Origin of the sequence: Streptomyces sp. NPDC085931 (assembly GCF_044540565.1) — a bacterium.
Taxonomy (GTDB): Bacteria; Actinomycetota; Actinomycetes; order Streptomycetales; family Streptomycetaceae; genus Streptomyces.
On the sequence record NZ_JBITSK010000009.1, the window covers coordinates 77,905 to 133,191 of the forward strand.

The following is a 55,287-nucleotide window of genomic DNA, read 5'->3' on the forward strand; positions in this document are numbered from 1 at the left end:
TTCCACACGGCGGTGACGGCCGAGCAGATCCGGGAGTCCTTCGCCGCGCACCCGGAGATCGACTTCGTGTCCCTGGTGCACGCGGAGGCCGCCACCGGCAACACCAACCCGGTGGCGGAGATCGGTGAGGTGGTGCGGGCGCACGGGGCGCTGTTCTACCTGGACGCGGTGGCGTCGATCGGGGCCGAGCCGGTGCTGCCGGACGCGTGGGGCGTGGACCTGTGCGTGATCGGCGCGCAGAAGGCGATGGGCGGTCCGGCCGGGGTGTCGGCGGTGTCGGTGAGCGAGCGGGCCTGGGCCCGGATGGCGGCCAACCCGCGGGCGCCGCGGCGGTCGTACCTGTCGCTGCTGGACTGGAAGGAGCGATGGATCGACGGCGGCCGCAAGGCGCTGCTGCACGCTCCGGCGCAGCTGGAGATGCTGGCGCTGGAGGCGTGCGTGGAGCGGATCGAGGCGGTGGGCCTGGACGCGGTGATGGCGCGGCACGCGTCGGCCGCGGCGGCCACCCGCGCCGGGGCGCTCGCGCTCGGTGGCGGTCTGCGGCCGTACGTGCACGAGGCCCGGGACGCGGCCCCGGTGGCCACGACCCTGCGCGTCCCGGCCGGCGTGGTGGCCTCGGAGCTGGTGGGGCGGGCGCTGGCGGCGGACCCGGCGCTGCCGATCGCCGCCGGCGGGGGTGCGCTGGCCAGGGAGATGATCCGGGTCAACCACTACGGTGCCGACGCGACGCCCGGGGCGGTCCGGGCCGGTCTGACGGCGCTCGGGGCGGCGCTGGCCGAGCAGGGCGCGACGGTGGACCTGGCGGGGGCGCTGCGGGCCGTCGAGGACGCGTGGCGGTCCCCGGCCCGCCGGTGAACGGCGACTGAATTCCAGGTGCTTTTCGAGTTTCCCTGTATGTAAGCCGGAACACAATCGAGATTTCTTCCGCGAATAGCTACCGGTACTCTTCTGCCCGCTTTCCCAAAGCCTAAACGCGCAGATTTCGAGGACCTTTCGCGAGGCAATTCTGACGGAACCGCTGGGGGTGACACGGCTGTGACACGTTACACATCGCGCCCTCTTTGTCCGGTAATACCCGGGCGTTCTCGGGCGTATCACCCCCAGCCGCTTCCTGGTCTCGCGCTCGCGCGATAACACAAGGCGGGTTCGTTCGTAACCCCGACCGGCGATGCATTTCTGAAAATCGCTGGGTAAGTTCGATTTGCATGACCGCCGTTCAAGCAGCTGTGCAAATCGACCGACCCACCGTGGCCGACGGGGCCGCACTGTGGCGGATGGCCAAGGACTCGAAGGTTCTCGACCTGAACTCGTCCTACAGCTATCTGCTGTGGTGCCGCGACTTCGCCGCCACGTCGGCCGTCGCGCGTGACGAGCGCGGCGAGCCGATGGGCTTCGTCACCGGGTACGTGCGACCGGACAGCCCGCACACCCTGCTGGTGTGGCAGGTGGCCGTGGACGAGGCGCACCGGGGGCGCGGTCTGGCCGCGGCACTGCTCGACGGCCTGGTCGCGCGGACCGTCGCCGAGCGCGCGGTGACGACGGTGGAGACGACCATCACTCCGGGCAACACCGCCTCGGAGCGCCTGTTCACGTCCTTCGCCGAGCGGCACGGCGCGCCGCTGGAGCGCGAGGTGCTGTTCGATGCGGGCCTCTTCCCCGACGGGCCGCACGACCCGGAGGTCCTGTACCGCATCGGACCGCTGTCCCGCTGAGACGTCCCCTCCCCAGACTTCCGCAGACTTCGCAGACTTCCCCCACGCACCGAGGAGCGATTCGTCGTGACCATCACCCAGCCCGACCTGAGCGTCTTCGAGACCCTGGAGTCCGAGGTGCGCAGCTACTGCCGCGGCTGGCCCACCGTCTTCGACCGTGCGGTGGGCAGCCGCATGTACGACGAGGACGGCCACGAGTACCTCGACTTCTTCGCCGGAGCCGGGTCGCTGAACTACGGGCACAACAACCCGGTCCTCAAACGCGCGCTGATCGACTACCTGGAGCGGGACGGCGTCACGCACGGGCTCGACATGTCGACCACGGCCAAGCGCCGCTTCCTGGAGACCTTCCAGAACCTGCTGCTGCGCCCGCGCGACCTGCCCTACAAGGTCATGTTCCCGGGCCCGACCGGCACCAACGCCGTGGAGTCCGCGCTGAAGCTGGCGCGGAAGGTGAAGGGGCGCGAGGCGATCGTGTCGTTCACCAACGCCTTCCACGGCATGTCGCTGGGCTCGCTGGCCGTCACCGGCAACGCCTTCAAGCGCGCCGGCGCGGGCATCCCGCTGGTGCACGGCACGCCCATGCCGTTCGACAACTACTTCGACGGCCAGGTCCCGGACTTCCTGTGGTTCGAGCGGCTCCTGGAGGACCAGGGCTCGGGCCTGAACAAGCCGGCCGCCGTGATCGTGGAGACCGTGCAGGGCGAGGGCGGCATCAACGTGGCCCGGCCCGAGTGGCTGCGCGCGCTGGCCGACCTGTGCGAGCGGCAGGACATGCTGCTCATCGTCGACGACATCCAGATGGGCTGCGGCCGCACCGGCGCGTTCTTCTCCTTCGAGGAGGCGGGCATCACGCCGGACATCGTCACCGTCTCCAAGTCCATCAGCGGCTACGGCCTGCCCATGTCGCTGTGCCTGTTCAAGCCGGAGCTGGACGTCTGGGAGCCCGGCGAGCACAACGGCACCTTCCGCGGCAACAACCCCGCCTTCGTCACGGCGACGGCGGCCCTGGAGACGTACTGGGCCGACGGCTCCGCGATGGAGAAGCAGACCCGCACGCGCGGCGAGCAGGTCGAGCAGGCGCTGATCTCCATCACCGAGGAGAACCTGGCCGACGTGAAGGAGTACCGGGGCCGCGGCCTGGTGTGGGGCATGGAGTTCCACGACAAGGCCCGGGCCGGCAAGGTCGCCAAGCGCGCCTTCGAACTCGGCCTGCTCATCGAGACGTCCGGCCCGGAGAGCGAGGTCGTGAAGCTGCTTCCCGCCCTCACCATCACGCCCGAGGAACTGGACGAGGGCCTCAGCACACTGGCCCGTGCCGTCCGTGAGACCGCCTGACACCGCACCGAGCGCACCACCCATCGAGGAGGCATCGCAGCACCGTGATTGTCCGTTCGTTCAAGGAGATCGAAGGCACCGACCGGCACGTGAAGGCGGCGTCCGGCACGTGGGAGAGCAAACGCATCGTCCTCGCCAAGGAGAAGGTCGGCTTCTCCCTGCACGAGACGATCCTGTACGCGGGTACGGAGACGTCGATGTGGTACGCGAACCACATCGAGGCCGTCGTCTGCGTGGAGGGCGAGGCCGAGCTGACCGACCACGAGACCGGGCGGAAGCACACCATCACCCCCGGCACGATGTACCTCCTGGACGGTCACGAGAGGCACACGCTGAAGGTCAAGGAGGACTTCCGCTGCCTGTGCGTGTTCAACCCGCCCGTGACCGGACGGGAGGACCACGACGAGAACGGCGTCTACCCGCTGCTCACCGAGGAGGTGTGACGTTTCCATGACCGCCACCACCGTTACGACCACCACCACCGGTGTCCCCGACCTCTACCCCACGCGCGGTACCGCCGAGGTCCTCACCCCGCGCCAGGACCCGGTCGTCTGGGGCGCGCCCGACGCGCCCGGGCCGATCGTGCCCGCCGACCTGCTGTCCTTCGAACGCGACGGCTTCCTCGCCATCGACCAGCTCATCACGGACGACGAGGTCGCCGTCTACCGCGACGAGCTGAACCGGCTGGTGAACGACCCGGACATCCGTGCCGACGAGCGGTCGATCGTCGAGCCCAGGTCCCAGGAGATCCGCTCGGTCTTCGAGGTGCACCGGATCAGCGAGGTGTTCGCCCGGCTGGTCAGCGACGAGCGGGTCGTCGGCCGGGCGCGGCAGATCCTCGGCTCGGACGTCTACGTCCACCAGTCGCGGATCAACGTCAAGCCGGGGTTCGGCGCCAGCGGCTTCTACTGGCACTCGGACTTCGAGACGTGGCACGCCGAGGACGGGCTGCCGCGGATGCGCACGGTGTCGGTCTCGATCGCGCTGACCGAGAACCACGACACCAACGGCGGCCTGATGATCATGCCGGGGTCGCACAAGACGTTCCTGGGCTGTGCCGGGGAGACGCCGAAGGACAACTACAAGAAGTCGCTGCAGATGCAGGACGCGGGCACGCCCTCGAACGAGGCGCTGACCCGGTTCGCCACCGAGCACGGCATCAAGCTGTTCACGGGCAGGGCCGGTTCGGCCACGTGGTTCGACTGCAACTGCATGCACGGCTCCGGCGACAACATCACGCCGTTCCCGCGCAGCAACGTGTTCATCGTGTTCAACAGCGTGGAGAACACGGCGGTGGAACCGTTCGCGGCACCGGTGCGGCGGCCCGAGTTCATCGGCGCGCGGGACTTCACGCCGGTGCGGTGACCGCGGGTCCGGTGCGGTGACCGCGGACCCGGTGCGGTGACCGCGGGACGGTGCACCGGCCGGGCGACCGAGCTGCCGGGTGGGGCCTCCTCGTGTGGGACGGGAGGCCCCACCCGGTTTTCATGCCCTCATGCCCTGAGGGCGTCCAGGAGCCGGTCCACGTCCGCCGCCGTGTTGTAGAGGTGGAACGCGGCCCGCAGGTTCCCCGCCCGGTCGGACACCTGGATGCCCGCGCGGCTCAGCTCCTCCTGCCGGTGGCCGAGCCCGGGCACGGACACGATCGCCGATCCCGGCGCGGGCACCGGTTCGTGGCCCAGCTCGGCGAGCCCGGCCCGGAAGCGGTCCGCGAGCGCGACGTCGTGGGCGTGCACCGCGTCGACGCCGATCTCCTCCAGCAGTTCCAGGGAGGCGCGCAGCCCTGCGTGGCTGAACAGGGACGGGCTGATGTCGAACCGCCGCGCGGAGTGGGCGTGTTCCTCCACCGGGCCGTAGCAGCTCTCCCAGGGGACCTCGCCGGCGACCCAGCCGGCCAGCAGCGGCTCGAGCCCGCCGAAGTCCCGCGGGGCGACGAAGAACGCGGCGCCGTGCGGCCCCAGGAGCCACTTGAAACCGACCGCGGCGACGAAGTCGTCGGCGTCGCCGTCCATGGGCAGCCAGCCGGCGGACTGGGAGGCGTCGACGTAGGTGCGCGCCCCGTGCGTCCGGGCCGCGTCGCGCACCGCCGGCAGGTCCGCGAGCCGGCCGTCGGCGGACTGGGCGCTGCTGACCGCGACCAGCGCGGTGCCGGGCCGGACGGACTCGGCGAGCCGCTCCAGGGGCACGGCCCGCACCTTGAGGTCGCCGCGCTCGTGGAAGGGGTTCACCAGGGACGCGAAGTCGGCCTCGGCGGTGAGGACTTCGGCCCCGGCGGGCAGCGAGGCGGCGATCAGCGCGCCGTACTCGGCGACCGAGGCCCCGGTCGCGACCCGCTCGACGGGCACGCCGGCGAGCCGGGCGAAGCAGGCGCGGGCGGCCTCCACGTCCTCGTACAGGGGCCCCAGGGGCGCGCCCTCGGCCCGCATCCGCACCGCCCGCTGCACGGCTGTGACGGTGCGGGCGGGCAGGAGCCCGTTGCTCGCGGTGTTGAGGTAGGTGTGCTTCGGGGCGAACTCGGCGCGGACGAGGTTCTCGAAGGTCTCCATGGGACCACTGTGCGGCCCCTCGATCTCCCCGTCCATTGCCGGTTTCTGCGTGATATCGCCAAGAAGCGCTTATGGATAAGCCCTGAGCTGGGCGTTTCAGCGCTGGGGCACCGCGCAGCCGTCGGGGCCGCAGGCCTCGGCACCGGCCGTGCCGCCGTCGTCGACGATCCGCAGGGGCGCGCGCTCGCCGTAGGCCTGGGTCAGCGCCCGGGTGAACACCTCCACCGGCTGGGCGCCGGAGACGCCGTACTTGCGGTCGAGCACGAAGAACGGCACCCCGGTGGCGCCGAGCTGCGCGGCCTCCCGCTCGTCGGCACGGACCTCGTCGGCGTAGGCGCGCGGGTCGGCGAGCACCGCCCGTACGGTGTCCTCCGCCAGCCCGGCGGCGACGGCGAGCTCCACCAGCCGCTCGTCGTCGTCGAAGACGGAGCGCTCCTCGGCGAAGTTGGCCCGGTACAGCAGGTCGAGCAACCGCTCCTGGCGGCCGTGCTCCTTGGCGAGGTGGAGCAGGCGGTGCATGTCGAAGGTGCTGCCGTGGTCGCGGCCGCGGGTGCGGTAGTCGAGCCCCTCGGCGGCGGCCTGGGCGCCGAGGTTGTCCTCGCCGGCCTCGGCCTGCGCGGGGCTCATCCCGTACTTCCTGGTGAGCATGTCGATCACGGGCTGGACGTCGTCCTTGGCGCGCCCCGGGTCCAGCTCGAAGGAGCGGTGCACCACCTCGACCTCGGCGCGGTGCGGGAAGTCCCGCAGCGCCTTGTCGAAGCGGGCCTTGCCCACGTAGCACCAGGGGCAGGCGATGTCGCTCCAGATCTCGACGCGCATGACTTCGGCTCTCTCCAGCTCTCGGGGTGCGGAGGCTCCCTCCGCCGCTTGTGTGAACGTTCAAGCAGGCGGTTTCATTCCGCGGACAGGGCGAGCCGCATCCGCAGGTGGTGGTCCCCCGGCCGCGCCGGTTCGGGGTCCCAGCCCTGGCGCCGGTAGAAGTCCTGGGCCCGCCGGTTGTCCGCGTGCACCTCGAGCACGGCCGTCCGCCTGCCGTCGGCCCGCCACTCCTCGACGCACGCGGCGTGCAGGGCACCACCGACGCCGCGGCGCCACCGGCCGGGGTCGACGTGGAACTGGTACAGCTTCACCACGTCCCGCGGGGCGTCCTCGGGGGTGCGGAAGGACGCCAGGCCGACGATCCGCCCCGCCTCCACCACGCACAGCACCCGGCCGTCGGGCCGGGTGAGGGCGTTTCGCCAGGCGGCGAGCCAGTCGGTGCCGTCCTGCGGCACCCCGTCCGGGTAGTACGTGGCGCGGGCCCGGGCGTGCAGCGCGACGACCTGCTCCACCTCGGCGGGCAGCACGCTGCGGATCACCCGGCCGGGGGTCGTCCTGTCTCCGATCATGGAACGGAGGACGTGGCCGCCACGGGGAACGGTTCCCGGTCCGCCCTCAGCTGCCGTCGCGCAGGTCGTCCGGCCACCGGTGACGGAACGCGATGTGGTCGAAGGTCACCACGCAGCCCGCCCCCATCGGGGACTGCGTCATGAAGCCGACCAGGGCCGCGCCCGTCTCCTTCTCGTCGCCGAGCGTGAAGAGGCGGACGAAGGTCCAGCGCTCGCCGTCGCGGGAGGCGTGGAAGGCGAAGGCACGGCCGGTGCGGCTCACCCGGAGCCAGACGGAACTGCCGTCCACCGTGAAGGCGTTGGCGTCGTCCGAGTGGCCGCGGGTGACGACCGTGCAGACGGTGGGCACGTCCGGGGAGTACTCCAGGCAGAGCTTGGCCCAGGCCCGCTCGCCCACGTGGACGTAGAGCACCCCCGCGTCGAAGGCCGCCGCGAACCCGACCGTGACCCTGGCGATCAGCTGGAAGTCCCCTTCGGGCGCCCCCAGCAGCCGGGGCGCGTCGGACGCGGGGTCCAGCGCTTCCCCGGTGGGCGGCACGAACCGGTCCTGCCGCGCCCCGGCCCAGCCGGTGAGCACACCGTCCTCATGGCTCCAGTGGGCCTCGGGCCCGTAGGAGCGCAGCGGGAACGGCAGTTCGGGAAGTTCGAGATCCATTCGGCCCACTCTTCCAGACGCGCCCCGCGGGGGCACGGGGAACCGCGCGAACGGCCACGGCGCACCGTCAGCCCGCGATCCCCCGCTCACCTGCGGCGCTCAGCGCTCCAGACGCCCGTTGAACCGCCGCGGCAGCCCCAGCGGGTTCTCGTCCCGCAGCTCCTGCGGCAGCAGCGCCTCCGGGGCGTTCTGGTACACGACCGGCCGCAGCCACCGCTCGATCGCCGTCCCGCCCACCGACGTGGACGTCGATGTCGTCGCCGGGTACGGCCCGCCGTGGTGCTGCGCCGGGGCGACGGCCACCCCCGTCGGCCAGCCGTTGACCAGCACGCGCCCGGCCAGCGGCGTCAGTTCCTGCAGCAGCTCGGCGCCGCGGCCCTGGCCGGCGGCCTCCTCCTCGGACAGCTGCACCGTGGCGGTCAGGTTGCCCGGCAGCCGCGACAGCACGGCCTTGACCTCGTCCTCGTCCTCGTAGCGGGCCACCACGGTGACCGGCCCGAAGCACTCCTCCAGGAGCAGGTCGTGCTCGCCCTCCCGGGCCAGCCGGCTCGCGGGGACGGTGAGGAAGCCGGCGCTGACGGTGTGCTCGCCGCCCGCGCCGGGCGTGACCGGCGACTCGACGTCGGGCAGCCCGGCGCGCTCGGCGACACCGGCGACGAAGTTGTCCCGCATGCGGTGGTCGAGCAGGACCCCGGCGTCGGTGTCGCTGACGGCGTCGGTCAGCGACTTGAGCAGGGCGTCACCGGCGGCGCCGGACGGCGCGAGGACCAGGCCCGGCTTCACACAGAACTGGCCGACGCCCAGGGTCATCGAACCGGCCAGGCCCGAGCCGATGGCCTCGGCGCGCTCGGCGGCGGCGGCCTCGGTGACGACGACCGGGTTCAGCGAGCCCAGCTCGCCGTGGAAGGGGATCGGCACGGGGCGGGCGGCCGCCGCGTCGAACAGGGCCCGGCCGCCGCGCACGGACCCGGTGAAGCCGGCCGCCGCGACCAGCGGGTGCTTGATCAGCTCGACGCCGGCCTCGAAGCCGTGGACCAGGCCCACGACTCCCGCGGGGATGTCGTGCCGGGCGGCGGCGCGGCGCAGCACCTTGGCGACGTACTCGGACAGGCCCGGGTGGTCCGGGTGGGCCTTGACCACGACGGGGCAGCCGGCCGCCAGGGCGCTCGCGGTGTCGCCGCCGGCGACGGAGAAGGCGAAGGGGAAGTTCGAGGCCGAGTACACGGCGACGACGCCGAGGGGCACCTTGTAGCGGCGCAGGTCCGGGATCGGCGGGGTGGCGGTGTCGTCGGGGTGGTTGATGACGACGTCGAGGAAGGCGCCCTCGTCGACGATGTCGGCGAAGGCCCGCAGCTGGTAGCAGGTGCGGGCGAGTTCGCCGGTCAGCCGGACCGGGCCGAGCGCGGTCTCGGCGTCGGCGGTCTCGACGAGGCCGTCCTTGGCCGCCTCCAGTTCCTCGGCGGCGCTGCGCAGGAAGGCCGCGCGGACGGTACGGTCCGCGAGCGAGCCGCGCGCCTCGTGGGCGGCTCGGACGGCGGCGTCCACCTCCTGGGCTGTGGCCTCCACCGCAACCTGCTCGCGCTGCTTCCCGGTTCGGGGGTCGACACTCCAGACTGGTGCTGCTGCCACCGCGGGTCCCTCCACACATGTAATGCCGCAGTACTGGGTCATCCACCAGGGGCGTTCGATATACTGAACGCTGTCTCTGATGATGAATACGCTTCGGAGACTATTTCCCGTCGAACGAAGGGGTCAAGGGCGATGTCGGCTGGCGAGACGGGCGGCGGGGCGCAGGTCAAGTCCGCGGTACGCACGGTGGAACTGCTCGAATACTTCGCGGGGCGTCCCGGCATGCACTCGCTCGCGGCGGTCCAGGAGGCCGTCGGGTACCCCAAGTCCAGCCTCTACATGCTGCTGCGCACCCTCGTCGAACTGGGCTGGGTGGAGACGGACGCCACGGGCACCCGCTACGGCATCGGCGTGCGGGCCCTGCTGGTGGGCACGTCGTACATCGACGGCGACGAGGTCGTCGCCGCGGCCCGGCCGACCCTGGACCGGCTGTCGGACGACACCACCGAGACCATCCACCTCGCCCGCCTGGACGGCACCAACGTCGTCTACCTCGCCACCCGCCAGTCGCAGCACTACCTGCGCCCCTTCACCCGGGTCGGCCGCCGGCTGCCCGCGCACTCCACCTCCCTCGGCAAGGCGCTGCTGAGCACGTACTCCGACGAGCAGGTCCGCAAGATGCTCCCGGAGACACTGCCCGCGCTGACCGAGCACACGATCACCGACCGGGAGAAGCTCATCGAGGAGCTGCACCAGGTGCGCGAGCAGGGCTTCGCCGTGGACCGCGAGGAGAACACGCTGGGGCTGCGCTGCTTCGGCGTGGCGATCCCCTACCGCACCCCGGCGCGGGACGCGATCAGCTGCTCGGTCCCGGTGGCCCGGCTGACGCCGGCGCACGAGCAGCTGGTGAAGGACGCCCTGTTCGACGCCCGGGACCGGCTGACCCTGGCCACCCGTAGGCTCTGAGGCATGGATGTCGAGCTGCGCGCGGTGCACGACAGCGATCTGCCGGTCTTCTTCCGGCAGCTGAACGACCCCGAGGCGCTCCACATGGCGGCCTTCACCCCGGCGGACCCCTCCGACCGGGACGCCTTCGACGCCCACTGGGCGCGGATCCGTTCCTCCGCGGACGTGGTGCGCACGGTGCTGGCCGACGGTGACGTGGTCGGCAGCGCGGCGGTGTACGGGGTGCCGGGCGAGCGCGAGGTGACGTACTGGATCGACCGCGCGTACTGGGGCAAGGGCGTGGCCACGGCGGCCCTGCGGGCGCTGCTGACGGAGGTGCCCGAGCGTCCGCTGTACGCCCGGGCGGCCTCGGACAACGCGGGGTCGCTGCGGGTGCTGGAGAAGTGCGGGTTCCGCGCGGTGGCCTCGGCCGGCGGCTTCGCGCAGGCGCGGGGCGCCGAGATCGAGGAGACGGTGCTGATCCTGGAGGGCTGAGAACGCCGGCCCCGGAGGGCTGCGGCCCACGGGAGCGGCCGGGCCGAGGGCCTCCTCCCCCGTGCGGCGGAGACGGATCGTCGGCGCGCAGGAGGTGGCCCGGGGCTCCGCCCCGGGAGGCTGGGCGCATGACGCAGCCGATCGCTCCCCGCGCCGTTGTCGCTCCGAGCCGCCCCCGGCGGGTGCTCCGTGCCGTCGCCGTCCTCTCCTGTCTGCCGTACCTCGGCCTCAAGGCCGCCTGGATCGCCGGGAGCCGGCTGGGCATCCCCGCGGGCAGCGCGCTGCTGGACGACCGCCTCGGCATGGCCGTGATCAACGCCCTCTCCGTGCTGCTGGACAGCGCGGTGATCGTGCTGGCCCTGGTGCTGACCCGGCCCTGGGGGCTCAGGGTGCCCGCCTGGCTGCTCGCGTTCCCGGTCTGGGTCGCCACCGGGCTGCTCGCGCCGATCATGGCGGGCTTCCCGGCCCAACTGGCCGTGCGGGCGGTCGGCGGCGCCGGAGCGGGTCCGGCGCAGCGGGAACCCTTCCTGGAGGAGTGGGTGTTCACCGTCGTGTACGCGGGGTTCATCCTCCAGGGCCTCGCCCTGGGCGGGCTGTTCGCGCTCCACGCACGGGACCGCTGGGGCCGGCTGTGGCGCGGGCGGGTGGGGCGACTGCCTGTCGGCGGTCCCGGCCCGGCCCCTCGCGCGCTCGCCGTGGCCGCCGCCGTCGCCGCGCTGCCGCCCCTCGCCCTGCACCTGCTGTGGGCCTGCGGCGGCACCACCGGACTCGGCGCCGGGCGGGCCGCCGAGCGCACCGCTGACTTCCGTGTCCTGGAGGCCGTCTTCGTGTGCTTCCTGCTGGCGGCGGTCGCCGGCGCGCTGTCGCTGGCCTTCCGGCGCGGCCGGACGCTGCCCGTGGCCGTGCCGCTGGGCCTCGCCTGGGTCGGTTCCGCGGCCGTGGCCTGCTGGGGCGGTTGGCTCTCGCTCGCCTCTCTCGCAGGTGCGCAGGACATCGCGGACCGGCCCACGCCGCTGATGAGCCTCGCCTACGCTGGGCAGATGCTCTCCGGCTTCCTCGTCGCGGCCCTGGGCGCCTCCTTCCTCGCGGAGCGCGCGGCCGGTTCCGCGCGGCGGGCCGCGTGAAGGGTGCCGCCCGGTTCCTGTTCGGCCGGCGGGCGCGGCTGCGCTGGGTGCATCTGATCCTCGGCGGCGCGCTCGCGATGCCGTACGTCCTGCTCGGCGAGGCGGTCATCGGCCCGGTCACCGGCTCGCGGAACGTCTTCGGGTCCTTCCCGCTCCAGCTCGCCTCGTTCGGCGTGGGACTGCCGATCGCCGCGGTCACGTCCCTGTTCCCGCTGACCCGGCCGCTGGAGGCCGCCGCCGTGCGCTGGCTGTGCGGGGTCGACGCGGAGCGGCTCGCCTTCCGGCCGGCCCGTACGCGCGGTGAGAAGGCACGCACGGCGGCCTGGTTCACGCTGCACCTCGGCGTCGGCGGGATCGTCGCGGGAATGTCGCTGGCCCTGCCGCCGTTCGCGGCCGTGCTGATCGCGCTGCCGGTCTTCGCGGGACTGCGCGGTACCCGGCTCGGGCTGCCCGAAGTCCTCGACCACACCTGGGCTTTGGCCCTCGCCCCGCTGGTGGGCCTGGTCTCGCTCGTGGCCCTGGCGGGCTGTGCGGCCGGCTGCGGGGCCCTGCTGGCCCACTGGGCGCCGAGGCTGCTCGGGCCCACGCCGCAGGACCGGCTGGCCGCCGCCGAGGCACGCGCCGCCGACCTCGCCGTGCGCAACCGGCTGGCGCGGGAGTTGCACGACTCCGTCGGGCACGCGCTGAGCGCGGTCACGCTGCAGGCGGGCGCGGCCCGCCGGGTCCTCGACTCCGACCCGGAGTTCGTGCGCGAGGCCCTCGCCGCGATCGAGGACACGACCCGGCGCACGGTGGGCGAACTCGACGCCGTGCTGGGCGTGTTGCGTGAGGGCGACGGTCCGGGCACGGCCCCGGCGCCCACCCTCGCCGCCGACCTGGAGGGCCTGCTGGCCCGGACCCGGGCGGGCGGGCAGCGCGTGTCCGCCACGGTCGCCGCCGATCCGGGGGCGCTGCCCCCGCTGGTGTCCCGTGAGGCCTACCGCATCGTGCAGGAGGGGCTGAGCAACGCGCTCCGGCACGCCGGTGCGGGGGTCGCCGTGGACGTGCGCATCGAGGTGGCGGACGGCGAGCTGGCGATCAGCGTGGAGAACCCGGTGACCGGGCCGGTGTCGTCCCGTCCCGGCGGCGGCCACGGCCTGCGGGGCATCGCGGACCGGGCCAGACTGCTGGGCGGCACGATGACGGCGGGAACCACCGGTGCCGCGGCACCCGCCGGAACCGCTGGAACCACGGGATCCGCCGGGGAGAGCTTCCGTCTGCACGTACGCCTGCCGCTGAAGGGACCCGCATGACCCGCCCGAGCCCGATCCGCGTCGTCCTGGCCGACGACGAGCGCATGGTCCGCACCGCGCTGCGCGCCATCCTCTCCGCCGAGCCCGACCTGGAGGTGGCGGGCGAGGCGGCCACCGGCGCCGAGGCCGTCTCGGTCGTCCGGGACCTGCGCCCGGACGTCGTCCTCATGGACGTCCGGATGCCCGGGATCGACGGCATCCGCGCCACCGAGCAGATCCTGGCCACCCTGACCGAGCCGCCCAGAGTCGTCGTCGTCACCACGTTCGAGAACGACTCCTACGTCTACGACGCGCTGCGCGCCGGGGCCGCCGGGTTCCTGCTGAAGCGAGCCGACGCCGACGCGCTCGTGCAGGCGGTCCGGCTGGTCGCGCGCAGCGACAGCCTGCTGTTCCCGGCGGCCGTGCGCACCCTGGCCACCGCGCACGCCCGCGCGCACCCGGCCCCGCCCGCGTGGGTGGCGAAGCTCACGGCGCGCGAGGGGGAGGTGCTGCGGCACATGGCGCGGGGCCTGACCAACGCGGAGATCGCGCGCCGGCTGGAGGTGGGCCCGGCCACGGTGAAGTCGCACGTCGCGGCGGTGCTGGCCAAGACGGGCACCCGGGACCGTACGCAGGCGGTCATCGCGGCGTACGAGGCGGGCTTTCTGAACGGCGGATGAGAAAACGGGGCGGTCCGCCGATAATCTGGACGGACGGGAACGATCCGCCGCGCGTGGTTCGTCTTCCTGTACGGCATGAACAAGACGATCAGGCGCGCCTCGCTCTTCACGCTGCTGCTGGTGCTGGCCCTGCTGGTCAGGGCGACCTGGGTGCAGTTCTACGAGGGCCGGGCGCTCGCAGACGACAAGGACAACCGGCGCAACGCCATCGAGACGTACTCGGCGCCGCTCGGGAACATCATCGTGGGCGGCCGGTCGGTCACCGGCTCGGCGCCGACCAGGACGGGCGACCTCCGCTACAAGCGCACGTACACGGACGGCCCGCTGTACGCGGCGGTGACGGGCTACGCCTCGCAGGCCTACGCGCCGACCCAGCTGGAGGGCATCTACACCGACCTGCTCAACGGCACGGACAGCCGGCTGAAGTCGGTGCTGGACACGCTCACCAACCAGCGGGCCGACCCGGGCAACGTGGTGACGACGATCGACCCGGACGTGCAGAAGGCGGCGTACGAGGCGCTCGGCGACAAGAAGGGCGGGGCCGTCGCCATCGACCCGGGGACCGGCAGGATTCTGGCGGTCGTGTCGACGCCGTCCTACGACCCCTCGTCGCTGACCGACGCCAACACGGCGGGTGCGGCCTGGAAGAAGCTCACCGCGGATCCGGACAAGCCGCTGACCAACCGCGCGCTGCGGCAGCCGCTGCCGCCCGGCTCGACGTTCAAGCTGGTGGTGGCCGCCGCGGCGCTGGAGGACGGGCTGTACGCGTCGGTCGACGAGCGCACCGACAGCCCCGACCCGTACACGCTGCCGGGCACCACCCGGCAGCTGACCAACGAGAACCCGGACGCGCCCTGCACGAACGCCTCGATCCGCACGGCGCTGGAGTACTCGTGCAACAACGTCTTCGCGAAGACGGCCGTGAAGCTCGGCGAGGACAAGGTCAGGGCGATGGCCGAGAAGTTCGGCTTCAACGACGACGAGCAGGACGTGCCGGTCCGGGCCTACACGAGCGTGTACCCCTCCGACATGTACCCGTCGGAGACGGCGCTGACCGGCATCGGCCAGTTCGACGTCACCGCCACGCCCCTGCAGATGGCCATGGTGTCGGCGGCCATCGCCAACGGCGGCAAGCTGGTCTCGCCGCATATGGTCGCGCAGATCACCGACAGCGGAGGTGACGTGCTGCAGGACTACGACGACACGGCCGGTTCCAAGGAGATCGTGTCCTCCTCGACCGCCGAGCAGCTGCAGTCGGCGATGCGGACGGTCGTGGAAAAGGGCACGGGCACCAACGCGCAGATCCCGGGCGCGACGGTGGGCGGCAAGACGGGCACGGCGCAGCACGGCGAGAACAACAGCCAGGTGCCGTACGCCTGGTTCACCTCGTACGGCAAGTCCGACGCCTCGGGCGAGGAGGTCGCCGTGGCGGTGGTCGTGGAGCAGTCGGACGCGGCCCGCTCGGAGGTCAGCGGCAACGGGCTCGCGGCGCCGGTCGCGAAGGCGATGATGCAAGCGGCGCTGAAGGACTGAACCCCGGCGGCGCGAGAGGCGTCTGTACAGGCGACGGGCCGCCCCCTTCCCCCCGGGGGCGGCCCGTCGCCGTCACGTCGCCGTCACGTCGCCTACTTCGCTCCCAGGAGCTGCTCGATCGGGTCGATCGCGAAGTACACGAGGAACAGCGCCGAGGCCGCCCACAGCAGCCAGTGCACCTCCCTTGCCTTGCCGAGGACGGTCTTGATGACGACGTAGGCGAGGAAGCCGGCGCCGATGCCGTTGGTGATGGAGTAGGTGAACGGCATCACGGCGATGGTGAGGAACGCGGGAACGGCGATGTCGTAGCGGTCCCAGTCGATGTGCTTGACCTGGGTCATCATCAGGAAGCCGACGGCGACCAGGGCGGGCGCGGCGGCCTGCAGCGGGACGATGGTCAGCAGCGGGGTGAGGAACAGGGCGAGGCCGAACAGGGCGCCGGTGACCAGGTTGGAGAAGCCGGTGCGCGCGCCCTCGCCGACGCCGGCCGCGGACTCGATGTAGGAGGTCGCGGAGGAGGCGGAGGCGGCTCCGCCCGCGACGGCGGCGGCGCCGTCGATGAGCAGCACCCGGCCGAGGTTCGGGACCTTGCCCTCCTCGTCGAGCAGACCGGCCTCGGCGCTGATGCCGACGACCGTGCCCATGGTGTCGAAGAAGTCGGACAGGATCAGCGTGAAGACCAGCAGGACGACGGTGACGACACCGACGCCCGGTGCGCTGAAGGCGCCGAACAGGTCGAAGTCGCCGAGGAGCCCGAAGTCCGGCGCGGCGACGATCCGGTCGGGCCAGGAGGGGGTGGTCAGGCCCCAGGACCTGATGTCGGCCGTGGAGTTGATCACTATCGCCACGGCCGTCATCGTGACGATGCTGATCAGGATGGCTCCCTTGACCTTGCGGGCGAGCAGGGCGACCGTCAGCAGCACGCCGAGGCAGAAGACGAGGAGGGGCCAGCCGGTGAGGGTGCCGGTGCCGCCCAGTTGCACGGGCACGGTGGTGTGGGCGGCGTCCGGGATGCGGCTGACGAACCCGGCGTCGACGAAGCCGATGAAGGCGATGAACAGGCCGATGCCGACGCTGATCGCCTGCTTCAGCGGCTGGGGGATGGCGTGCATGACGGCCTCGCGCAGCCCGGTCACCACCAGGACGCAGATCAGCAGGCCTTCGAGGATGATCAGGCCCATCGCGTCGTCCCAGCTCATCAGCGGGGCGATCTGGAAGGCGACCACGGCGTTCAGGCCGAGTCCGGCGGCCAGCGCGAGGGGGAGGTTGCCGGCGACGCCCATGATGACGGTCATGACGGCGGCCACCAGGGCGGTGGCGGTGGTGAGTTGGACGGCGTCCAGCTGGTGGCCGTACCTGTCCTTCGCGCTGCCGAGGATGATCGGGTTCAGGACGAGGATGTAGGCCATCGTGAAGAAGGTGGCGAAGCCGCCGCGTATCTCCCGGCCGAGGGTGGAGCCCCGCTCGGAGATCCGGAAGAACCGGTCGACGCCGTGGGCCGGGGGCGGGCCGGCGGCGGGCCGTGCGGTGACCTGCTGCGGTTCGGACATCGTGCGTGCTCCTCGGTGCCGGGGTGATCGGTGTGCGGATGCTGGCCGGATTGTGCCCGTGCCGAACCCGGTTCGGGTTTTCTCCGTGTTACGGAATCGGAGTCCGGCCCGCCATACGCTGTTCGAAGCTCCGTACGAACCGTTCCGAGATCGCTGCTACGCTTCCGGATCTCGTCCGGACCGCCTCCGGACGCTCACATGTCATCTACATGACACTCACAGGGCGCCCCGTCCAGGAGTGCCCGCGCCGCTGCGAGGAGAGGTCGCCCGTGGGCACAGTCGTCGACGACGCCGCCTCCGTGGAGTTCCACGCCTTCTTCGAGCGCCACTACGCCGAACTGTCCCGGCTGGCCTTCCTGCTGACGGGCGAGGCGGACACCGCCGACGACCTGGCGGCGGACGCGCTGCTGGCGCTGTGGCACCGCTGGGACCGGGTGCGCGCGGCCGACCACCCGGCGGCGTACGCGCGCGGGGTGGTGGCCAACCTGGCCCGGACCCGCATCCGCAGCGCGGTGCGCGAGCGGCGGCGCATCGCCCTGTTCTGGTCGCAGCGGGAGGAACGCACCGAGAACCCCGACGTCGCGGGCGTCGTCGACGTCCGGGAGGCCCTGCGCAGGCTGCCGTTCCGCAAACGGGCGTGTGTGGTGCTGCGCCACGCCTTCGACCTCTCGGAGAAGGACACCGCGCTCGCCCTCGGCGTCTCGGTGGGTACGGTGAAGAGCCAGACCTCGAAGGGGATGGCCGAACTGCAGCGGCTGCTGGGTACACGGGGGGTGCCGCAGCGGATGCACGCGGCGCTGGGCGCTCCCCGCTGTTCACCCGCCGTGGAGGGCTTGCGCACCGGCGAGGGCGGAGGAAGGGACCGATGACGATGCGGCGGGACGTGCACGAGGAGCTGCGCGCCCGGCTGCACGAGGCGGCCGGGGGGCACGAACCGGACCGGGAGCGGATCCTGGCCCGGGTCGAGCGCGGAATGACCGGTGCGGCCGCTTCCGGCCATCGGGCGACCCGTCCGCCGGTGGCCGGCTGGCTGCGGGTGGCGGGCGCGACGGCCGCGGTGGCGGGCGTGCTGGCGGTGGGCGGGTACGCGGTCGCGTCCGCGGTGAAGGAGGAGGCGGCCCCGCGGCAGCGGGAGGTGGCGACGTCCCCGACGCCCACGCCGTCGCCCGTGGCGACGAGCCGGGCGCCCGCACCGCCGGTGGACCCGGCGCCGAGCGGCACGTCCGAGGAGCGCCGGCCGAGCAGCCCGCCGCCCTCGCGCACGCCGAGCGCCTCCGCCCCGCAGCGGACACCGGCCGCGACCGAGGACGGACCGCTGTGGTCGGACGGCTCGGTCGACCCGCACAGCAACGACTTCTGGGCGCAGAGCAACATCACCCTCAAGAACCGCGAGCCGCTGACCGCGCTGACCGTGCGGTTGCGGATCGCGCAGACCGGCGGCGTCTCCGACGCGGGCGCCTGGCGCTCCCTGCCCGAGGGCGACTTCACGCTCACGGTCGCCGAGCGGGACGGCTTCCTCGTCTACACCTGGACGCTCAAGGAGGGCCGTACGGTCCCGGCGGGCGAGTGGGTGTTCGCCGGACAGTACGACCACGAGCGCGGGGGCCGGGACGCGGGCGCGGACCGCTACGCGGTGACGGCCGCGAGCGGCTCCGCGCGGCTGGACGTGGGCGGTGGGTTCGCCGCGGTGGACGGCGGCGACGGCGAGTCGTGAAAAAGTCCGGAAGACGCGGCAACCCTTTCCGCACCGGCGGCGACCCCCTCGCGCAAGAGTCACCACCCATCTGAGGAATCGGTACATGACTGCACCAGCAGAACAGCGCGTCCGCCACCGCCGCCGGGTCACCAAGCGGCGGGCGGTGATCGCCGGGGTCTCGGCCCTCGGCATCACGGGAGCGGCGGTCATCACGACGTCGATGCTGTCGACGGCGGGCGCCGCGTCCTCCTGGCCCACCGACCAGGGCCGCACGCCCGTGTCGAAGACCATCGCGGTCTCCGGTGTCCGCGACGGCGGGATGAAGATGTTCTACGGCACCGGCGCGCTCGGCGGTGACAGCCAGGACGAGGGCCAGGACCCCCTCTTCGAGCTCGCCGACGGGGCGGTGCTGAAGAACGTCGTCATCGGCACCCCGGCCGCCGACGGCGTGCACTGCAAGGGCAGTTGCACCCTGCAGAACGTGTGGTGGACGGACGTCGGCGAGGACGCGGCCAGCTTCAAGGGCAAGTCCTCCTCGGCGGTGTACAAGGTGATCGGCGGCGGCGCGAGGAACGCCGACGACAAGGTGCTGCAGTTCAACGGCGCCGGCACGCTGCACGTCTCGGGCTTCCAGGTGCAGGACGCCGGCAAGCTGGTCCGCTCCTGCGGCAACTGCAAGACCCAGTACAAGCGCACGATCGTGCTGGACGACATCGACGTGACGGCGCCGATGAACTCGATCGTCGGGGTGAACGCCAACTACGGTGACACGGCCACGCTGTCGAGGATCCGCATCCACGGCGACGCCAAGAAGAAGATCAAGACGTGTGTGCGCTTCGAGGGCAACAGCACGGGCAAGGAGCCCAAGGAGCTGAAGCCGGCCGGCCCGGACGGCACGACGTGCAAGTTCAAGGCTTCTGACGTCAGTTACCAGTAGGCGCTGCCCCCGATGACTCCGGCCGGCCCCGGTCCCCCCTTGGGCCCGGCCGGACGCCGGGTGTCCGGCCCCCCAGCCGGGCGTCCGGCACCACGACCCTCCGGAGCCCCCCTCCGGACGGTCGGACGGCACCGGCCGAGCCCCCCTCGGCCGGTGCTCGCAGGACGCCCCCGCCGGTTCGCACCCGGCGGGGGCGTCGCCGTCCGCGGCACGCCCTGCCACGCGGCAATCCTCCAGAAGCGGCCCGAGTACGGCATCCTCGGCACCGGTCACCACTCGGTGGTGAACGCCCCCGGCACCGACGACTGGTACATCGTCTACCACCGCTTCGCCCTCGCCGGCCCCGGCAGGCCGGGCGGTGACGGCATGCACCGCGAGACGACCGTCGACCGCATGGAGTTCACGGCCGACGGCCGCATCGAGCCGGTGACCCCGACGCTGGAGGGGATCGAGCCGGTCCGGCGGTGACCCTCACAGGACGTCGTCGAGCCAGCTGAAGACCTCGTCCTGCATCGCGGCCGTGAAGACGTGGCCCAGCCGCGGCCACGTCTTCACCCGTAGCCGGTCCTCGGCGTTCCGCGCTCGCCAGACGGCCCGAAGCCTGTCGTACGCGACCCGCACGCCCTCGGCCGGGAACAGGGTGTCCAGTCCGCCGTGGAAGAACAGCGCCGGCTTGGGCGCGGCGATGCTCGCCACGTCCGGGAGGTCGAGGTGCCGGGCGAGCCCGGGGTGGAGCATGCAGTACGCCGACTGCCCGCGCAGCGTGTTGCTGCCGGGCACCGTCAACTCCTTGAGCCCCGTCATCCAGCAGACGCTCGCGGCGGCCGCCACGTGGTCGCTGAGGGCGGCGGCCTGCCAGGCCCGGTAGGCGCCCATGGAGAAGCCGGCGGCCGCCACCCGCCGGGCGTCGACCCGGTCGAGTCCCGCCAGGAAGGCGGCGGCCCGTTCGTCCTCCCGGGCCATGAGCCCGGCGAGCGAGGAGCCCAGGTGGAAGAAGTTCGACGCCAGGGCCTGCTGCTGCGCGTAGGCCAGCGGCCCGCGCTCGCCCCAGCCGAGCGCGTCCAGGCACAGCACGGCATACCCCCGCCGGGCCAGCGCGTCACCGACGAACCGCCCGTCGAAGCACCGCTTCGCCCAGGCGGTGGCGGAGGCGAGGCGGGTGTCGTCGTACCAGGGGCGGACGAGCTTCTCCTTGCCGATGTCGAAGCGGGAGCCGTGGTCGTGCAGGAGCAGCACGGCCGGGAAGGGGCCGCGGCCGTGCGGCGTGAGCAGGGCGCCGCGCACACGCGCGTAGCGGGTGAGGGAGACGGTCACCAGCTCCCGGTCGTACCCCTCGCCCGGGAAGCGGCCGGTGAACTCCGGCGCGAACGGCACCTCGTCCTGCCGCTCGACGAGCAGATGCCGCTCGACGGCCGCCCGGGCGGCCCGCCGCCAGGCCCGCGCGTCGCGGATCGGGGACCGGCCCCAGGCGAGCGGGAAGGTCAGCTCGTCCTTCAGCGCCGGGTGGAAGCCGGGCAGCGGGCCGTCCACGACCGCCGCCTCCGCCGCGCTCAGCAGTCCTCCCGCCACGGCTTCCAGTCGCCGAGGTGGGCGGCGCGGGTCGCGGACCGGGCCTGTCCGGGCGTCAGCCGCGGCCGGTTCGCGGGGACGGTGACCTCGGCGCCCGGGCCGGTGTTGCGGTACTCGGCGAACCGCATGCTCTGCCAGGGGTGACTCTCGCGCATGTCGGCGTACGGGGCCACCGCGTCGATGCCCGGGCCGAGCCAGGTGTCGCGGACGGTGAGCATGGGCCGGGCGGTGGGGTCGGAGCTGGGCACCCAGGGCCGGGCCAGCTTGTAGAAGCCGTCCGGGGCCTCGCTGCTGACACGGCTGCGGGTGACGAGGTGGCCGAACGGGTTGGCCCCGGCGGTCGACGGCGCGAAGACGAACCCGTACGGGGCGCCGGACAGGTCGGTGCGCGTCAGCGTCCGGAAGTGGCACCGCTCGAACACGGCCGTCGCGCGTCCGAAGACGAAGTCGACGTCTCCCTCGGCGTAGCAGTGCGCGAAGTACTGGCGGGCGAAGGTGCCGACGGCCGGGGAGTCGGCGTACAGGGTGTCCTGGTGGCCGAGGAACCGGCAGTGGTGGAAGGCCGACCGGTCGCCCTGCACCTTGAGGGCGACGGCCTGCGTGCCGCTGACGCCGGGGTGGTCGGCGCGCAGCCAGTCGTTGGCGAAGGTGATCCAGCGGGCGGTGAACCCGTCTGCCTGGACGGTGGCGGTGGCGGAACCGCTGGTGCCGTAGGTGCCGCCGCCGGGCTTGGGCGTCCCGGCCGCGTTGTCGTACACGATCACCACGTCCCGCGGGTCCTCGCTCGCGCCGATCCAGGTCATGCCGGTGCGGGCCGGGTCGACGGAGACCGTCTGCCGGTAGACGCCCGGGGCGATGACCAGGGTGTGTCCGGGGCCGTTCGCGGCGGCCACGGCGTCCTGGACGGTGGTGACGTCACCGGCGCCGCCGGGGTGGACGTACAGGGTCCGGGGGTCGCGGCGGGCGGCCGGTGAGCCGTACCGGCCGAACGGGCGCGGACGCGGGGCGGCCCGCGCGGGCACGGGCGGGAGGCCGAGGGCGGCGCCGGCCGCGGCGCCCGCGGCGAGGAACCCCCGGCGGGAGACGGATCGGTGGGGCTGCGCGGGCATGCGGCTGCTCCTCGGTGTGCGGCGGTGGTGCGGGAGGGCGGGAGGGGCGGGAGGGGCCGGGGCGTCAGGCCCGGATCAGCACACGCGTCCGGCGCCCGCCCGGGCGCCGACGATGCCGGGCACGGCCTTCGCGGGGTCGACCCGGGTCCGCAGCGTCGGCGTCCAGCCGGCGCCCGGCTGGAGGGTCTCGCCGGGGATCTCCGCGTTGTGCACGGCGATCAGGTCGACGGGCCTGCCGTTGACGACGTTGGCGTTCGCGGTGACCGGCGCCTCGCTCCACTTCTTGAGGATCTTCGCCGGGCTGAGGCCCTCGGCCAGCGTGAAGGCGTTGTGTTCGGCGACGAGCCGGGACTCCTTGCCGATGCCGTAGACGTAGCCCCACTTCTGGTCCTCGGTGACCACGAAGTGGTTGTTGTACGAGTCGACCTGTCCGAAGCGCACGCGCGGCGCCCGTTCGACGATGCCCTCGAAGCGGTTGTGGTGCAGGGTGACCTTGAGCTTGCCCGTGTCGTCGGCGGTGGCGCCGTCGCTGTTGCCGATCAGCATGGTCTTGTCGTGGTCGCGGAACGAGTTCCAGGACACCGTCACGTGGTTCGAGCCGCGCACGACGTCGAGCAGCCCGTCGTGCTGCTGGTAGGTCTTGCCGAAGTACGTCGGCAGGGAGCTGTCCGGGTGGCGGCCGTCGGTGAGGGTGTTGTGGTCGATCCACACATGGGTGGAGCCGTACACCACGACACCGTCGTACTCGGAGTTCCAGGCGCCGGTGTTGTTGTCGTCGGTCGGGTCCCACTGCGGGAAGCAGTCGACGGGCGCCTCGAAGGTGAGGTTGCGGACGATGACGTTGTCGACGCCCTTGATCTGCAGGCTGCCGCCGAGGATGCCCGCGCCCTTGCCGACGCCGATGATCGTGGTGTTGGCCGGTACGTTCGCCTTGATGGCCTGGTCCTGGTGGGCGGCGGACGCGGCCCGCAGTTCCTCCTGCTCCCCGCTGACCGGCCGGTCGTGGCCCCAGACGGCGGGGTCGTAGGCGGCGAGGTACTTCGCCAGGTCGTACCCCTCGGCCGCGAACGCGTCGCAGCCCTCGGAGACGGCGTCGATCATCCCCTTCACCTTGATGATCCGGGGCGCCGTCCCGCCGGCCGCCAGGGCGGCCCGGAACTGCTCCCAGGTGGTGACGGTGTGGACGTGCGCGGGGTCGGCGGCGGCCCCGCCGGTGGTGCCCGCGCCGTAGGAGCCCCAGCCGTCCGAGGCGGCCAGGGTCTGGCGGGCCGCGTCCCGGGGCCCGGCCTGGGCGCCGGTGCCGGTCAGGGTGAGGACGAGCGCGGTGCAGCCCACGAGCACCGCCGCTCTGATGGCATGATCATGACACTTGAGCATCTTCATGGTGCGGCTCTCTTCCTTCGCTGTCGGGGTGTCACGCGGTGGCCTCGGGCCAGCCGATCCACGACTCGGGGACCGGCTCGTCCAGCCGCCGCACGTCCCGCGGGCCGAGCACCCGGCGGCGCAGCGACTCCCGTGCCACGAGCCGCGCCACGGCGATGGCCCCCGGCGGGTTGAAGTGCGTGTTGTCCTGCTCGGTGGCGGTCCAGTTGAAGTACTTCTTCGTCTCCTCGGGCCCCAGTTCCTGCCACACGGCCAGCGACAGCGCCTGGAGGTCGAGCAGCGCGACCCCCTCCTCGGCGGCGAGCGCCCGCAGGGCCGCCGGGTACTCCCCGTGCGTCGGCAGGGCCGTGCCGTCCGCGTCGAAGCGGCGCCGCTCCACGGACGTGGCGAGCACCGGCCGTGCTCCACGGGCCCGGGCCCCGTCGACGTACCGCCGCAGGTACGCCTGGTACGTCGACCAGGGTTCGGTATAGCGGGCGGGGTCCTCGGCCTTCGCGTCGTTGTGCCCGAACTGGACGAACAGCAGATCCCCGGGCCGCGTCACGGCGAGCACGGCGTCGAGCCGCCCCTCGTCGCAGAAGCTCTTGGAACTCCGCCCGTTAACCGCGTGGTTGGCGACCACCAGGTCCGTGCGGAGGAAGAACGGCAGCGCCATGCCCCACCCGGTCTCCGGCGCGGCGTCCGCGTACTTCTGCGCGGCGGTGGAGTCACCGGCGATGTGGAGGGTACGGCGACCACGCGCATGCGCACCACCGCCGAACGCCAGCGCGAGCGGGACGGCGCTCAGTCCGGCGGCAGCCACTCGTCTACGGCTCAAAGACACGCAGGGTTCCTTTCGAAGAGGTGGGATCCACGCCTTGGAGGGCGCGGGACTGCTTCGGTCTGCGGCTGCGCCGCGCGGGCGCGCCGCGCCGGGGACGGCCCGCACCCGCACCGCACAGGCCGTCCCACGGCGAAGCCCGGAAGCCGCTCACCCGTGCTGCTGGTTCCACTCCTGCTGCGCGGTGTTCAGCTGCTCGGCCATCGTGTCCAGGAACTCCTTCGCGCTCATCTTCCCGAGCAGCACCTTCTGGAAGTTCGGCTCGTTGTCGGCCTTGGAGATGGTGTTCCAGTCCGGCAGGTAGTACGGCAGCTGCACGATCGTCGTCGAGCCGTCCGACAGCGCGTCCGCGGCCAGCTTCGTCGGCTCCGCCTTCGAGATCCACGCGTCCCGCGCCGCGTCCGTGTTCGACGGAACCTGCCCCGCCGCCTCGTTGAACTTGGAGTTCTCCGCCCTGGACGTGGCGAACTCGATGAACTTCCAGGCGGCTTCCTTGTTCTTGCCGCTCTTGAACAGCCCCAGCCCGTCCACCGGGTTGGACACCTGCACCCGCTTCCCGCCGGGCCCGGTCGGCTGCGGGATGCCGCGGAACTTGTCGACGCCGAGCGCCTTCACATGGTCCTGGTACGACCCGAGGTTGTGGTTCAGCATCCCGATCGTGCCGGAGTCCCACTGCGCGACCATCTTGGTGAAGTCGTTGTTCAGGTCGGCGGCCGGGGTGACCTTCTTGTACAGGGCCGCGTACTTCTCCAGCGCCTCGACGTTCTTCGGGTCGTTGACGGTGGTCCGGTCACCGCTGGAGTCCCAGAACGAGGTGATGCCGGACTGCCCGTACATCGCGTCCAGCGCCTGGGCGATGGAGCCGGCGCCACCGCGGATGGTGTAGCCGAACTCGTTCTTCCCCTTGTTCGTCAGCTTCTCCGCGGCCTCGTAGAACCGCTCCCAGGTCGTCGGCTCCTGCAGGCCCGCCTTCTCGAACAGGTCGGTGCGGTAGTACAGCACGCCGTTGTTCGCGGAGGTCGGGATGGAGTACAGCTTGTCGTCGCCGCCGCCGGCCGCCTTCAGCGACTCGACCATGTCCTTGTTGAGCTTGCCGTTCAGGGACGATCCGGCGAGCCGCTCGTCGAGCGGCTCCAGCGCGCCCTGCGCGGCGAACCCGGCGAGCATCGCCGCGCCCACGCCGCCGACGTCCGGCAGGCCGCCGCCCTGGAGGGCGGTGTCGACCTTCGACTGGTACTCGGTCGAGGCGATCCCGACGTACTCGACGTCGATGTCGGGGTGGGCCTTCTCGAAGTCGGCGATGATCTCCTTCCAGATCTCGGTGCGGACACCGCCGTTGTTGTCCCAGAAGACGATCTTGCCCTTGCCGCTTCCCTCGGCGCCCTTGTCGCCGCCCGCCCCGCTGCCGTCGTCGCCACAGGCGGTCGCGGTCAGCGCGAGGACGGCCCCCAGGGCGACGGCCGTGGCGGCGCGCCTGCTTCTGCGATTGCTGATCTTCATTGGTCGGCTCTCTTCTTCTTCCGGATCCAGCGGAACTTGCGGGTGTGGGGGGTCAGTGCCGGGCGCGGGGCCCCCGGCCGTCCGCCCGCCCGGGGCAGGCGGCGGCGGTGTGGGACCGCGCCCGGTGCGGGGTGAGCCGCGGGCCGTCGGCGGTGACCGTGACGACCTCGCCGTCCGCCCCGCCGCAGGTGCCGCCGACGAGGGAGACGGAGCCGTGCGGCCGGCCGGTCCAGCGGTCCGCCGCGGGCGCGGCCCGGGCGCTCGGAGCCGCCCGGGCGTCCCCGATCGCCCGGGGGCGAAGCGCGGCGACGAGACCGGGCACGGCGGCCACGCCCGTGCCGGACCCTTCCGCTCCGGACGAGCGCTTGCCGGGGAAGTGCGTCATTGCGGCTCCCAACAGGCGGACGGTGGCACTCACGAGGGCGTGACGGTGAACCGGGTGAAGGTCGCGGCACCGGCGTGCCCGGGCCCGGCGGGTGCGAGGGCGACGAGGCCGAGCAGGGCGCCGACCCAGCGCCACGGGGTGGCGGCGAAGACGGGGCCGGAGGGCCGGAAGCCGTCGCCGGTGTCGGCGGAGAAGGCGCAGCGGGCGCCGGCGCCGATCTCGATGCGCAGCCGGGCCCGGCCTTCCGGGGCGAGCCGCGGATGGGCGGCGTCGCGCTCGGCCTGCGCGGTGCCCTCGGCGAACCGGTGCACCAGGTGGGTGGTGCCGTCCTGCCCCCGCTGCAGGCCGATCCAGGAGAACGCGTCGCCGAGCACCGCGAGTCCGGCCCGCGCCCCGGGTTCGGCACTGTCGAGCCGCAGCTCCACCTCGGTCACGCAGGGCTTGCCGGGCAGCCGCTGGGTGAGCACGTTCGGCAGCTTGCGCAGGTCGTGGGCGTCGGCCGAGCGGACGCAGGTCAGCCGCAGCCCGTCCCCGGAGTGCTGGGTGGCCCAGCCGTCATGGGGGTCCATCCGCTCGAGCGGAGCCGGGAGTGGGGGAGGGTTGGCCGTCCACTGCCACTGAAGGCCGAACCGTCCGCCGGGGAAGTCGTCGTCGGTGGCCGGGGCGGCGGGCGGCTGGGGCGGCAGGGCGGGGCGGCGGTGCACGGTGACGGGGGCGCCGTCGTCCCCGAGCACCGGCCAGCCGTCCTGTCCCCAGCGCATCGGCTGGAGGTGGACGACCCGGCCGTAGGGGCCGCGCTGCTGGAAGTGCAGGAACCAGTCCTCCCCGGACGGGGTGCGTACCCAGCCGCCCTGGTGGGGCCCGTTGACGCCGGTGTCCTTCTGCTCCAGCACGATCCGCTCCTCGTAGGGGCCGAAGAAGTCGCGCGAGCGGAAGGCGCCCTGCCAGCCGGTCTCCACTCCCCCGGCGGGGGCGAGGATCCAGAACCAGCCGTCGTGCCGGTACAGCTTGGGCCCTTCGAGGGTGAACCAGCCGGGGATGCGGTCGCCGTCGACGATCACCTTGCCCTCGTCGAGGAGTCCGGTGCCGTCGGGGCGCATCCGGTGGCCGGTGAGGCGGTTCTTGACGCCGGAGCGGGACTTGGCCCAGGCGTGCACCAGATAGGCCTCGCCGGTCTCCTCGTCCCACAGCGGACAGGCGTCGATCAGGCCCTTGCCCGCCTTCAGCAGGTGGGGGCGGGTCCACGGGCCCCTGACCGAGGGGGCGTTGATCTGGAAGACGCCCTGGTCGGGGTCGCCCCAGAAGATCCAGAAGCGGTCGTCGTGGTGGCGCAGCGACGGGGCCCACACGCCGCAGTCGTGCCGGGGCGCGGCGAACGCCGCCGCCGGTTCCAGGCGTTCCAGGGCGTGGCCGATCAGGGTCCAGTTGACCAGGTCGCGGGAGTGCAGCAGGGGCAGGCCGGGGGCGCGGCCGAAGCTGGAGGCGGTCAGGTAGAAGTCGTCGCCGACCCGGACGACGTCGGGGTCGGACCAGTCGGCGTCCAGGACGGGGTTGGTGTAGGTCTCCTCGGTCGTCCCGGTGGTCACAGGCTCACCGCCTTGCGGACGAGGGCCGCGGCGGCGTCCCGGTCCAGGCGGCCGTCGGCGACGACGGTGACGATCCGGCGGACGACGGTCTCCCCCGGCGGGATCGGCAGCCGCTCGTCGTGGGCCAGGCAGGAGCCCACCCCGGGGTACTCCTCGGTCCGCACGAACCAGGGGTCGCGCCGGGTCCGTTCGGTGGCCCCGGCGAAGACCAGCGTCCAGCCGGACCCGGCCAGGGCGAGCCAGTCGGCCCGCCTGCCGTGCACCGCCGTCTCGCCCTCGGCTTCGGCCGTGAACACCTCCGGCGCGGCGGCCTCCTTGCGGGCCCGCCAGAAGAAGCCGCCGTAGGCCGCGCCCGGGCGTCCGTTGGTGGCGGGGCTGCCGATCGACAGCGGGCTCCTCGTGACGTTGGTGAGCGAGAACGTGAGGTCCAGCGCCCATGCCCGTTCGGTGAGTTCGGTGGCCGCGACCGTGCGCCGCTCGCGCAGCAGCTCACCGCCGGCGGCGACCCAGCGCAGCTCCTCGACGAAGCCGTCGGGGTCGCGCAGCTGGAAGGTGACGTGCCGCTGGGAGCCGTGGTTGTCCAGCTCGGTGGGGCCCTGGTCGCGGACGTAGGTGCGCCCGCCCCAGAAGTTGAACCCCTCGACGTCGGGAACGGCGACACCGACGCCGAGGTGGTGTGCGTGGTCGGCGGGGCCGTGCTCGGTGACCGCCGTGCCGGCCAGGGTGGTGACGGGGTGCAGATGGGGCCGCGGGGAGAGCCGGGCGGGCAGCTCGGGCCGGGTGACGTACCGGGCGACCGGCCGTCCGGCCGCCCGCAGCACCGCGGTGTCGTTGCCGCTGGTCATCTGGTGCTCACCTCTTTCGGCGGGTGCTTCGCGGCCGGTGCCCAGGGGGCGCCCAGCTCGGAGTAGAGGGAGAGGGTGTCGGCGGCCGCCGCGACGAGCCCGTCGATGCCGGGCACCACCCGGCGGTTCTCGCCGGGGATCCGGCGCCAGGCGCCGTCGGGCAGCGGCGCCGGGTCGGCGGCGGTGCGGATGGCCTCGACGACCTTCATGAAGGCGCCGGTGCCGTCCGGCGGGACCAGCAGGCCGGCCCCGGTGGTGAGGTGGTCGACGAGGTTCTCCAGCAGGTCGGTGCGGCCGTACTCGAACTCCTCCGGGCCGTGCCCCGCGCGCTGCAGCAGCACGCGGTCCTGCTTGTACCAGAAGGTGATGCGGCCCTTGCTGCCGTGCACCAGCACGTACGGCTCGTCCGCCCGCTCGGCGCACAGGGTCGCGGCGACGGTGACCGGGTGGCCCTGGGCGGTGGTGACGCGGACGCAGGAGGTGTCGTCGGACTCGATGGCGTTGGCGCGCAGCAGCTCGGTCTCGATGGCGAGGACGTCCTCGGCGCGGGTGCTGCCGCTCAGGGCGAGCGCGGTGGCGACGGCGTGGGCGAGGGGGTTGGTCAGCGCCCCGTCGACCACGTCGACGCCGTTCATCCGCCGTTTGCCCGCCCAGGGGGCACGGCGGAAGTAGTCCTCGTCGCGCACCCAGGCACCGGCCCCTCCGAACCCGGCCGGCGTGCCGATGGCGCCCTCGGCGATCAGCGCGCGGACGGCGGGCAGGGCGTGCGAGCCCAGCGACTGGAAGCCGATCTGGCAGGCGACCCCGGCGGCGGCGACGCCGTCGGCCATCCGGCGGAACTCGGCGAAGGAGGGAGCGGGGGGCTTCTCCAGGAGGAGATGCACGCCCCGCCCGGCCGCCGTGAGGGCCAGGTCGGTGTGGGTGGGGATCGGGGTGCAGATCACGGCGATCCGGGCGCCGGTGGAGTCAAGCAGGGCACCGAGGTCGGCGGACTGCTCGGGGGTGCCCAGGCCGCCGAGTTCCTCCGGGGTCAGCGGTGTCAGCTCGCAGACGCCCGCCAGCCGCACGATGCCCTGCTGCTGCAGGCGGCGGATGTTCGCCAGGTGCCAGCGGCCGTGACCGCGGGCACCGGCGAGGACGACGGGCACGGGGGTGCTCGGGGATGCGCTCATGGAGCCGATCATGCGGCCGGTCACAGGGTCCTCCCCCCTCTCGCGGCGGCGGGTCGTCCGACGCTCATCCCTTCACCGCCCCCGCGCTGAAGCCGGTGATCAGCCACTTCTGGATGAAGGCGAAGACCACCACGACCGGCACGGCCGCGATGATGCCGCCCGCCGCCAGGGCGCCCAGGTCGACGCTGTCCGCGCTCATCAGGGTGTTCAGGCCGACCGGGATCGTCTGCTTGTCCTGGTTGTTGAGGAACATCAGGGCGAACAGGAAGTGGTTCCAGGAGTGGACGAAGGCGAAGGAGCCGACGGCGATCAGGCCGGGCCGCAGCAGCGGCAGCACCACGATCCGGAAGGCCGTCATGCGGTTGCAGCCGTCCACCCAGGCCGCCTCCTCCAGCGAGTACGGCACGTTCTTGATGAAGTTGCTGATGAGGATCATCGACAGCGGCAGCTGGAAGACCGTCTCGGCGAGGATGACGCTGCCCAGCGAGTTGATCATCTGCAGTTCGGCGAAGATCTCGAACAGCGGCACCAGCAGCAGCGCGCCGGGCACGAACTGGGAGCAGAGCAGGGCGAGCATGAACGCCCGCTTGATCTTGAAGTCGAACCGGGCGAGGGCGTAGCCGCCGGCCAGGGCGACGAGGGTCGTCATGACCAGGGTGGCGACGCCGACGAGGACGCTGTTGCCGAAGTAGGTGCCGAAGCTGCGCTCCGTCCAGACCTTCTCGAAGTGGTCGAAGGTCATGGGCCAGGGCACCAGGGAGGTCGAGCCGGCCGGGCGCAGGGCGAAGAGCAGGATCCAGTAGAAGGGGATGAGGGTGAAGAGCAGGTAGATGCCCAGCGGCAGGTAGATCTGCCAGCGGGGTGCCTCGTCCCAGGCCCGGTTGCGCGGGGCCGGCCGGGGCGGTGCGGGGGTGGCGCGCACGGGGGCGGGCGCCGTCTTGGTCGCTTCCTTGACGCTCACTTGCTCTCCCCTCCGAACTTGCTCAGCCGCAGGTAGACCATCGAGCAGAAGAGCAGGATCACGAACGCCACCGTGGTCAGGGCCGACGCGTAGCCGAAGTTGTGGGCGTCGACGGATGTGTTGGCGATGTACAGCGGCAGCGTGGTCGTCTCGCCCGCGGGTCCGCCGCCGGTCAGGGTGTAGAGCAGGTCGACGTTGTTGAACTCCCACACCGCCCGCAGCAGCGTGGACAGGATGATGGCGTCCTTCAGGTGCGGCAGCGTGATGTGCCAGAACTGCTTGAGGCGGCCGGCGCCGTCGACCTCGGCGGCCTCGTAGAGGTCCTTGGAGACGGACTGGAGGTCGGCGAGGATGAGGATCGCGAAGAACGGCACCCCGCGCCACAGGTCGGCCACGACCGCCGCCGGGAAGACGGTGGAGGTGTCCGAGAGCCAGCTGGTGCCGTAGGAGCCGATGCCGATGTCCGCGAGGTAACGGGTGATGCCCGTCTGGGAGTTGTAGAGCAGCACCCAGATCGCGGAGGTGAGCACGCCGGAGACCGCCCACGGGGAGAAGACCAGGGCGCGCCCCAGACCCCGGCCCACGAAGGTCTGGTTGACGATGAGGGCCAGCGCGAGACCGAACAGCAGCTGGAGGCCGACCTCGACGAAGACCCACTTGGCGCTGAAGACCAGGGTGTCCCAGAAGACGGGGTCCTCGGTGAAGGCGTGGACGAAGTTGTCGAAGCCCGCGAATCCGTTCCGCCAGGGCTTGGTGGGGTTGTAGTTCTGCAGGCTGTAGTAGAAGACGCTGATGACCGGGTAGGCGATGAAGCCCAGCATGAGCAGGGCGGCCGGTGCGATCAGCAGGTACGGGAGCCTGCGCGGGGTGGCGGAGGCACGGCGCCGCCTCGGTGGCGCGGGCGGTTTCGCCACGGCTGCGGCTTGGGCCATGACTGTTCTCCGTTCTCAGTACGTCGTGGTGCGTGGCGCCCGGAAGGGCGTAGCAAGCGCTTTCTGCCGGGGCAGTGTGGTGCCGGGTCGTGCTGAGGTGCGCGGGTGGTGCGGCCGTTCAGCTCGCGTACGGGTCGGCGACCCGGCCCGGACGGGCGAGGAACTCGAAGTCGCAGCCGGTGTCGGCCTGGGTGATCTGCTCGGTGTAGAGCGCGCCGTAGCCGCGCTCGTAGCGGGTGGGCGGCGGCGTCCACCGCGCCCGCCGGCGCTCCAGTTCCTCGTCGTCGACGTTGAGCTGGAGCAGCCGGGCCTCGACGTCGAGGGTGATCGAGTCGCCGGTGCGGACCAGGGCGAGCGGCCCGCCGACGTACGACTCGGGCGCGATGTGCAGCGCGCAGGCGCCGTAGCTCGTGCCGCTCATGCGGGCGTCGGAGATGCGGACCATGTCCCGCACACCCTGCTTCAGCAGGCGGTCGGGGATGGGCAGCATGCCGTACTCGGGCATGCCGGGGCCGCCCTTGGGACCGGCGTTGCGCAGCACCAGCACGCTGTCGGCGGTGATGTCCAGGCCGGGGTCGTCGATCGTGCGCTGCATGGTCCGGTAGTCGTCGAAGACGACCGCGGGGCCGGTGTGCTTGAGCAGGCGCGGCTCGGCCGCGATGTGCTTGATGACCGCGCCGTCCGGGCAGAGGTTGCCGCGCAGCACGGCCACCCCGCCCTCGGCGGCCACCGGGTTCTCCCGGGTGCGGATCACGTCGTCGTCGTGGACGACTGCGCCCGCGAGCTGCTCCCGCAGCGTGCCGTTGACGGTCGGCCGGTCCAGGTGCAGCAGGTCGGTGATGCGGGAGAGGAACGCGGGCAGGCCGCCGGCGAAGTGGAAGTCCTCCATGAGGTACTTCCGCCCGCCGGGCCGGACGTTGGCGAGCACCGGCACGGTGCGGGCGATGCGGTCGAAGTCGTCCAGGGTGAGGGCGACGCCGCAGCGTCCCGCCATCGCGATCAGGTGGATGACGGCGTTGGTGGAGCCGCCGAGCCCGAGCACGGTGGTGACGGCGTCCTCGAAGGCCTCGCGGGTGAGGATCCGGGACGGCTTGAGCGCGGTCCAGGCCAGCTCCACGGCGCGGCGCCCGGAGGCGGCGGCCATCCGCTCGTGCCCGGAGTCCACGGCCGGGATCGAGGAGGCGCCCGGCAGTGTCATGCCGAGGGCCTCCGCCGCCGCGGTCATGGTCGACGCGGTCCCCATGGTCATGCAGTGACCGGGCGAGCGGGCCAGCCCGCCCTGCAGCTCCCGCAGTTCGCAGTCGGTCAGATGGCCCGCGCGGTGCTCGTCCCAGTACTTCCACATGTCGGTGCCCGACCCGAGGGTCTCGCCGCGCCAGTGACCCGGCAGCATCGGCCCCGCGGGCACGAACAGGGCCGGCACGTCGGCCGAGGCCGCGCCCATGAGCAGCGCGGGCGTCGACTTGTCGCAGCCGCCGAGCAGCACCGCCGCGTCCACCGGGTACGACCGCAGCAGCTCCTCCGTCTCCATGGCCAGGAGGTTGCGGTAGAGCATCGGGGTCGGCTTCTGGTACGTCTCGGAGAGCGTGGCCACCGGGAACTCCAGCGGGAAGCCGCCGGCCTGCCACACCCCCCGCTTGACCGCCTGGGCCCGCTCGCGCAGGTGGACGTGGCAGGGGTTGATGTCGGACCAGGTGTTCAGCACGGCGATCACCGGGCGGCCCTGGTACTCCTCCGCCTCGTAACCGAGCTGGCGCATCCGGGCGTTGTGCGACCAGGTGCGCAACTGGCCCTCGGCGCCGTACCACTGGTGGCTCCTGAGCTGCTCGGGGTTCAGCCGACCGGTCATATCGACCACCCCGCGGCGATCGCGGCGACCTCGGCGCGCCCGTCCTCGGGCAGCGGCTTGCTCGGCGGCCGGACCTCGCGGCGGCACAGGCCGAGGGAGGCGAGGGCCTCCTTGACGACGGTGACGTTGTCGGCGGAGCCGTTGGCGGCGCGCAGTTCCTCGAAGCGGCGGATCTGCTCCCAGACCTTCATGGCGGCCGGGTAGTCGCCCGAGCGCAGCGCCTCGATCATGTTCCGGGAGACGGCCGGGGCGACGTTCACCAGCCCGGAGGTGAATCCGGTGGCGCCCGCCGAGAAGTAGGAGGGGGCGTACGGCTCGGCGAGTCCCGCGACCCACACGAACCGCTCCAGTCCGGCGTCCCGGGCGAAGGCGGCGAACCTGGCCGCGTCCGGGACGGCGTACTTCACGCCGATGACGTTCGGGCAGGCGTCGGCGAGTTCGGCGAGGCGGGCGCCGGTGAGCTGCGCGTTGCGCACGTACGGGACGACGCCCAGCTCGGGCACGGCCTCGGCGACGGCCCGGTGGTAGTCGACCCAGCCGGCCTGGGAGACGTAGGGGTGGACGGGCTGGTGGACCATCACCATCTGCGCGCCGAGCTCGCGGGCGTGCCGGGCGGAGGCGACGGCGGTGGGGATGTCGTGCCCGACGCCGACCAGGACGACGGCCCGCTCCCCCGCCTCGTCCATGGTCAGCTCCGTGACCAGGCGCCGCTCGTCGGGGGTGAGGGCGTAGAACTCGCCCGTGTTGCCGTTCGGGGTGAGGGTCGTGATGCCGCCGTCGAGCAGGCGGCGCAGCAGGGCCCGGTAGGTGTCCGGCGCGACGGAGCCGTCCTCGGCGAACGGGGTCACCGGGATCGCCACGACGTCGGCCAGGGCCGCCCGCTGGGTCTCGAACGCCACGCTGGTCATTCCTGGCCTTCCTGTTCCAGGGCGGCCTCGGGGAAGGCGCGCTGCACGAAGGACGCGATGTGGGAGTGGAGGGCGCGGGCCGCGCCGTCGGCGTCGCCGTCGAGGGCGAGCCGCAGGATCTCCCGGTGCTCGCCGGCCTCCCGCTCCCAGGACGGCGAGGCGGCCCAGGCGACGGCGGAGACCAGGGCGGCCTGGTCGCGGACCTCGTCGAGCATCCGGCCGAGCAGCGGATTGCCGCAGGGCAGGTACAGGGCGCGGTGGAACTCCCGGTTGGCCAGGGAGCGTTCGGCCGTGTCGGTGGCGTCGTCGGCCCGGGTCAGCGCGGAGCGGGCGGCGTCCAGGGAGGCGCCGCGCTGCACGGAACGCCGCAGCGCCTCGGGCTCCAGCAGCAGCCGGACGTCGTAGACCTCGCGCGCCATGTCCGCGTCCACCATGCGCACCGTGACGCCCTTGTACTGGCTCATCACGACCAGCCCGGTCCCGGCGAGGGTCTTGAGCGCCTCCCGCACCGGTGTCTTGGACACCCCGAACTGCGCGGCGAGCTCGGTCTCGACCAGGGCCTGCCCCGGCGTCAGCTGCCCGGTCAGGATGCGGTGTTTGATCCCCTCCAGCACGTACTGCGTGCGGGAGGGGATCGGCGTGGGCACAGAGGTCATGCGCGCCTCTCGGATCTCGCGGTCTCGATGGATCGCGTATCGGATCTCGCGTATCGCGTCTCATATATGACGTACGAAGTACGACGCGATGACCGTAGGAGGGCGCGTTTGTTTCGTCAATGCTTCTGACAGAAGAAACAGCAATCGCTTTCTACGACCTGGGGTTCCAGCCCGGATCCCGTCCGCTCAGCCCCACCGCCCGGTCCAGCAGGGACGCCCCCGGCCCGGTCGGGACGACGGGGCCGAAGATCTCGCCGCGGCCCGGGTCGTCGACGCTCGCGGCGAGGAAGTCGTGGCAGACCCGCAGCGCCGCCGGGTCGGGGGCGTACGCCCGGCCGGTCGCGCGGGCCAGGTCCCAGCCGTGGATCACCAGTTCGTCGACGGCGACGAGCCCGGCGACCTCGCCCGGCAGGTCCACGCCTCCGGCCCGGGTCATGCCGGTCCACGCGGCCGCATCGCGCCAGGCGTCGGCCAGTTCGGCGAGGACCCGGGGCAGTTCCGCGCGCCAGCCGGGGCCGATGTCCGGGAGCGCGGCGCCCGGGCTGGTGTCGGTCGTGACGCCCAGGTCCTTGCGGCCGGCGTCGCGGAAGGCCGCGGCCAGCCCGGTCAGGTGCCCCAGCAGGTGGCGCACCGCGTAGTCCGGGCAGGGGGTGGGGTCCCGCAGCTGTTCGTCGGTGACGCCTTCGGCCAGGCGCGCCAGGGCCGCCGTCTGCGGTCCGAGGTCGAGGGTGGGGCTGGTGCCGGTCATCCGCGGTTCCTCCTGGTTCGGTCTCCTGGGAGGCAGACCGACGGCGCCCGCGGAACTCATCGCCCCGCGGGCCGGCTTCTAGGGCATCTTCCCCATCCCGCCACCCGGGCCTTAGCGCCACGATGACCTGGCATGACGACCAGAACGACCTGGCCCGTGGCGCGTGTCCTGCGCGACCGCGACGCCGGGCTCTACCTCTGCGGCGTGGTGGTCTCCGGCTTCGGCACCTCCGCCCTGTGGCTGGCCTCCGGCGTGTGGGTCAAGGACCTCACCGGCTCGGACGGCCTGGCCGCGCTGTGCCTGCTCGCGATGTGGCTGCCGACGCTGGCCGGACCGCTGCTGGGCACCCTGGCCGACCGGGGCCGCCGCAAGCCGCTGCTGATCGGCGTGAACGTGCTCCTGGGCGGTCTGCTGCTCACCCTCGTCGGCATCGACTCACCGGGCGAGTTGTGGCTGCTGTACGCGGTGCTGTTCGTGTACGGCGCGGCGGGCGTGGTGCACGACGCGGCCGAGTCGGCGCTCGTCGCCTCCGCCGTCGACCACTCCCTGCTGGGCGACTTCAACGGCCTGCGCATGACGGCCACCGAGGGCATGAAGCTGCTGGCCCCGCTGGCCGGCGCGGGGCTGTACACGGCGTACGGCGGCGCGGGCGTCGCCCTGCTGGACGCGGCGACGTTCGCGCTGGCCACGGGCGTGTACGCCCTGCTGCGTGTCCGGGAGGACAAGCCCGCGCCGCCCCGCGACGGCACCCGGCGGCGCACCGCCGAGGGGATCCGCCACCTGCGGGCGCACCCCGTGCTGCGTCCCCTGGTCCTGGCGGGCGGCGCCACCATGCTGCTCGCCGGCCTGAACGGGGCACTGGTCTACGCCGTCGTCGACCACCTCGGGCACTCCCCCGCGTACGCCGGTGTGCTGTACGCCGTGCAGGGCGCCGGGTCGGTCGCGGTCGGGCTGCTGTCCGGCCCGGCGCTGCGCCGCCTGGGGGCGCGGCGCTTCGCGGCGTACGGCATCGCCCTGCTGGCCCTCGCGGTGGCGCTGCGGGCGGTGCCGTCCGACCCGGTGGCGCTCGGGTGCAGCGCGGCGATCGGGGCCGGGCTGCCCGCCGTGCTGATCGCCGCGCTGACGTCCGTCCAGCGCGAGACGCCGGGTCCGCTGCTGGGCCGGGTCACGGCGACGGCCCACACCCTGGTGTACGCGCCGAACGTGGCCGGGCTCGCCGCCGGGGCCGCCCTGGTCGAGCTGATGGACCACCGACCGGTGCTGGTGGCGCTGGGCGTGGCCCTGCTGGCGACGGCGGCACCGCTGTTCGCTCACCCGGCCGCGGCCGAAGCCGAGTCCCACCGGTGACGCATCGCAGGACGGGGCAGCGGCAGCGGCCACCCGCCCGCAGGGCCCGCCAGGACGGCGGCGGCGTCCGCCTCACAGGCTCGTGAGAGCGGAACGCACCGCCTCCAGGTCGCTGTCGGAGGCCAGCCCCGCGTGGTACAGCCGCAGTTCCGTGGCGCCCAGCCGACGGGCCTCGGACGCGTCGGCGGCGAGGGTGCCGGGGCTGCCGCCCATGCCGGAGACGACGGTGAAGTTGGCGGCGACGACGGCGCCCGCCCTCTCCTGCCGCGCGAAGGGGGTCAGCGTGCCGGTGCCGCCCGCGCAGGGCACGACCACCCCGTCGGCGACGGACAGGATGTGCGCCGGGTCGACGCCGGCGTTGGCGCCGACGTGGTACGACACCGGGTCCGCGTGCAGCAGCACCTGGAAGCCCTCGGGCGCGGCCGCCCGGACCGCGGCGACGGCCTGTTCCTGGAGCGTGCGGGCGGTGTCGTCGCGGTACGCGCGCGTGGCCCGGGCGAGCGTCTCGCCGAGGAGCTTCTCGATGCCCGGCCAGCCCCCGTCCGAAGGCGCCCCCCGCCACACCGGCTCCAGCGCGGCGCGCACGGCGGCCGCCAGCTCGTCGGCGTCCAGGCCGTGGCGGCCGTAGCCCTCCCGGCAGGACGGGCAGAAGCAGAGCCCCATCAGGTACTGCCCGGCGTCCCCGAGGGCGACGCCGCCGGTCTTGTCGTGGGCGTGCAGGTGCTGCAGCCCGTACCAGCCGAGGGACTCCAGCTCGGTGCCGCGGGCCCCGGGCCGGGCGGCCGCCTCCGCCGCCAGGTCGGTCAGGTACGCGCGCGTGGCGGGCTGCGCGATGCAGGGCGCCCAGGGGTAGCGGTCGCCGTAGGCGTTGACGAGGGAGGTGTCCGGGTGCTCGGCGCCCAGGCGGGAGTTGTGGGCGAGCACGACCCAGGTGTGCACCTCCAGGCCGGCCCCGGCGAGCGCGTCCGCGGCCTGACCGAAGGCGTCGCCGGGGGCCCAGTCGCCGGCCGCGTAGGGGCGCAGCTCCCGCCCCTCCCAGCGGCCGTCCACCGGGTACAGCACGGCGGCGTGCCCGGCGGTGACGACGCGGTGGCGCGGGTGGCGGGGCGTCAGGGCGCGGGTGGAGTGGTAGGCGGCGGCCAAGGTCACCTGGGCCACGCCCAGCGCGGCGATCCGGGCGGGTGCCTCCGGGTCGCCGTTGACGTCCCAGGGGTAGACGAACGCCGAGGCCTTCACTTGGTCTCCTCCAGCAGCGCGTGGCCGCGTTCGATCAGTTCGGCGAGCTGCTTCACGTGCTCCTCGGCGGGTTCGTGCAGCGGGGGCCGCACCTCCCCCACGTCGAGTCCGCGCAGCCGCACCCCGGCCTTGACGAGGGAGACGGCGTAGCCGCGGCCCGCGGCGCGCAGCTCGACGAACGGGCGGTAGAAGCCGTCCAGCAGCCGCTCGACCAGGTCGTCGTCGCCGGTGCGCAGCGCCCGGTGGAAGGCCAGGGCCACCTCGGGCGCGAAGCAGAACACGGCGGAGGAGTAGAGCGTCACGCCCAGGGCGCGGTAGGCGAGCTGGGTCTGCTCGGCGGTCGGCAGGCCGTTGAAGTAGAGGAAGTCGCCCGGGGCCTCGGTGCGGACGGCGCTGACGATCCGCTGCATGAGGTCGAGGTCGCCGAGCCCGTCCTTCAGGCCGATGATGCCGTCCGTGCGGGCCAGTTCGGCGACGGTCCGCGGGGTGAAGACGGCGTTGTCCCGCTGGTAGACGATGACCGGCAGGGTGGTCGCGGCGGCCAGCTCGCGGTAGTGGCGCAGCAGCCCCTCCTGCGCGGCGACGACGAGGTACGGCGGCATCGCGAGCAGCCCGTCGGCCCCGGCCGCCCGGGCGAGCCGGGCGTAGCGCACGGCCAGCGCGGTGCCGTACCCGGCGCCCGCGACGACCGGTACGCGTCCCTCGGCCGCCTCGACGGCGACCCGGACGCACTGCTCGAACTCCTCGGGGGTGAGCGCGTGGAACTCGCCGGTGCCGCAGCAGGCGAACACGGCGGCGGCTCCGGCGGCCACGCCGTCGCGCACGTGCGTGCGGTAGGCGTCGAGGTCCACGGAGCCGTCGGGGCCGTAGGCGGTGACCGGGAAGAACAGCGGCCCGCTGGGGATGTCGAGTCGAGCGGCGAGAGGGGCTGACGTCACAAGCTCTCCCGGTTCCATATTCATGATTAGCGTCTATATTTCTGAACGACTCCACGCTAAGGCGCCGCCTCCGCGCCGGTCAAGCGCGCGCCCTCGCGTCGCACCAGCGGATTCGCCCCTTCCGCGGCACACTTGACGGGCTCCGCCAAGGCTCCCTAGCGTGTCCACGCATATGAATGCCGTGCGCGCATGTGCACGATCGGCGATTCAAGGAGAACCGAGGATGCCCGCTCCCCGCACCGTCCTGCTCACCGGCGCCGCCGGCGGCCTCGGCACTCTCATGCGGGACCTGCTCCCCGACTACGGCTACGACCTGCGCCTGCTCGACCTGCGCCCGATCGAGGGCGCCCCCGACGCGATCACCGCCGACCTGGCCGACCGGGACGCCGTGCGCGAAGCGGTCCGGGGCGTCGACGCGATCATCCACCTCGCGGGCATCTCCCTGGAAGCCCCCTTCGAGAAGATCCTCAAGGCGAACATCGAGGGCACCTACCACCTCTACGAGGCGGCCCGCGAGGAGGGCGTCGGCCGGATCGTCTTCGCCTCCTCCAACCACGCCGTCGGCTACACCCCGCGTCCCCGGGGCGACGACCCGCTGATCCCGGTCGACACCCCGCGCCGCCCGGACACCTTCTACGGCCTGTCCAAGTGCTTCGGCGAGGACCTGGCGCAGCTGTACTGGGACAAGCACGGCCTGGAGACGGTGTCGGTGCGTATCGGGTCCTGCTTCCCCGAGCCGACCAGCGTGCGGATGCTGTCGGTGTGGATGAGCCCCGCCGACGGCGCCCGCCTCTTCCACGCCGCCCTGACCGCCGAGCACGTCGGCCACACCGTCGTCCACGGCTCCTCCGCCAACACGCGCCTGTGGTGGGACCTCGGCTCCGCCCGGGCGCTCGGCTACGAGCCGCAGGACGACTCCGAGCCCTGGGCCGAGAAGCTCATCGCCGAGCAGGGCGAGCTGGACCCGGAGAACGAGGCGCACGCCTACCTCGGCGGCCACTTCGTGACGGACCCGCCGATCTGGCCGTACTGACCGGAAAGAGGCGGCGCACACGGGCGGGCGGGCACAGAACGGGCCTGCCCGCTCGGGCATTCGGGCACGGGCCGGACCCGCCCGGACAGCACTCCCAGGCGGTGAAAGCCCCGCCCCACCAGCCATGACGTGCCCGGTTCCGGCCGTGTACCGGCGCGGGCGCCCGAGTCCGAACGGGCACATGCGGGCAGGATCCCGCCCGCAACAGACCTGGCCATCCGCGGAACACCCGCTGTAGAACTTCCCCCAAGGCCCGAGCGAGGGCCCGAACGGGCAGCACGGCAGGAAGGCGGGTGACGGCCGTGAACAGGACCGCGGAGGAACGCCAGCGCGAGATCGTGCTGGCCGCACGGCGAGACGGCTCGGTCGACGTCACCGTGCTCGCCGCCGCGCTGGGCGTGGCCAAGGAGACGGTGCGGCGGGATTTGCGGGTCCTGGAGGACCACGGCCTGCTCCGCCGCACCCACGGCGGCGCCTACCCCGTGGAGAGCGCCGGGTTCGAGACGACGCTCGCCTTCCGTGCCACCAGCCACGTCCCCGAGAAGCGCCGGATCGCGGCCGCCGCGGCCGAGCTGGTCGGGGACGCCGAGACCGTCTTCGTCGACGAGGGCTACACCCCGCAGCTCATCGCCGAGGCGCTCCCCCGGGACCGGCCGCTGACCGTGGTCACCGCGTCCCTGCCGGTCGCGGGCGCCCTCGCCGGGTCCGACAGCGTGTCCGTGCTGCTGCTCGGCGGACGGGTCCGCTCCGGCACCCTCGCCACGGTCGACCACTGGACGACGAAGATGCTGGCCGGCTTCGTCCTCGACCTGGCGTACATCGGCGCCAACGGCATCTCCCGCGAGCACGGCCTCACCACCCCCGACCCGGCCGTCAGCGAGGTCAAGGCCCAGGCGATCCGGGCCGCCCGGCGCACCGTGTTCGCCGGGGTGCACACCAAGTTCGGAGCGGTCAGCTTCTGCCGTTTCGCCGAGGTCGGCACCCTGGAGACGATCGTGACGAGCACCCTGCTGCCGACGGCCGAGGCCCACCGCTACTCGCTGCTCGGGCCCCAGGTCATCCGGGTCTGATCCGCCCCCCTTCACTCCCCACCGGGCGCAGCCACGCCCCGTGCTGCCCCTTATCTCCCCATTCATTCCAGGAGCGATCCATGCGAACCCAGAGCCGACGACGGCCTCCGCGAGCCACGCTCGCCCTGGCCGCCGCAGGGACGCTGCTCGCCCCGCTGCTCTCCGGCTGCTGGGTCGGGGCGGGCGGGGCCGGATCCGGCGGCGACGCCATCAACGTCCTGATGGTCAACAACCCGCAGATGGTCGAGCTGCAGAAGCTGACCCGCGCCCACTTCACCAAGGAGACGGGCATCAAGGTCAACTTCACGGTCCTGCCGGAGAACGACGTCCGCGACAAGATCAGCCAGGACTTCGCCAACCAGGCCGGCCAGTACGACGTCGCCACGCTGTCCAACTACGAGATACCGATCTATGCCCGCAACGGCTGGCTGCACGAGATGAACGGCTATGTGGCGAAGGACCCGGGCTACGACGAGCAGGACGTGCTCAAGCCGATGCGCCAGTCCCTCACCGGGGAGGACGGCAAGCTCTACGGCCAGCCCTTCTACGGCGAGTCGTCGTTCCTGATGTACCGCAAGGACGTGTTCGAGAAGAAGGGCCTGACGATGCCCGCCCGCCCCACCTGGCAGCAGGTGGCGGACCTCGCGGCGCGGGCGGACGGGGCCGAGCCCGGCATGAAGGGCATCTGCCTGCGCGGCCTGCCCGGCTGGGGCGAGGTGATGGCCCCCCTGACCACCGTCGTGAACACCTTCGGCGGCACCTGGTTCGACAAGGACTGGAAGGCGCGGCTCGACTCCCCCGAGTTCGAGAAGGCGACGAAGTTCTATGTCGACCTGGTCCGCGAGCACGGCGAGTCCGGCGCCGCCCAGTCCGGCTTCGCCGAGTGCCTGAACAACATGACCCAGGGCAAGGTCGCCATGTGGTACGACGCCACCTCCGCCGCCGGATCCCTGGAGGCGGACGGCTCCCCGGTCAAGGGCAAGGTCGGCTACGCCCCCGCCCCGGTCGAGAAGACCGAGTCCTCCGGCTGGCTCTACACCTGGGCCTGGGGCATCCAGAAGGCCTCCCGCAACCCGGACAACGCCTGGAAGTTCGTCTCCTGGGCGTCCGGCAAGGAGTACGAGCAGCTGGTCGGCGACGAGGTCGGCTGGTCCAACGTCCCGGCCGGCAAGCGGGCGTCGACCTACGCCAACCCCGCCTACCGCAAGGAGGCCGCCGCCTTCCAGGAGATGACCCGGGAGGCCATCGAGCAGGCCCGGCCCAACGATCCCGGCGTGCAGCCGCGCCCCGCGCCCGGCATCCAGTTCGTCGGCATCCCCGAGTTCACCGACCTCGGCACCAAGGTCTCCCAGGAGATCAGCGCGGCCATCGCCGGACGCCAGTCCGTCGAGTCGGCCCTGAGGAAGTCGCAGGCGCTCGCCGAGAAGATCTCCGAGGAGTACGAGGGACGATGACCGCCACGACCACGGCCCCCGTGGCCGCTCCCGAGACAGGCACCCCGGTCCGCCGGCCCTCCGCCCGGCTGCGCGCCTGGGCGACCCGCGCCCCGCTGCTGCCCGCCCTGATCTTCATGATCGCCGTCACCCAGCTGCCCTTCGTGGCCACGCTGGTGATCTCCTTCTTCGACTGGAACAGCCTCTACCCCGACGCCCGGCGGTTCGCGGGCCTGGACAACTACCAGGAGGTCCTCACCGACGCGGACCTGCGCCACTCGGTGTGGACGACCGTGCTGCTGACCGTCGCGGTCGTGCTGGCCAGCCTGGTGCTGGGACTGTTCCTGGCGCTGCTGCTGGACCGCAGGTTCCGCGGCCGGGGCATCGTGCGCACGCTGCTGATCGCGCCCTTCCTGGTGGTGCCGGTCGCGGCGGCCCTGCTCTGGAAGCATGTGCTCTACAACCCTGAATACGGCCTGTTCAACGGGTTGTTGCACTATGTGGGCGGGCCACAGCCCGACTGGATCTCGAACACCCCGCTGCTGGCCGTCGAGGCCTCGCTCATCTGGCAGTGGACCCCGTTCATGATGCTGATCCTGCTCGCCGGCCTGCAGAGCCGCGACCACGAGCAGATCGAGGCGGCCCGGGTCGACGGCGCGAGCGACTGGCAGATCTTCGTCCATCTGACGCTGCCGCACCTGCGCCGCTATCTCGAACTCGGCGCCCTGCTGGGCTCGATCTACATCGTGCAGAACTTCGACGCGGTCTTCACGATCACGTCCGGCGGCCTCGGCACCGCCAACCTGCCCTACACCGTCTACCAGAGCTTCTACCAGGCCCACGAGAACGGCCTCGCCTCGGCCGCGGGCGTCCTGGTCGTCATCGGCTCGATCGTCATCGCGACCTTCGCCCTGCGCGTGGTGTCGTCCCTGTTCCGCGAGGAGGTGTCCCGCGCATGAGCACGACCGCCCCGCGTGCCCGCCGTGCCCGTGGCAAGGGAGCGGGCCTCGGCCTGCTGGCCTGGCTGCTCGGCATCGCGTTCTTCCTGCCCATCGCGTGGATGGCACTGACGTCCTTCCACTCGGAGGCGGACGCCGCGACCAACCCGCCGTCCTTCGCGGCCGCCCTGACCCTGGACGGCTACCGCGAGTTCTTCGGCGCGGGCGGCGGCGCGAGCCCCTGGCCGGCGCTGATCAACTCCACGGTCGCGTCCGTCGCGTCGACGCTGCTGGTCCTGCTGCTCGCCTTCCCGGCGGCCTACGCGCTGTCCATCAACCGCGTCCGCAAGTGGACGGACGTGCTGTTCTTCTTCCTCTCCACGAAGATGCTGCCGGCCGTGGCGGGCCTGCTGCCGATCTACCTGTTCGCCAAGAACGCCGGGATGCTCGACAACATCTGGCTGCTGGTCATCCTCTACACCTCCATGAACCTGCCGATCGCGGTGTGGATGATGCAGTCCTTCCTCGCCGAGATCCCGGTCGCCGTCATCGAGGCGGCCCGGGTGGACGGGGCCCGGCTGCCGACGGTGCTGGCGCGGGTGGTGGCCCCGATCGCCCTGCCGGGCATCGCCGCCACGGCGCTGATCTGCTTCATCTTCAGCTGGAACGAACTGCTCTTCGCCCGGGTGCTGACGGGCGTGGTCGCCGAGACCGCCCCCGTCTTCCTGACCGGCTTCATCACCAGCCAGGGCCTGTTCCTGGCGAAGGTGTGCGCCGCGTCGCTCGTCATCTCCCTGCCGGTGCTCGCCGCGGGGTTCGCCGCCCAGGACAAGCTGGTCCAGGGCCTGTCGTTGGGAGCCGTGAAATGAAGGCCGCCGTCATCGAGTCCGTGGGCAAGGCCGTCGTCGCCGAGGTCCCGGACCCGACGCCAGGGCCGCGCGAAGTCGTCGTCGAGGTCGCGGCCTGCGGGCTGTGCGGCACGGACCTGCACATCCTCCAGGGCGAGTTCGCCCCGAAGCTGCCGATCGTGCCCGGGCACGAGTTCGCGGGCGAGGTCGTCGGCGTCGGCACCCAGGTCACGGAGGTGGCGGTCGGGGACCGGGTCGCCGTCGACCCGTCCCTGTACTGCCACGAGTGCCGCTACTGCCGCACCGGCCACAACAACCTCTGCGAGCGCTGGGCGGCGATCGGCGTGACGACGGCCGGCGGCGCGGCGAAGTACGCCCTCGCCCCGGTGGCCAACTGCGTGAAGCTCCCGGACCACGTCCGCACGCAGGACGCGGCCCTCGTGGAGCCGCTGTCCTGCGCGGTGCGCGGCTACGACGTCCTGCAGTCCCGCCTCGGCGCGCACGTGCTGATCTACGGCTCCGGCACGATGGGCCTGATGATGCTGGAGCTGGCCAAGCGCACGGGCGCGGCCAGCGTGGACGTCGTCGACGTGAACCCGGCCCGCCTGGAGACGGCCCGCCGCCTGGGCGTCTCGGGCTCGGCGGCGAACCCGGACGAGCTGGACCGCCCGCAGGGCTGGGACCTGGTCATCGACGCCACCGGCAACGCGGCGGCGATCCAGGACGGCCTGGACCGGGTGGCGAAGGCCGGCACGTTCCTGCAGTTCGGCGTCGCCGACTACGCGACCCGCGTGTCCATCGACCCGTACCGCATCTACAACCAGGAGATCACCATCACGGGCTCCATGGCGGTGCTGCACAGCTTCGAACGAGCCGCGGAGCTCTTCGCGGGCGGCGTCCTCGACCCCGACGTCTTCATCAGCGACCGCGTCCCGCTGGAGCGCTACCCCGAGGCGCTGGAGCAGTTCGCGGCGGGCGTCGGCCGCAAGATCGTGGTCGTGCCGTAGGGCGACGGACCGCACGGGCGGGGGCGGGCGAAATCCGGTGGGGCGCCCGCTCCCGCCCCCGTACGCTCGCGGCATGCCACGACCTCACGGATTCACCTACGAACAGCACACCGGCGGCACCGTCCGCATCGCCCACCACGGCCGCCCCGCCACCACCCTGAACGGCGACCGAGCCGCGCGGTTCCTGGCCGAGGTCGAGGCCTTCGATCCGCAGCTGGTCATGGCCCGCTGGACCGGCGACTACAAGCGGGGCAACGAGCGCACCGCCCGCGACCACCCGCGCAATCGCCGCTGACCCGATTGGCCCCAAGGTAAGGGAACGGCAAAACCGCCTCGCTCGTTCACCCGGCATGACAGCTATGACCCCCGGCTCGAACATCCCCCTGTCCGCCGCCCGCGTGACGGTGGACGTCGCCGCCCCGGTGCGGCTCGACGTATCGGGCCTGCTGCTCACCGCCGACGGCAAGGTGCGCTCCGACGACGACTTCATCTTCTACAACCAGCCTTCGGGCCCGGGCGTGACCTACCGCTCGGGCGGCGGCACCGCACCCGACGCGATCGTGGTCGACACCTCGGCCCTCCCACCGGGCATCGAGAAGATCGTCGTGACGGCCAGCCCGGACGCCGCCGGCCAGACCTTCCAGGGCATCGAACCCACGGCCACGATCCGCAACGCGGACGACGGCTCCGTCCTGGCCACGTTCACGCCCCCGCAGCTCGGCAGCGAGACGGCCCTGGTGGTCGTGGAGATCTACCAGCGCAACGGCCAGTGGAAGGCCCGCGCGGTCGGCCAGGGCTACGCCAACGGCCTGGCGGGCATCGCCACGGACTTCGGCGTGACCGTGGTGGAGGAACCGGCCGCCGCGGCCCAGCCCGTGACCCCGCCGCCGCCCGCCCCCGTGCAGCCGCCGGCCCCGCCCGTCGCCGCGCCCGCCGCACCCCCGGCCGCCCCGGCCACGCCCCCGCCGCCCGCGCCCGGCTCGGGGAAGATCAACCTGGACAAGGGCCGCGTCAGCCTCCAGAAGAACCAGACGGTGTCCCTCATCAAGGGCGGCCGCCCGCTGCTGTCCCAGGTCAAGATGGGCCTCGGCTGGGAGCCCGCGTACCGCGGCAAGGACATCGACCTGGACGCCTCGGTCATCGCCTACGGGCCGCAGCGCAACCACATCGACAGCTGCTACTTCGGCAAGCTGCAGATCATCGGCGGTGCGATCCGGCACTCCGGCGACAACCTCACGGGCGAGGGCGGCGGTGACGACGAGGTCATCACGGTCGACCTGGGCCGCCTGCCCCAGGAGGTCACCGGCCTGGTCTTCACGGTCAACTCCTTCTCCGGCCAGAAGTTCACGGAGGTCGCCAAGGCGTACTGCCGCCTGCTGGACGGCACGACCGGCGAGGAGCTGGTCCGCTTCGACCTCACCAGCGCCGAGCCGCAGACCGGTGTGATGATGGCCAAGCTGATCCGCCAGTTCTCCGGCGAGTGGGACATGACGGCGATGGGCGACTTCGTGAAGTCCCGCACGGTGCGGGGCATGGTGAAGCCTGCGGCCCAGTCCCTGTGACACCACGGGCCCCGGACGACACCCCGGACTCCCCTTGCCGGGCCCGGGAGGGGGCGCCCGGGGTGTCGTCCGGGGCCCCTCTCCCGGCCCTTGGCTCCGAGGCTGTCTCCCCGGCGAGGGTGACGACGCCCCCGTTCTCCGGGCACCCCGGCTCCGGTGCCCCCGGTCAGCGCCCCCGCGGCCGCAACCCCTCCGTCAGCAGCGTGAGGTACCGGCGGATGTGCCGTCCCTCCCCGTCGGCCAGTTCGGACGCCGTCGCGACCCCGTGCGCCAGCCGCAGCACGTCCATCGGCTCCACGTCCGCCCGCAGGGTGCCCTCCTCCCGAGCCGCCCGGACCAGCCGCCCCGCCGCGCTCCGCACCGAGTCGCCGCAGGCCGTGGCCCCCGCCGCGTCGCCCTCGGTGACGGCCGGGCCGAGGAGCGCCTTCAGGCCCCGCATGCGGATCATGCCGATGCCGAGTTCGTGCAGCCACTCCCACAGCGCCTCGCCCGGCGGCAGTTCGGCGGCGAGCACGTCGGCGCGGGCGGCGAGCGCCTCGACGCGGTCCAGGTACGCGGCCTCCAGCAGGGCGTGCCGGGTCGGGAAGTGCCGGTACAGCGTCCCGGAGCCGACCCCGGCCCGCTTGGCGATGTCGTCGAGCGACGCCCCTTCTCCGTGCTCGGCGAACGCCTCCGCGGCCACCCGCAGCAACCGCTCGTAGTTACGCCGGGCATCCGCCCGCATGGGCCTGACCTGCGCCACGCAACCGCTCCTCACCAGCCGGGGACCTACGCGCACCCTACCGAGACCCGGCGGCGGCACGGCCCGGCCCGCTCCGCGTGACGGCGGCTCAGGCCGACGCGCGCACCAGCAGCTCGGGCGTCACCCAGGCGTCCGCTCCGCGCAGGGGTTCCTCGCCCGCGCGCAGCCGGGCCACCTGCTCCACGGCCAGCCGGCCCAGCTGCCGCTTGTCGATGTGCAGTGTGGTCAGGGCGGGTTCGACCAGCTCGCCCAGGGAGAGGCCGTCGAAGCCGAGCACGGCCAGGTCGTCGGGGACCCGGCGACCGTGGCGGCGGGCGGTGCGCATCGCGCCGACGGCGATCAGGTCGTTGAAGCCGAGGACGGCCGTCATCCCGGGCCGGGCCCGCAGCAGTCGTTCCATGCCGGTCTCGCCGCCCCTCACGCTGTGCTCGGAGCAGAGGACGACCCAGTCCTGGTCGACGGGCAGGCCGAGCCGCCGGGCCTGCTCCAGGAAGGCCTGCCGGCGGGGGCCCGGCCCGTGCACGCCGTCCAGCATGCCGATCCTGCGGTGGCCCTGGCGGCAGAGGTACTCCATGCCCTGCCGGACCCCGGCGGCGGCGTCGATGCCGACGGCCGCGAACCGGGTCTGCTGCGGGCCGCGCTCCAGCAGCACCAGGGGGACGCCCCCGAGGTGCCGGACCAGCACGTCGTCGGGGTCCTTGAAGTAGCCCACGACGGCGTCCGCCTGGTGGGAGAGGACGTCGAGCGCCTGCCGTTCCCGGGCCCCGTCGATCCGCGAGTCCCAGACCACGACCTGCCAGCCGCGCTGCTCGGCGGCCTCCAGCACCCCGGCGGCGACCTCCGGGAAGAAGGGGTTGCGCAGGTCCGGGATGACCAGGCCCGCCGTCACCGCGCCCTTGCGGACGAGTCCGCGCGCGAACCGGCTCGGCCGGTAGTCGAGGAGGCGCACCGCCTCCAGGACCCGCTCCTTGGTGGCCGGGTCGATCTCACCCTTGTCGTTGACCGCCCGGGAGACCGTCTGGCGGGACACCCCGGCCAGGCGTGCGACGTCGTGGATCGTGGCCCGGCGCCGCGTACCCTCGGGCCGCTCGGCCTCCGGCTCCGCACGCTGCTCGTCCGTCCACACGCCCAGCACCTTATCCGGCGGCGGGCGCGGCCCGGCAGGGGCGGCCGGAGGGCCGGCGCCCCCGCCGGCGCGGGCCGGCCGGTGCCGGGCGGGCGGTGCCGGGCGGGCGGGCGGTGCCGGGCGGGGCGGGCGCGGGCGCCTCAGTCGCCGAGCTCGGTGAACAGCGTCAGCTGCAGGGCGGCCGGCGCTTCCAGCCGGGCGTTCAGGGAGTTCCAGGGGGTGCGGGTGGGCTCGGCGATCACCTCGGCGCCGGCCGCGGCGAGCCTGGCGGTGGTGGCCGCGGAGTCGTCCACCTGGAAGGCGACCCGGACGTGCCCGGCCACCCGCCGCCCCACCTCGACCTCGTCGATGAACGCGGCGTGGTTCGGGTCGGTCAGCTCCAGGGTGGCCCGTCCGGCCTCCAGGATCGTCACCCGCCCGTCCTCGGACGCGAAGGCACCGCGCTCGGGCAGACCGAGCACGTCCCGGTAGAAGTGCAGCGCGGCGTCGTAGTCGTCGGCGGTGACGACCAGGCGGAGTTCCCGGACGGCTGGTGCGGCGATCGGTTCGGTGGCTGGTTCGTCGGTCATGGCGGCTCCTCGGTGACGTCGGTCACGGATGGACAACCGGCCGCCCGGGCGGTTGATTCCCGGCCGCACCTGGTCGCGGGAGGCCAAGGATGCCGGGGGACGCCGAGGATGCCGGGGACGCCGGGGGGCGCCGAAAATCCGGCGACAGTCCGGAGCGGGCCGCGCTACGGTCCGCGCCCATGACCCCTTCACTCGAACGTCCCCCCTTCCAGGCCGACGAACGCACCGCGCTCCTGGGATGGCTGGAGCTGCAACGCCGGATCCTGCGCTGGAAGTGCGAGGGGCTCAGCGAGGCGGACGCGCGCCGCCCCGTCGTCCCGACCTCGCCGATGATGACGATGGCCGGACTGGTCAGCCATATGCGCTGGGTCGAGCACACCTGGCTGGAGGTGCTGTTCCTCGGCGGCGACGAGACGCGGAACCCGTCCTTCGACGAGACGGTCGAGGACGCCGACTGGCGCACCGACGGCGTCCCGTTGCGGCAGGTGCTCGCGGAGTACGAGGCCCAGTGCGCCCGGAGCGACGAGATCGTGGCCGCGGCGTCCCTGGACGACGTCGGCCGCCACCCCGGGTACGCCTCGGCCAAGGCCGATCTCCGCTGGATGCTCATCCACCTCATCGAGGAGACGGGACGGCACGCCGGGCACGCGGACATCGTCCGGGAACTGCTGGACGGGACGAAGGGGTACTACTAGGCGGCCGGCCGGCCGCCGTGCGGACCGGCTAGAACAGCGCGCTGTAGGCGTTCAGCGCGGGCTGTCCGCCCAGGTGGGCGTAGAGCACGGTGGAGTCCCGGCCGATCTCGCCCCGGGAGACCAGGTCGATCATCCCGGCCATCGACTTGCCCTCGTACACCGGGTCGGTGACCATCCCCTCCGTGCGGGCCGCGAGCCGCATGGCCGCCAGGGTCGTCTCGTCGGGTACGCCGTAGGTGCCCGCGTGGTAGCGCTCGTCGAGCTCGACGTCCGCCTCGGTCAGCTCCCGTTCGACGCCGATGAGCCCGCCGGTGCGGTGGGCGATGCGGGCGATCTGGGCCCGGGTGGCGGCCGGTTTCGCCGAGGCGTCGACGCCGAGCACGCGCCGGGGCCGCCCGCCCGCCTCCTCCAGCGCGGCGAACCCGGCGACCATGCCGGCCTGGGTCGACCCGGTCACCGAGCACACCACGACGGTGTCGAAGAAGACGCCCAGCTCCCGCTCCTGCCGCGCCACTTCGTGCGCCCAGGCGGCGAAGCCGAGCCCGCCGAGCGGATGGTCGGAGGCCCCGGCCGGGATGGCGTACGGCTTGCCGCCCGACTCCTCGACCTCCCTGAGGGCCTGCTCCCAGCTCTCCTTGAACCCGATCCCGAACCCGGCCCGCACCAGCCGGACGTCGGCCCCGGCGAGACGGCTGATCAGGATGTTGCCCACCTTGTCGTAGACGGCGTCCGGCCAGTCCACCCAGCTCTCCTGCACCAGTACGCACTTCAGCCCGGCCCGGGCGGCGACGGCGGCGACCTGACGGGTGTGGTTGGACTGCACGCCGCCGATCGACACGAGGGTGTCGCAGCCCTGGGCGAGGGCGTCGGCGACCAGGTACTCCAGCTTGCGGGTCTTGTTCCCGCCGTAGGCGATGCCGGAGTTGCAGTCCTCCCGCTTCGCCCAGAGGGAGGCGCCGCCGAGATGCGCCGTGAGCCGCTCCAGGGGGTGGACGGGCGAGGGCCCGAAGAGCAGCGGGTAACGCGCGTACGAGGACAGGGGCATGGGGTCCCTCCGGGTGGGTGTCGGTCCGCCTCAGTCGGCGAGCTCTTCGAGGCTCCGCCAGATGTCCGCCGTGACGCGCACGGCCCCGGCCGCGTCACCGGCGGCGCAGGCGTCGATCAGCCGTTCGTGCAGCCCGGCCGAGCGGCAGCTGCCGCCCTCGCCGAAGCGCCGGCGTTCCAGACGGCGGATGAGCGGGGTGTAGCGGGCGATCGTGGCGGCGGCGGCGCGGTTGCCGCTCGCCCGGACGAGGACCTCGTGCAGATCGTCGTCGGCGCGCAGCGCCGCGTCCACGTCCCCGGCGCGCACGGCCGCGGCGAACCGCTCGTTGGCGGCGCGCATCACGGCGAGGTCCGCGCCGGCCAGCCGGGGCACCCCCACCCGGGTCACCAGCTCGTGCATGGCGCCGACCACCGCGGCGGCGTCCCGGACGTCGGCGGCCACCAGCGGGGTCACGCGCGTGTAGCTCTGCGGCTTGCTCTCCAGCAGCCCCTCGTCGACGAGCCGGGAGAACGCCTCCCTGACCGGCGCCCGGGACAGCCCGAGCCGCTCGGCGAGTTCGGCGTCGCGCACCACCGCGCCGGGTTCGATCTCCCCGGCCACGATGGCGTCCCGGATCGCCGTGTAGGCCCGGTCCCTGAGCAGGGTGCGGGGCACGGGCCGGATGGCTTCCATGAACTGAAATGTTAGATGTCAGTCCAGGCTTCAACAAGGGGCAGGGCCGTGTCCGTGGCCCGCGCTCCCCACGCGGCGCGGGCCGCGGCGGTCAGGCCGCCCAGGGCCAGTCGGCGTCCCGGGAGGCCTCGATCAGCGGCACCATGCGGAACGCCGCGTCCGACAGGCCTGCGAAGGTGTGCCGGTTGCCGGTGCCCGACGGGCCGTGGCCCGCCCGGTACCCGGCGAGGTTCCAGGTGTAGACCGGCACGTCGGCCGGGACCTGCCCGGCCGGGTCGCCCAGGTGGTGGTGCGTGTACTGCTCGTCGGTGACGATCAGCACCCGGTCGTGCCGGTCGTAGTGCCGGCGCACCGCCTCGGTGGTGTCGGTGCCGCCGAGGCTGCGGAAGCGGTCGAGGATCCTGAGCACGGACTCGCCCCGGCGGAGGCGCACGTGGTCGCTGGTCGTGCCGAACTCGACCAGGTCCGCGTGCTCGGCCCGCAGCGCGAGCGCCGTGCCGAAGATCGCCGCCGCGTCGGCCCGGTTGAGCTCGGAGCGGTCGGACGGCCGCGACCAGAACATCGAGCCCGAGCGGTCCACGAGCACCAGCGTCCGGCCGGGCAGCACGGGCACGTTGGCCAGCGAGTGGCCGAGCGCCCGCTCCAGGGCGTACGACCAGCGCGGCGAGGGGGCGTGCTGGTACGCGGCGAGGTACCGGAAGGGGAACTGCCGTGAGCGCGCGACCTCCGCCGGGTCGGCGATGCGTGCCGCGACCCGTTCGGCGACCTCGTCGGACACCCCGGCCTCGTCGAAGTTCCGCAGGTTGCGCACGAGCGCCATGGTGCCCATCGACGGGATGACCGCCTCCCAGGCCGCCTTGTCCATCGGGCCCTGCAGCCAGCCCGCCAGCGCCTCCCAGGTCATCCCGGCCTCCGCGAGCCGCTCGGCGCCGCCCTCGGCGGTCACGGCCGCGCGCCGCTCCGCGACGGGCAGCGCCATCAGCGCGCGGTGCGCGGCGAGGGTGCGGCTGGAGGCGGGCGGCACGGCGGTGTCCGGGTGGTGGCGCCGGTCGAGGGCGTACCGGAACAGCTCGCCCTGCCACGGCTTGTCCGGGTCGGGCGCCGCGTGCGTGAGGTTGAGGACGTCGCCGAATCGGTAGCCCTTGGCGGCGGTGTCGTACTTCAGCAGCGCCTTGTCGTGGTAGAGGCGGCGCACGGCGTCGGCGATGCCGCGCTTGACCGGCTTGGGCACGTTGCGGCCGTGGGTCGCGGTCCAGTAGGCGAGCAGTTCCCCGGGCTCGTCGGGGCGCCGGAGCACGGAGTCCACGACCCGCCGGTTCGACGGGCCGGCGGTCGCGCCGGCGTCCAGCCGGGCCTTGACGTACTCGGCGGCGCCGACGACCGAGGCGGTGCGCAGGTTGCCCGCGCTGCGCAGCCAGCCGAGCAGGCCGGCCGTCCACTCCGGGTCGCCGACGGCCAGGTCGCGCACGAGCCGGCGGAACCGGTCGTCGCGGTCGGCGCCGCTCTCGTAGAAGGTCTGCTGGGAGACGAAGTTGCTCACGGCGAGCAGGAAGAGCTCGGAGCGGGCGTCCCGCTCCCGGCCCCGGCCGCCCTCGTACGTCCGCAGCACTCGCCCCGTGGACGTCACCCGCGATACGGGACGGGCCCGTGCCGCCTTGCCGTTGAATCGCGCCATGTGAATTCCCCCGAATTCTTTTCGTGTTCGAGGGAAACGCGGCCGGGGAAAGGCGGGTGCCCGAGGACAGAACGCGGCGACGGACTTGTTCAGATGCTCTGCCCATTGAGCTACGGCGACCCGAAGTCGCCGACGGGACTTGAACCCGCAACCGTCCGATCCCAGGAAGTAACCGTTGCCTTCGCACCGGGCACCCACCCCGTGCCGCGCCTCCCGAGATCAAGTCGGCGGCGGCGTCGGATTCTTTGGAAGAGAAGTAGCCGCCGCCATCGCACCGGGAAGTGCGTGACGTTGTGATCTCACTGTAGGAGGCGCGACTCGCGCACGGCGAGCGAATTACCTACCGCTTCTGCCGCTTCCAGGGCCCGGTGATGGCGAGCAGGATTCCGGGTGTCTGGATGCTCGCGAAGAGGGTTCGCCCGTCGGGCGAGAAGGTGACACCGGCGAACTCGCTGTACTCCGGCTCCTCGGCGGTGCCGATGTTCAGCTCGTTGCGGGCGATCGGGTACGTGCGTCCGCTGTCGGTCGCCCCGAACAGGTGCTGCACGCCCTCGCCGTCCTCGGCGATGACGAGCCCGCCGTACGGGGAGACGGTGATGTTGTCGGGGCCGTCGAAGGCGCCGTCCTTCGCGGGGTCGGGGTTCACGCCGAGCAGCACCTTCAGCGTCAGGGTGCGGCGCTTGGGGTCGTAGAACCAGACCTGTCCGTCGTGCCGGACCGGGCTCTCCTCGCGGGCGTAGGAGGAGACGAGGTAGGCGCCGCCGTCGGCCCACCACATGCCCTCCAGCTTGCGGGCGCGGGTGACCTCGCCGGCGCCGAACTGCTTGCGCACGGGGGTGGTGCGGGCGTCCCGGTCGGGTACGTCCACCCAGTCGACGCCGTAGACGGTGCCGATGCGTGTGGCGCGGGACAGGTCGTCGACGAACCGGCCGCCGGAGTCGTAGCACTTGGGCGCCTGGAGGACACCGGCGTCGTCGGCGAGCCCGCGGAACTTCCCCGGGCCGTGGGCGAAGCCCTTCGGCGGGGTCCAGCGGAAGAAGAGGCCGTTGGGGCCGGCGGCGTCCTCGGTGAGGTAGGCGTGACCGCGCCTGGGGTCGATGACGACGGCCTCGTGGTCGTAACGGCCGAAGAACTTCAGCGGCTTGGGGTCGCGGTTGGCGCGCCGGTCGACGGGGTCGACCTCGAAGACGTAGCCGTGGTCCTTGGTCATGCCGTTGGTGCCGGCCCGGTCGGAGTTCTCCTCGCAGGTGAGCCAGGTGCCCCACGGGGTGCGGCCGCCCGCGCAGTTGGTGGAGGTGCCGGCGATGCCGACCCATTCGGCGACCCGTCCGTCGGGGCGGATCTCGACGACCGTGCAGCCCCCGGCGGCGGGGTCGTAGACCAGGCCCTCGGTGAGCGGGACCGGGTGCGCCCAGTTGGCGCGGGGGCCCTTCAGCTCGTGGTTGTTGACGAGCAAGGTGGTGCCGCGCGGGCCGTCGAAGGTGGCGGT

At 72.9% G+C, this 55,287-nt stretch carries 54 protein-coding genes and 1 pseudogene (2 of these 55 cut by a window edge); 25 read left to right on the forward strand and 30 right to left on the reverse strand.

The annotated features are described in order from the left end of the window. From ACIGAN_RS20575 to thpD, 5 genes are all read left to right on the forward strand, one after another. Positions 1 to 855, forward strand: the 3' portion of a protein-coding gene (locus ACIGAN_RS20575) for a pyridoxal-phosphate-dependent aminotransferase family protein (RefSeq protein WP_365739816.1). Its footprint begins 261 nt before the window's first position; 855 of the gene's 1,116 nt are visible here — the last part of the coding sequence; its start codon lies off the left edge, out of view; the stop codon is at positions 853 to 855. A 350-nt stretch (positions 856 to 1,205) separates the two neighbouring features. After that, positions 1,206 to 1,712 carry a diaminobutyrate acetyltransferase gene (gene ectA, locus ACIGAN_RS20580; protein ID WP_399859316.1) on the forward strand — a complete coding sequence of 169 codons (507 nt, stop codon included), beginning with the start codon at positions 1,206 to 1,208 and terminating at the stop codon, positions 1,710 to 1,712. A 66-nt stretch (positions 1,713 to 1,778) separates the two neighbouring features. Then, a complete protein-coding gene (gene ectB / locus ACIGAN_RS20585) occupies positions 1,779 to 3,050 on the forward strand; it encodes a diaminobutyrate--2-oxoglutarate transaminase (RefSeq protein ID WP_311683797.1) in 1,272 nt (423 codons plus the stop codon). A gap of 44 nt (positions 3,051 to 3,094) precedes the next feature. Continuing rightward, a complete protein-coding gene (locus tag ACIGAN_RS20590) occupies positions 3,095 to 3,493 on the forward strand; it encodes an ectoine synthase (protein ID WP_333936250.1) in 399 nt (132 codons plus the stop codon). A 7-nt stretch (positions 3,494 to 3,500) separates the two neighbouring features. After that, positions 3,501 to 4,415, forward strand: coding sequence for an ectoine hydroxylase (gene thpD, locus ACIGAN_RS20595; RefSeq protein ID WP_365739818.1), 915 nt, complete (start codon positions 3,501 to 3,503; stop codon positions 4,413 to 4,415). 128 nt (positions 4,416 to 4,543) lie between these two features. On the opposite strand, the gene ACIGAN_RS20600 is transcribed toward thpD, so the two are convergent. The 5 genes from ACIGAN_RS20600 to ACIGAN_RS20620 all read right to left on the reverse strand — a co-directional run bounded on the left by ACIGAN_RS20600 (position 4,544) and on the right by ACIGAN_RS20620 (position 9,268). Then, complete coding sequence (locus ACIGAN_RS20600) at positions 4,544 to 5,596, reverse strand: aminotransferase class V-fold PLP-dependent enzyme (RefSeq protein WP_399859320.1); 1,053 nt, start codon at positions 5,594 to 5,596, stop codon at positions 4,544 to 4,546. A gap of 96 nt (positions 5,597 to 5,692) precedes the next feature. Further along, positions 5,693 to 6,415: a DsbA family oxidoreductase gene (locus tag ACIGAN_RS20605; protein ID WP_399859322.1), complete on the reverse strand. Its 723-nt coding sequence runs from the start codon at positions 6,413 to 6,415 to the stop codon at positions 5,693 to 5,695. A gap of 74 nt (positions 6,416 to 6,489) precedes the next feature. Then, a complete protein-coding gene (locus ACIGAN_RS20610) occupies positions 6,490 to 6,984 on the reverse strand; it encodes a GNAT family N-acetyltransferase (protein ID WP_399859323.1) in 495 nt (164 codons plus the stop codon). Between the two features lie 46 nt (positions 6,985 to 7,030). Beyond that, entirely contained in the window at positions 7,031 to 7,639 is a 609-nt protein-coding gene (locus ACIGAN_RS20615; protein ID WP_365089170.1) for a DUF1349 domain-containing protein, read from the reverse strand. 99 nt (positions 7,640 to 7,738) lie between these two features. Next, positions 7,739 to 9,268: an aldehyde dehydrogenase (NADP(+)) gene (locus ACIGAN_RS20620; RefSeq protein ID WP_399859326.1), complete on the reverse strand. Its 1,530-nt coding sequence runs from the start codon at positions 9,266 to 9,268 to the stop codon at positions 7,739 to 7,741. Between the two features lie 132 nt (positions 9,269 to 9,400). Between ACIGAN_RS20620 and ACIGAN_RS20625 the strand changes: the two genes are divergently transcribed. From ACIGAN_RS20625 to ACIGAN_RS20650, 6 genes are all read left to right on the forward strand, one after another. Next, on the forward strand, positions 9,401 to 10,174 hold the full coding sequence (locus tag ACIGAN_RS20625; protein ID WP_234849529.1) for an IclR family transcriptional regulator: 774 nt from the start codon (positions 9,401 to 9,403) through the stop codon (positions 10,172 to 10,174). A gap of 3 nt (positions 10,175 to 10,177) precedes the next feature. After that, positions 10,178 to 10,648: a GNAT family N-acetyltransferase gene (locus tag ACIGAN_RS20630; protein ID WP_399859330.1), complete on the forward strand. Its 471-nt coding sequence runs from the start codon at positions 10,178 to 10,180 to the stop codon at positions 10,646 to 10,648. Between the two features lie 128 nt (positions 10,649 to 10,776). Next, positions 10,777 to 11,772, forward strand: a complete 996-nt coding sequence (locus ACIGAN_RS20635; RefSeq protein ID WP_399859333.1) for a hypothetical protein — start codon at positions 10,777 to 10,779, stop codon at positions 11,770 to 11,772. Next, a complete protein-coding gene (locus tag ACIGAN_RS20640; RefSeq protein WP_399859335.1) occupies positions 11,769 to 13,064 on the forward strand; it encodes a sensor histidine kinase in 1,296 nt (431 codons plus the stop codon). Before ACIGAN_RS20635 ends, ACIGAN_RS20640 begins: the two co-directional genes overlap by 4 nt. Further along, on the forward strand, positions 13,061 to 13,723 hold the full coding sequence (locus tag ACIGAN_RS20645; protein ID WP_399859338.1) for a response regulator: 663 nt from the start codon (positions 13,061 to 13,063) through the stop codon (positions 13,721 to 13,723). Before ACIGAN_RS20640 ends, ACIGAN_RS20645 begins: the two co-directional genes overlap by 4 nt. Positions 13,724 to 13,798: 75 nt before the next feature. After that, positions 13,799 to 15,256: a peptidoglycan D,D-transpeptidase FtsI family protein gene (locus ACIGAN_RS20650; RefSeq protein WP_399859340.1), complete on the forward strand. Its 1,458-nt coding sequence runs from the start codon at positions 13,799 to 13,801 to the stop codon at positions 15,254 to 15,256. Positions 15,257 to 15,348: 92 nt separating this feature from the next. Here ACIGAN_RS20650 and ACIGAN_RS20655 read toward each other — a convergent pair whose 3' ends face one another. Further along, positions 15,349 to 16,806, reverse strand: a complete 1,458-nt coding sequence (locus ACIGAN_RS20655) for an NCS2 family permease (protein ID WP_399859342.1) — start codon at positions 16,804 to 16,806, stop codon at positions 15,349 to 15,351. 269 nt (positions 16,807 to 17,075) lie between these two features. Here ACIGAN_RS20655 and ACIGAN_RS20660 point away from each other — a divergent pair, with 269 nt between their 5' ends. The 4 genes and pseudogenes from ACIGAN_RS20660 to ACIGAN_RS20675 form a co-directional block, all read left to right on the forward strand. Then, positions 17,076 to 17,675: a SigE family RNA polymerase sigma factor gene (locus ACIGAN_RS20660; RefSeq protein ID WP_399859345.1), complete on the forward strand. Its 600-nt coding sequence runs from the start codon at positions 17,076 to 17,078 to the stop codon at positions 17,673 to 17,675. Next, the gene (locus ACIGAN_RS20665) at positions 17,672 to 18,520 is read left to right on the forward strand and encodes a hypothetical protein (protein ID WP_399859347.1); all 849 of its coding nucleotides are present in this window, start codon (positions 17,672 to 17,674) and stop codon (positions 18,518 to 18,520) included. The genes ACIGAN_RS20660 and ACIGAN_RS20665 overlap by 4 nt, the downstream gene beginning before the upstream one ends. Positions 18,521 to 18,605: 85 nt before the next feature. Next, on the forward strand, positions 18,606 to 19,439 hold the full coding sequence (locus ACIGAN_RS20670; RefSeq protein ID WP_365089151.1) for a pectate lyase: 834 nt from the start codon (positions 18,606 to 18,608) through the stop codon (positions 19,437 to 19,439). Positions 19,440 to 19,667: 228 nt separating this feature from the next. Further along, positions 19,668 to 19,907, forward strand: a pseudogene (locus tag ACIGAN_RS20675) (family 43 glycosylhydrolase); the annotation flags it as partial. A 3-nt stretch (positions 19,908 to 19,910) separates the two neighbouring features. On the opposite strand, the gene ACIGAN_RS20680 reads toward ACIGAN_RS20675, so the two are convergent. From ACIGAN_RS20680 to ACIGAN_RS20750, 15 genes are all read right to left on the reverse strand, one after another. Continuing rightward, positions 19,911 to 21,008, reverse strand: coding sequence for a dienelactone hydrolase family protein (locus ACIGAN_RS20680; RefSeq protein WP_399859350.1), 1,098 nt, complete (start codon positions 21,006 to 21,008; stop codon positions 19,911 to 19,913). Beyond that, positions 20,990 to 22,117 carry a pectinesterase family protein gene (locus ACIGAN_RS20685; RefSeq protein ID WP_399859352.1) on the reverse strand — a complete coding sequence of 376 codons (1,128 nt, stop codon included), beginning with the start codon at positions 22,115 to 22,117 and terminating at the stop codon, positions 20,990 to 20,992. Before ACIGAN_RS20685 ends, ACIGAN_RS20680 begins: the two co-directional genes overlap by 19 nt. A gap of 75 nt (positions 22,118 to 22,192) precedes the next feature. After that, positions 22,193 to 23,500, reverse strand: coding sequence for a polysaccharide lyase family 1 protein (locus ACIGAN_RS20690; protein WP_399859355.1), 1,308 nt, complete (start codon positions 23,498 to 23,500; stop codon positions 22,193 to 22,195). Between the two features lie 31 nt (positions 23,501 to 23,531). Then, positions 23,532 to 24,323 (reverse strand): rhamnogalacturonan acetylesterase, encoded by a 792-nt coding sequence (locus tag ACIGAN_RS20695; protein ID WP_399859358.1) that lies wholly within the window; start codon positions 24,321 to 24,323, stop codon positions 23,532 to 23,534. Positions 24,324 to 24,470: 147 nt separating this feature from the next. Beyond that, positions 24,471 to 25,820: an ABC transporter substrate-binding protein gene (locus tag ACIGAN_RS20700; protein ID WP_365089139.1), complete on the reverse strand. Its 1,350-nt coding sequence runs from the start codon at positions 25,818 to 25,820 to the stop codon at positions 24,471 to 24,473. Between the two features lie 52 nt (positions 25,821 to 25,872). Then, positions 25,873 to 26,205, reverse strand: coding sequence for a hypothetical protein (locus tag ACIGAN_RS20705; RefSeq protein ID WP_399859361.1), 333 nt, complete (start codon positions 26,203 to 26,205; stop codon positions 25,873 to 25,875). 29 nt (positions 26,206 to 26,234) lie between these two features. Beyond that, the gene (locus ACIGAN_RS20710) at positions 26,235 to 27,791 is read right to left on the reverse strand and encodes a glycoside hydrolase family 43 protein (protein WP_399859363.1); all 1,557 of its coding nucleotides are present in this window, start codon (positions 27,789 to 27,791) and stop codon (positions 26,235 to 26,237) included. Then, positions 27,788 to 28,636: a PmoA family protein gene (locus tag ACIGAN_RS20715; RefSeq protein WP_399859366.1), complete on the reverse strand. Its 849-nt coding sequence runs from the start codon at positions 28,634 to 28,636 to the stop codon at positions 27,788 to 27,790. The genes ACIGAN_RS20710 and ACIGAN_RS20715 overlap by 4 nt, the downstream gene beginning before the upstream one ends. Continuing rightward, entirely contained in the window at positions 28,633 to 29,808 is a 1,176-nt protein-coding gene (locus tag ACIGAN_RS20720) for a Gfo/Idh/MocA family protein (protein WP_399859368.1), read from the reverse strand. The genes ACIGAN_RS20715 and ACIGAN_RS20720 overlap by 4 nt, the downstream gene beginning before the upstream one ends. Before the next feature lie 64 nt (positions 29,809 to 29,872). Then, entirely contained in the window at positions 29,873 to 30,769 is an 897-nt protein-coding gene (locus ACIGAN_RS20725) for a carbohydrate ABC transporter permease (protein WP_399859370.1), read from the reverse strand. Beyond that, on the reverse strand, positions 30,766 to 31,701 hold the full coding sequence (locus ACIGAN_RS20730) for a carbohydrate ABC transporter permease (RefSeq protein ID WP_365089130.1): 936 nt from the start codon (positions 31,699 to 31,701) through the stop codon (positions 30,766 to 30,768). Before ACIGAN_RS20730 ends, ACIGAN_RS20725 begins: the two co-directional genes overlap by 4 nt. Before the next feature lie 118 nt (positions 31,702 to 31,819). After that, positions 31,820 to 33,550 carry an L-arabinonate dehydratase gene (gene araD / locus ACIGAN_RS20735; protein WP_399859372.1) on the reverse strand — a complete coding sequence of 577 codons (1,731 nt, stop codon included), beginning with the start codon at positions 33,548 to 33,550 and terminating at the stop codon, positions 31,820 to 31,822. Further along, on the reverse strand, positions 33,547 to 34,458 hold the full coding sequence (locus ACIGAN_RS20740; protein ID WP_399859375.1) for a dihydrodipicolinate synthase family protein: 912 nt from the start codon (positions 34,456 to 34,458) through the stop codon (positions 33,547 to 33,549). Before ACIGAN_RS20740 ends, araD begins: the two co-directional genes overlap by 4 nt. Continuing rightward, entirely contained in the window at positions 34,455 to 35,114 is a 660-nt protein-coding gene (locus ACIGAN_RS20745) for a GntR family transcriptional regulator (protein ID WP_365089124.1), read from the reverse strand. The genes ACIGAN_RS20740 and ACIGAN_RS20745 overlap by 4 nt, the downstream gene beginning before the upstream one ends. Positions 35,115 to 35,265: 151 nt before the next feature. Beyond that, complete coding sequence (locus tag ACIGAN_RS20750; protein WP_399859378.1) at positions 35,266 to 35,862, reverse strand: TIGR03086 family metal-binding protein; 597 nt, start codon at positions 35,860 to 35,862, stop codon at positions 35,266 to 35,268. A 132-nt stretch (positions 35,863 to 35,994) separates the two neighbouring features. On the opposite strand from ACIGAN_RS20750, the gene ACIGAN_RS20755 reads away from it, so the two are divergent. Then, positions 35,995 to 37,209, forward strand: a complete 1,215-nt coding sequence (locus ACIGAN_RS20755) for an MFS transporter (protein ID WP_399859380.1) — start codon at positions 35,995 to 35,997, stop codon at positions 37,207 to 37,209. 72 nt (positions 37,210 to 37,281) lie between these two features. Here ACIGAN_RS20755 and ACIGAN_RS20760 read toward each other — a convergent pair whose 3' ends face one another. Both ACIGAN_RS20760 and ACIGAN_RS20765 read right to left on the reverse strand, forming a co-directional pair. Then, positions 37,282 to 38,445, reverse strand: coding sequence for a hypothetical protein (locus ACIGAN_RS20760; RefSeq protein WP_399859383.1), 1,164 nt, complete (start codon positions 38,443 to 38,445; stop codon positions 37,282 to 37,284). Next, positions 38,442 to 39,383 (reverse strand): 5-dehydro-4-deoxyglucarate dehydratase, encoded by a 942-nt coding sequence (locus tag ACIGAN_RS20765; RefSeq protein WP_399859385.1) that lies wholly within the window; start codon positions 39,381 to 39,383, stop codon positions 38,442 to 38,444. The genes ACIGAN_RS20760 and ACIGAN_RS20765 overlap by 4 nt, the downstream gene beginning before the upstream one ends. A 223-nt stretch (positions 39,384 to 39,606) precedes the next feature. Between ACIGAN_RS20765 and ACIGAN_RS20770 the strand changes: the two genes are divergently transcribed. The 8 genes from ACIGAN_RS20770 (at position 39,607) to ACIGAN_RS20805 (ending at position 47,274) form a co-directional block, all read left to right on the forward strand. Continuing rightward, positions 39,607 to 40,416, forward strand: coding sequence for an NAD-dependent epimerase/dehydratase family protein (locus ACIGAN_RS20770; RefSeq protein ID WP_399859388.1), 810 nt, complete (start codon positions 39,607 to 39,609; stop codon positions 40,414 to 40,416). Positions 40,417 to 40,718: 302 nt separating this feature from the next. After that, on the forward strand, positions 40,719 to 41,486 hold the full coding sequence (locus ACIGAN_RS20775) for a DeoR/GlpR family DNA-binding transcription regulator (protein WP_399859391.1): 768 nt from the start codon (positions 40,719 to 40,721) through the stop codon (positions 41,484 to 41,486). An 80-nt stretch (positions 41,487 to 41,566) separates the two neighbouring features. Further along, the gene (locus tag ACIGAN_RS20780; RefSeq protein WP_365089112.1) at positions 41,567 to 42,940 is read left to right on the forward strand and encodes an ABC transporter substrate-binding protein; all 1,374 of its coding nucleotides are present in this window, start codon (positions 41,567 to 41,569) and stop codon (positions 42,938 to 42,940) included. Beyond that, on the forward strand, positions 42,937 to 43,878 hold the full coding sequence (locus ACIGAN_RS20785) for a carbohydrate ABC transporter permease (protein WP_365739847.1): 942 nt from the start codon (positions 42,937 to 42,939) through the stop codon (positions 43,876 to 43,878). Before ACIGAN_RS20780 ends, ACIGAN_RS20785 begins: the two co-directional genes overlap by 4 nt. After that, the gene (locus ACIGAN_RS20790) at positions 43,875 to 44,726 is read left to right on the forward strand and encodes a carbohydrate ABC transporter permease (protein WP_365089108.1); all 852 of its coding nucleotides are present in this window, start codon (positions 43,875 to 43,877) and stop codon (positions 44,724 to 44,726) included. Before ACIGAN_RS20785 ends, ACIGAN_RS20790 begins: the two co-directional genes overlap by 4 nt. Next, positions 44,723 to 45,712 carry a zinc-dependent alcohol dehydrogenase family protein gene (locus tag ACIGAN_RS20795; RefSeq protein WP_365089107.1) on the forward strand — a complete coding sequence of 330 codons (990 nt, stop codon included), beginning with the start codon at positions 44,723 to 44,725 and terminating at the stop codon, positions 45,710 to 45,712. Before ACIGAN_RS20790 ends, ACIGAN_RS20795 begins: the two co-directional genes overlap by 4 nt. Before the next feature lie 73 nt (positions 45,713 to 45,785). After that, positions 45,786 to 46,007, forward strand: coding sequence for a hypothetical protein (locus tag ACIGAN_RS20800; protein WP_365089105.1), 222 nt, complete (start codon positions 45,786 to 45,788; stop codon positions 46,005 to 46,007). A 64-nt stretch (positions 46,008 to 46,071) separates the two neighbouring features. Beyond that, the gene (locus tag ACIGAN_RS20805) at positions 46,072 to 47,274 is read left to right on the forward strand and encodes a TerD family protein (RefSeq protein WP_399859687.1); all 1,203 of its coding nucleotides are present in this window, start codon (positions 46,072 to 46,074) and stop codon (positions 47,272 to 47,274) included. A 166-nt stretch (positions 47,275 to 47,440) separates the two neighbouring features. Here the strand turns inward: ACIGAN_RS20805 and ACIGAN_RS20810 are convergent, their stop codons facing one another. The 3 genes from ACIGAN_RS20810 to ACIGAN_RS20820 form a co-directional block, all read right to left on the reverse strand. Next, complete coding sequence (locus tag ACIGAN_RS20810) at positions 47,441 to 48,016, reverse strand: TetR/AcrR family transcriptional regulator (RefSeq protein WP_365739848.1); 576 nt, start codon at positions 48,014 to 48,016, stop codon at positions 47,441 to 47,443. A gap of 88 nt (positions 48,017 to 48,104) precedes the next feature. Then, positions 48,105 to 49,142 carry a LacI family DNA-binding transcriptional regulator gene (locus ACIGAN_RS20815; RefSeq protein ID WP_399859395.1) on the reverse strand — a complete coding sequence of 346 codons (1,038 nt, stop codon included), beginning with the start codon at positions 49,140 to 49,142 and terminating at the stop codon, positions 48,105 to 48,107. A gap of 140 nt (positions 49,143 to 49,282) precedes the next feature. Continuing rightward, complete coding sequence (locus ACIGAN_RS20820) at positions 49,283 to 49,711, reverse strand: VOC family protein (RefSeq protein WP_399859398.1); 429 nt, start codon at positions 49,709 to 49,711, stop codon at positions 49,283 to 49,285. 179 nt (positions 49,712 to 49,890) lie between these two features. Between ACIGAN_RS20820 and ACIGAN_RS20825 the strand changes: the two genes are divergently transcribed. Further along, positions 49,891 to 50,406: a DinB family protein gene (locus ACIGAN_RS20825; RefSeq protein ID WP_365089099.1), complete on the forward strand. Its 516-nt coding sequence runs from the start codon at positions 49,891 to 49,893 to the stop codon at positions 50,404 to 50,406. Positions 50,407 to 50,434: 28 nt separating this feature from the next. On the opposite strand, the gene ACIGAN_RS20830 is transcribed toward ACIGAN_RS20825, so the two are convergent. From ACIGAN_RS20830 to ACIGAN_RS20845, 4 genes are all read right to left on the reverse strand, one after another. Next, entirely contained in the window at positions 50,435 to 51,451 is a 1,017-nt protein-coding gene (locus ACIGAN_RS20830; RefSeq protein ID WP_399859401.1) for a 1-aminocyclopropane-1-carboxylate deaminase, read from the reverse strand. A gap of 30 nt (positions 51,452 to 51,481) precedes the next feature. Next, a complete protein-coding gene (locus tag ACIGAN_RS20835; protein WP_399859404.1) occupies positions 51,482 to 52,123 on the reverse strand; it encodes a GntR family transcriptional regulator in 642 nt (213 codons plus the stop codon). Positions 52,124 to 52,214: 91 nt separating this feature from the next. Continuing rightward, on the reverse strand, positions 52,215 to 53,798 hold the full coding sequence (locus ACIGAN_RS20840; protein ID WP_399859407.1) for a TROVE domain-containing protein: 1,584 nt from the start codon (positions 53,796 to 53,798) through the stop codon (positions 52,215 to 52,217). 340 nt (positions 53,799 to 54,138) lie between these two features. Next, on the reverse strand, positions 54,139 to 55,287 hold the 3' portion of the coding sequence (locus tag ACIGAN_RS20845) for an alkaline phosphatase PhoX (protein ID WP_399859409.1). It continues 297 nt past the right edge of the window; only the last 1,149 of its 1,446 coding nucleotides appear in the window; the start codon falls outside the window, past its right edge — the gene reads right to left on this strand; it ends in the stop codon at positions 54,139 to 54,141.

Bases quoted from the DNA above. Each gene is read 5' to 3' on its own strand.
- ACIGAN_RS20705 (WP_399859361.1), bottom strand. From the start codon at position 26,205: ATGACGCACTTCCCCGGCAAGCGCTCGTCCGGAGCGGAAGGGTCCGGC.
- ACIGAN_RS20790 (WP_365089108.1), top strand. From the start codon at position 43,875: ATGAGCACGACCGCCCCGCGTGCCCGCCGTGCCCGTGGCAAGGGAGCG.
- ACIGAN_RS20655 (WP_399859342.1), bottom strand. From the start codon at position 16,806: ATGTCCGAACCGCAGCAGGTCACCGCACGGCCCGCCGCCGGCCCGCCC.
- ACIGAN_RS20820 (WP_399859398.1), bottom strand. From the start codon at position 49,711: ATGACCGACGAACCAGCCACCGAACCGATCGCCGCACCAGCCGTCCGG.
- ACIGAN_RS20840 (WP_399859407.1), bottom strand. From the start codon at position 53,798: ATGGCGCGATTCAACGGCAAGGCGGCACGGGCCCGTCCCGTATCGCGG.
- ACIGAN_RS20740 (WP_399859375.1), bottom strand. From the start codon at position 34,458: ATGACCAGCGTGGCGTTCGAGACCCAGCGGGCGGCCCTGGCCGACGTC.
- ACIGAN_RS20615 (WP_365089170.1), bottom strand. From the start codon at position 7,639: ATGGATCTCGAACTTCCCGAACTGCCGTTCCCGCTGCGCTCCTACGGG.
- ACIGAN_RS20665 (WP_399859347.1), top strand. From the start codon at position 17,672: ATGACGATGCGGCGGGACGTGCACGAGGAGCTGCGCGCCCGGCTGCAC.
- ACIGAN_RS20770 (WP_399859388.1), top strand. From the start codon at position 39,607: ATGCCCGCTCCCCGCACCGTCCTGCTCACCGGCGCCGCCGGCGGCCTC.
- ACIGAN_RS20690 (WP_399859355.1), bottom strand. From the start codon at position 23,500: ATGAAGATGCTCAAGTGTCATGATCATGCCATCAGAGCGGCGGTGCTC.
- ACIGAN_RS20835 (WP_399859404.1), bottom strand. From the start codon at position 52,123: ATGGAAGCCATCCGGCCCGTGCCCCGCACCCTGCTCAGGGACCGGGCC.
- ACIGAN_RS20780 (WP_365089112.1), top strand. From the start codon at position 41,567: ATGCGAACCCAGAGCCGACGACGGCCTCCGCGAGCCACGCTCGCCCTG.
- ectA (WP_399859316.1), top strand. From the start codon at position 1,206: ATGACCGCCGTTCAAGCAGCTGTGCAAATCGACCGACCCACCGTGGCC.
- ACIGAN_RS20625 (WP_234849529.1), top strand. From the start codon at position 9,401: ATGTCGGCTGGCGAGACGGGCGGCGGGGCGCAGGTCAAGTCCGCGGTA.
- ACIGAN_RS20635 (WP_399859333.1), top strand. From the start codon at position 10,777: ATGACGCAGCCGATCGCTCCCCGCGCCGTTGTCGCTCCGAGCCGCCCC.
- araD (WP_399859372.1), bottom strand. From the start codon at position 33,550: ATGACCGGTCGGCTGAACCCCGAGCAGCTCAGGAGCCACCAGTGGTAC.
- ACIGAN_RS20715 (WP_399859366.1), bottom strand. From the start codon at position 28,636: ATGACCAGCGGCAACGACACCGCGGTGCTGCGGGCGGCCGGACGGCCG.
- ACIGAN_RS20600 (WP_399859320.1), bottom strand. From the start codon at position 5,596: ATGGAGACCTTCGAGAACCTCGTCCGCGCCGAGTTCGCCCCGAAGCAC.
- ACIGAN_RS20610 (WP_399859323.1), bottom strand. From the start codon at position 6,984: ATGATCGGAGACAGGACGACCCCCGGCCGGGTGATCCGCAGCGTGCTG.
- ACIGAN_RS20745 (WP_365089124.1), bottom strand. From the start codon at position 35,114: ATGACCTCTGTGCCCACGCCGATCCCCTCCCGCACGCAGTACGTGCTG.
- ACIGAN_RS20670 (WP_365089151.1), top strand. From the start codon at position 18,606: ATGACTGCACCAGCAGAACAGCGCGTCCGCCACCGCCGCCGGGTCACC.
- ACIGAN_RS20825 (WP_365089099.1), top strand. From the start codon at position 49,891: ATGACCCCTTCACTCGAACGTCCCCCCTTCCAGGCCGACGAACGCACC.
- ACIGAN_RS20685 (WP_399859352.1), bottom strand. From the start codon at position 22,117: ATGCCCGCGCAGCCCCACCGATCCGTCTCCCGCCGGGGGTTCCTCGCC.
- ACIGAN_RS20700 (WP_365089139.1), bottom strand. From the start codon at position 25,820: ATGAAGATCAGCAATCGCAGAAGCAGGCGCGCCGCCACGGCCGTCGCC.
- ACIGAN_RS20730 (WP_365089130.1), bottom strand. From the start codon at position 31,701: ATGGCCCAAGCCGCAGCCGTGGCGAAACCGCCCGCGCCACCGAGGCGG.
- ACIGAN_RS20755 (WP_399859380.1), top strand. From the start codon at position 35,995: ATGACGACCAGAACGACCTGGCCCGTGGCGCGTGTCCTGCGCGACCGC.
- ACIGAN_RS20650 (WP_399859340.1), top strand. From the start codon at position 13,799: ATGAACAAGACGATCAGGCGCGCCTCGCTCTTCACGCTGCTGCTGGTG.
- ACIGAN_RS20645 (WP_399859338.1), top strand. From the start codon at position 13,061: ATGACCCGCCCGAGCCCGATCCGCGTCGTCCTGGCCGACGACGAGCGC.
- ACIGAN_RS20720 (WP_399859368.1), bottom strand. From the start codon at position 29,808: ATGAGCGCATCCCCGAGCACCCCCGTGCCCGTCGTCCTCGCCGGTGCC.
- ACIGAN_RS20800 (WP_365089105.1), top strand. From the start codon at position 45,786: ATGCCACGACCTCACGGATTCACCTACGAACAGCACACCGGCGGCACC.
- ACIGAN_RS20785 (WP_365739847.1), top strand. From the start codon at position 42,937: ATGACCGCCACGACCACGGCCCCCGTGGCCGCTCCCGAGACAGGCACC.
- ACIGAN_RS20830 (WP_399859401.1), bottom strand. From the start codon at position 51,451: ATGCCCCTGTCCTCGTACGCGCGTTACCCGCTGCTCTTCGGGCCCTCG.
- ACIGAN_RS20805 (WP_399859687.1), top strand. From the start codon at position 46,072: ATGACCCCCGGCTCGAACATCCCCCTGTCCGCCGCCCGCGTGACGGTG.
- ACIGAN_RS20750 (WP_399859378.1), bottom strand. From the start codon at position 35,862: ATGACCGGCACCAGCCCCACCCTCGACCTCGGACCGCAGACGGCGGCC.
- ACIGAN_RS20630 (WP_399859330.1), top strand. From the start codon at position 10,178: ATGGATGTCGAGCTGCGCGCGGTGCACGACAGCGATCTGCCGGTCTTC.
- ACIGAN_RS20605 (WP_399859322.1), bottom strand. From the start codon at position 6,415: ATGCGCGTCGAGATCTGGAGCGACATCGCCTGCCCCTGGTGCTACGTG.
- thpD (WP_365739818.1), top strand. From the start codon at position 3,501: ATGACCGCCACCACCGTTACGACCACCACCACCGGTGTCCCCGACCTC.
- ACIGAN_RS20795 (WP_365089107.1), top strand. From the start codon at position 44,723: ATGAAGGCCGCCGTCATCGAGTCCGTGGGCAAGGCCGTCGTCGCCGAG.